At 35.2% G+C, this 57,671-nt stretch carries 54 protein-coding genes (2 of these 54 cut by a window edge); 12 read left to right on the forward strand and 42 right to left on the reverse strand.

Going from position 1 to position 57,671, the window contains the following annotated elements; all coding sequences use genetic code 11:
• On the reverse strand, positions 1-346 hold the start of the coding sequence (gene dapA, locus J2772_RS19935) for a 4-hydroxy-tetrahydrodipicolinate synthase (RefSeq protein WP_209919814.1). 527 nt of this gene lie to the left of the window's left edge; only the first 346 of its 873 coding nucleotides appear in the window; the start codon lies at positions 344-346; its stop codon lies beyond the left edge, outside the window.
• A 195-nt stretch (positions 347-541) separates the two neighbouring features.
• Between dapA and J2772_RS19940 the strand changes: the two genes are divergently transcribed.
• Genes J2772_RS19940 through recO form a run of 4 tightly spaced genes read left to right on the forward strand, consistent with a single transcriptional unit; the run spans position 542 to position 5,193 of the window.
• Complete coding sequence (locus J2772_RS19940; protein ID WP_209919815.1) at positions 542-1,300, forward strand: 5'-nucleotidase C-terminal domain-containing protein; 759 nt, start codon at positions 542-544, stop codon at positions 1,298-1,300.
• Positions 1,300-2,250, forward strand: a complete 951-nt coding sequence (locus J2772_RS19945; protein ID WP_209919816.1) for a bifunctional metallophosphatase/5'-nucleotidase — start codon at positions 1,300-1,302, stop codon at positions 2,248-2,250. The genes J2772_RS19940 and J2772_RS19945 overlap by 1 nt, the downstream gene beginning before the upstream one ends.
• A gap of 1 nt (position 2,251) precedes the next feature.
• Entirely contained in the window at positions 2,252-4,507 is a 2,256-nt protein-coding gene (locus J2772_RS19950) for a hypothetical protein (RefSeq protein ID WP_209919817.1), read from the forward strand.
• Positions 4,507-5,193 carry a DNA repair protein RecO gene (gene recO / locus J2772_RS19955; protein WP_209919818.1) on the forward strand — a complete coding sequence of 229 codons (687 nt, stop codon included), beginning with the start codon at positions 4,507-4,509 and terminating at the stop codon, positions 5,191-5,193. Before J2772_RS19950 ends, recO begins: the two co-directional genes overlap by 1 nt.
• Before the next feature lie 68 nt (positions 5,194-5,261).
• On the opposite strand, the gene J2772_RS19960 is transcribed toward recO, so the two are convergent.
• Both J2772_RS19960 and J2772_RS19965 read right to left on the reverse strand, forming a co-directional pair.
• Positions 5,262-5,738, reverse strand: coding sequence for a GNAT family N-acetyltransferase (locus J2772_RS19960; protein ID WP_209919819.1), 477 nt, complete (start codon positions 5,736-5,738; stop codon positions 5,262-5,264).
• 2 nt (positions 5,739-5,740) lie between these two features.
• Positions 5,741-6,358 (reverse strand): DUF1684 domain-containing protein, encoded by a 618-nt coding sequence (locus J2772_RS19965; RefSeq protein ID WP_209919820.1) that lies wholly within the window; start codon positions 6,356-6,358, stop codon positions 5,741-5,743.
• Positions 6,359-6,490: 132 nt separating this feature from the next.
• Between J2772_RS19965 and J2772_RS19970 the strand changes: the two genes are divergently transcribed.
• Entirely contained in the window at positions 6,491-8,071 is a 1,581-nt protein-coding gene (locus tag J2772_RS19970; protein WP_209919821.1) for a GMC family oxidoreductase N-terminal domain-containing protein, read from the forward strand.
• Here the strand turns inward: J2772_RS19970 and J2772_RS19975 are convergent.
• The 4 genes from J2772_RS19975 to J2772_RS19990 all read right to left on the reverse strand — a co-directional run bounded on the left by J2772_RS19975 (position 8,068) and on the right by J2772_RS19990 (position 12,346).
• The gene (locus J2772_RS19975; RefSeq protein WP_209919822.1) at positions 8,068-8,934 is read right to left on the reverse strand and encodes an AadS family aminoglycoside 6-adenylyltransferase; all 867 of its coding nucleotides are present in this window, start codon (positions 8,932-8,934) and stop codon (positions 8,068-8,070) included. The two genes, J2772_RS19970 and J2772_RS19975, sit on opposite strands and share 4 nt — an antisense overlap.
• Position 8,935: 1 nt before the next feature.
• Positions 8,936-9,337 (reverse strand): hypothetical protein, encoded by a 402-nt coding sequence (locus J2772_RS19980; RefSeq protein ID WP_045493119.1) that lies wholly within the window; start codon positions 9,335-9,337, stop codon positions 8,936-8,938.
• A 75-nt stretch (positions 9,338-9,412) separates the two neighbouring features.
• Complete coding sequence (mqo, locus tag J2772_RS19985) at positions 9,413-10,918, reverse strand: malate dehydrogenase (quinone) (RefSeq protein WP_209919823.1); 1,506 nt, start codon at positions 10,916-10,918, stop codon at positions 9,413-9,415.
• Between the two features lie 387 nt (positions 10,919-11,305).
• Positions 11,306-12,346: an NAD(P)H-dependent glycerol-3-phosphate dehydrogenase gene (locus J2772_RS19990; RefSeq protein WP_045493115.1), complete on the reverse strand. Its 1,041-nt coding sequence runs from the start codon at positions 12,344-12,346 to the stop codon at positions 11,306-11,308.
• A 225-nt stretch (positions 12,347-12,571) separates the two neighbouring features.
• Between J2772_RS19990 and J2772_RS19995 the strand changes: the two genes are divergently transcribed.
• The gene (locus J2772_RS19995) at positions 12,572-13,597 is read left to right on the forward strand and encodes a M23 family metallopeptidase (RefSeq protein ID WP_209919825.1); all 1,026 of its coding nucleotides are present in this window, start codon (positions 12,572-12,574) and stop codon (positions 13,595-13,597) included.
• A gap of 691 nt (positions 13,598-14,288) precedes the next feature.
• Here J2772_RS19995 and J2772_RS20000 read toward each other — a convergent pair.
• The 5 genes from J2772_RS20000 to J2772_RS20020 all read right to left on the reverse strand — a co-directional run bounded on the left by J2772_RS20000 (position 14,289) and on the right by J2772_RS20020 (position 18,192).
• The gene (locus tag J2772_RS20000; protein WP_209919827.1) at positions 14,289-15,461 is read right to left on the reverse strand and encodes an MBL fold metallo-hydrolase; all 1,173 of its coding nucleotides are present in this window, start codon (positions 15,459-15,461) and stop codon (positions 14,289-14,291) included.
• A gap of 16 nt (positions 15,462-15,477) precedes the next feature.
• Positions 15,478-16,131 (reverse strand): NAD(P)-dependent oxidoreductase, encoded by a 654-nt coding sequence (locus J2772_RS20005; RefSeq protein WP_209919829.1) that lies wholly within the window; start codon positions 16,129-16,131, stop codon positions 15,478-15,480.
• 60 nt (positions 16,132-16,191) lie between these two features.
• Entirely contained in the window at positions 16,192-16,602 is a 411-nt protein-coding gene (locus J2772_RS20010) for an Rrf2 family transcriptional regulator (RefSeq protein ID WP_209919831.1), read from the reverse strand.
• Between the two features lie 64 nt (positions 16,603-16,666).
• Complete coding sequence (locus J2772_RS20015) at positions 16,667-17,617, reverse strand: hypothetical protein (RefSeq protein WP_209919833.1); 951 nt, start codon at positions 17,615-17,617, stop codon at positions 16,667-16,669.
• Positions 17,618-17,757: 140 nt separating this feature from the next.
• Positions 17,758-18,192: an FKBP-type peptidyl-prolyl cis-trans isomerase gene (locus J2772_RS20020; RefSeq protein ID WP_209919835.1), complete on the reverse strand. Its 435-nt coding sequence runs from the start codon at positions 18,190-18,192 to the stop codon at positions 17,758-17,760.
• A gap of 306 nt (positions 18,193-18,498) precedes the next feature.
• Between J2772_RS20020 and J2772_RS20025 the strand changes: the two genes are divergently transcribed.
• On the forward strand, positions 18,499-19,506 hold the full coding sequence (locus J2772_RS20025; protein WP_209919837.1) for a catalase: 1,008 nt from the start codon (positions 18,499-18,501) through the stop codon (positions 19,504-19,506).
• 212 nt (positions 19,507-19,718) lie between these two features.
• Here the strand turns inward: J2772_RS20025 and J2772_RS20030 are convergent, their stop codons facing one another.
• The 13 genes from J2772_RS20030 to J2772_RS20090 all read right to left on the reverse strand — a co-directional run bounded on the left by J2772_RS20030 (position 19,719) and on the right by J2772_RS20090 (position 31,734).
• Entirely contained in the window at positions 19,719-20,282 is a 564-nt protein-coding gene (locus J2772_RS20030) for a hypothetical protein (RefSeq protein WP_209919839.1), read from the reverse strand.
• Between the two features lie 4 nt (positions 20,283-20,286).
• A complete protein-coding gene (locus tag J2772_RS20035; RefSeq protein WP_209919841.1) occupies positions 20,287-20,898 on the reverse strand; it encodes a hypothetical protein in 612 nt (203 codons plus the stop codon).
• On the reverse strand, positions 20,844-21,437 hold the full coding sequence (locus J2772_RS20040; protein WP_209919843.1) for a hypothetical protein: 594 nt from the start codon (positions 21,435-21,437) through the stop codon (positions 20,844-20,846). Before J2772_RS20040 ends, J2772_RS20035 begins: the two co-directional genes overlap by 55 nt.
• 10 nt (positions 21,438-21,447) lie before the next feature.
• Positions 21,448-24,081 carry a hypothetical protein gene (locus J2772_RS20045; RefSeq protein ID WP_209919845.1) on the reverse strand — a complete coding sequence of 878 codons (2,634 nt, stop codon included), beginning with the start codon at positions 24,079-24,081 and terminating at the stop codon, positions 21,448-21,450.
• A 306-nt stretch (positions 24,082-24,387) separates the two neighbouring features.
• Complete coding sequence (locus J2772_RS20050) at positions 24,388-24,801, reverse strand: DUF1348 family protein (protein WP_209919847.1); 414 nt, start codon at positions 24,799-24,801, stop codon at positions 24,388-24,390.
• Positions 24,802-24,808: 7 nt separating this feature from the next.
• A complete protein-coding gene (locus J2772_RS20055; RefSeq protein WP_209919849.1) occupies positions 24,809-25,336 on the reverse strand; it encodes a TetR/AcrR family transcriptional regulator in 528 nt (175 codons plus the stop codon).
• 398 nt (positions 25,337-25,734) lie between these two features.
• Positions 25,735-26,775, reverse strand: coding sequence for a TerC/Alx family metal homeostasis membrane protein (locus J2772_RS20060; RefSeq protein WP_209919851.1), 1,041 nt, complete (start codon positions 26,773-26,775; stop codon positions 25,735-25,737).
• Between the two features lie 85 nt (positions 26,776-26,860).
• Positions 26,861-27,469 carry a TerD family protein gene (locus tag J2772_RS20065; protein WP_115971942.1) on the reverse strand — a complete coding sequence of 203 codons (609 nt, stop codon included), beginning with the start codon at positions 27,467-27,469 and terminating at the stop codon, positions 26,861-26,863.
• A gap of 74 nt (positions 27,470-27,543) precedes the next feature.
• On the reverse strand, positions 27,544-28,491 hold the full coding sequence (locus J2772_RS20070; RefSeq protein ID WP_209919854.1) for a hypothetical protein: 948 nt from the start codon (positions 28,489-28,491) through the stop codon (positions 27,544-27,546).
• A gap of 16 nt (positions 28,492-28,507) precedes the next feature.
• Complete coding sequence (locus J2772_RS20075; RefSeq protein ID WP_209919856.1) at positions 28,508-29,683, reverse strand: toxic anion resistance protein; 1,176 nt, start codon at positions 29,681-29,683, stop codon at positions 28,508-28,510.
• Positions 29,684-29,685: 2 nt separating this feature from the next.
• Positions 29,686-30,243: a TerD family protein gene (locus J2772_RS20080; RefSeq protein WP_209919857.1), complete on the reverse strand. Its 558-nt coding sequence runs from the start codon at positions 30,241-30,243 to the stop codon at positions 29,686-29,688.
• Complete coding sequence (locus J2772_RS20085; RefSeq protein ID WP_209919859.1) at positions 30,233-31,057, reverse strand: phosphoribosyltransferase family protein; 825 nt, start codon at positions 31,055-31,057, stop codon at positions 30,233-30,235. The genes J2772_RS20080 and J2772_RS20085 overlap by 11 nt, the downstream gene beginning before the upstream one ends.
• An 8-nt stretch (positions 31,058-31,065) precedes the next feature.
• Positions 31,066-31,734: an HAD family hydrolase gene (locus J2772_RS20090; protein ID WP_209919861.1), complete on the reverse strand. Its 669-nt coding sequence runs from the start codon at positions 31,732-31,734 to the stop codon at positions 31,066-31,068.
• Positions 31,735-32,369: 635 nt separating this feature from the next.
• On the opposite strand from J2772_RS20090, the gene fusA reads away from it, so the two are divergent.
• Positions 32,370-34,436 carry an elongation factor G gene (fusA, locus tag J2772_RS20095; protein WP_209919863.1) on the forward strand — a complete coding sequence of 689 codons (2,067 nt, stop codon included), beginning with the start codon at positions 32,370-32,372 and terminating at the stop codon, positions 34,434-34,436.
• Positions 34,437-34,532: 96 nt separating this feature from the next.
• Here fusA and J2772_RS20100 read toward each other — a convergent pair whose 3' ends face one another.
• Positions 34,533-36,071 (reverse strand): SulP family inorganic anion transporter, encoded by a 1,539-nt coding sequence (locus J2772_RS20100; RefSeq protein WP_209919865.1) that lies wholly within the window; start codon positions 36,069-36,071, stop codon positions 34,533-34,535.
• Positions 36,072-36,698: 627 nt separating this feature from the next.
• On the opposite strand from J2772_RS20100, the gene J2772_RS20105 reads away from it, so the two are divergent.
• Both J2772_RS20105 and J2772_RS20110 read left to right on the forward strand, forming a co-directional pair.
• A complete protein-coding gene (locus J2772_RS20105) occupies positions 36,699-37,124 on the forward strand; it encodes a transposase (RefSeq protein ID WP_209919867.1) in 426 nt (141 codons plus the stop codon).
• Positions 37,125-37,135: 11 nt separating this feature from the next.
• Positions 37,136-37,486: a helix-turn-helix domain-containing protein gene (locus J2772_RS20110; protein ID WP_209919869.1), complete on the forward strand. Its 351-nt coding sequence runs from the start codon at positions 37,136-37,138 to the stop codon at positions 37,484-37,486.
• A gap of 183 nt (positions 37,487-37,669) precedes the next feature.
• Here J2772_RS20110 and J2772_RS20115 read toward each other — a convergent pair whose 3' ends face one another.
• From J2772_RS20115 to J2772_RS20135, 5 genes are all read right to left on the reverse strand, one after another.
• Entirely contained in the window at positions 37,670-38,488 is an 819-nt protein-coding gene (locus J2772_RS20115; RefSeq protein ID WP_209919871.1) for a hypothetical protein, read from the reverse strand.
• A gap of 461 nt (positions 38,489-38,949) precedes the next feature.
• Complete coding sequence (locus J2772_RS20120; protein ID WP_209919873.1) at positions 38,950-39,171, reverse strand: phosphate ABC transporter substrate-binding protein; 222 nt, start codon at positions 39,169-39,171, stop codon at positions 38,950-38,952.
• Between the two features lie 336 nt (positions 39,172-39,507).
• A complete protein-coding gene (locus J2772_RS20125) occupies positions 39,508-40,041 on the reverse strand; it encodes a DUF6584 family protein (protein ID WP_209919875.1) in 534 nt (177 codons plus the stop codon).
• Positions 40,042-40,053: 12 nt separating this feature from the next.
• Entirely contained in the window at positions 40,054-40,716 is a 663-nt protein-coding gene (locus J2772_RS20130; protein WP_209919877.1) for a hypothetical protein, read from the reverse strand.
• A gap of 144 nt (positions 40,717-40,860) precedes the next feature.
• Positions 40,861-42,378, reverse strand: coding sequence for a TROVE domain-containing protein (locus J2772_RS20135; protein WP_209919879.1), 1,518 nt, complete (start codon positions 42,376-42,378; stop codon positions 40,861-40,863).
• A 404-nt stretch (positions 42,379-42,782) separates the two neighbouring features.
• Here J2772_RS20135 and J2772_RS20140 point away from each other — a divergent pair, with 404 nt between their 5' ends.
• Together J2772_RS20140 and J2772_RS20145 are read left to right on the forward strand one after the other, a co-directional pair.
• A complete protein-coding gene (locus J2772_RS20140) occupies positions 42,783-43,229 on the forward strand; it encodes a VOC family protein (RefSeq protein ID WP_209919881.1) in 447 nt (148 codons plus the stop codon).
• A gap of 179 nt (positions 43,230-43,408) precedes the next feature.
• A complete protein-coding gene (locus tag J2772_RS20145) occupies positions 43,409-43,654 on the forward strand; it encodes a hypothetical protein (protein ID WP_209919883.1) in 246 nt (81 codons plus the stop codon).
• A 77-nt stretch (positions 43,655-43,731) separates the two neighbouring features.
• Here the strand turns inward: J2772_RS20145 and J2772_RS20150 are convergent, their stop codons facing one another.
• The 11 genes from J2772_RS20150 to J2772_RS20200 form a co-directional block, all read right to left on the reverse strand.
• The gene (locus tag J2772_RS20150) at positions 43,732-45,081 is read right to left on the reverse strand and encodes an SWIM zinc finger family protein (RefSeq protein WP_209919885.1); all 1,350 of its coding nucleotides are present in this window, start codon (positions 45,079-45,081) and stop codon (positions 43,732-43,734) included.
• 4 nt (positions 45,082-45,085) lie between these two features.
• On the reverse strand, positions 45,086-47,782 hold the full coding sequence (locus tag J2772_RS20155) for a DUF6493 family protein (RefSeq protein WP_209919887.1): 2,697 nt from the start codon (positions 47,780-47,782) through the stop codon (positions 45,086-45,088).
• Complete coding sequence (locus tag J2772_RS20160; protein ID WP_209919889.1) at positions 47,763-50,297, reverse strand: DUF6493 family protein; 2,535 nt, start codon at positions 50,295-50,297, stop codon at positions 47,763-47,765. The genes J2772_RS20155 and J2772_RS20160 overlap by 20 nt, the downstream gene beginning before the upstream one ends.
• A gap of 241 nt (positions 50,298-50,538) precedes the next feature.
• A complete protein-coding gene (locus J2772_RS20165; protein WP_245365280.1) occupies positions 50,539-52,512 on the reverse strand; it encodes an AAA family ATPase in 1,974 nt (657 codons plus the stop codon).
• 104 nt (positions 52,513-52,616) lie between these two features.
• The gene (locus J2772_RS20170) at positions 52,617-53,168 is read right to left on the reverse strand and encodes an exonuclease domain-containing protein (RefSeq protein WP_209919893.1); all 552 of its coding nucleotides are present in this window, start codon (positions 53,166-53,168) and stop codon (positions 52,617-52,619) included.
• A 70-nt stretch (positions 53,169-53,238) separates the two neighbouring features.
• Complete coding sequence (locus tag J2772_RS20175; protein WP_209919896.1) at positions 53,239-53,784, reverse strand: 3'-5' exonuclease; 546 nt, start codon at positions 53,782-53,784, stop codon at positions 53,239-53,241.
• Between the two features lie 37 nt (positions 53,785-53,821).
• On the reverse strand, positions 53,822-54,385 hold the full coding sequence (locus tag J2772_RS20180) for a metallophosphoesterase family protein (protein WP_209919897.1): 564 nt from the start codon (positions 54,383-54,385) through the stop codon (positions 53,822-53,824).
• 121 nt (positions 54,386-54,506) lie between these two features.
• Complete coding sequence (locus J2772_RS20185; RefSeq protein WP_209919899.1) at positions 54,507-55,448, reverse strand: peptidase; 942 nt, start codon at positions 55,446-55,448, stop codon at positions 54,507-54,509.
• Between the two features lie 231 nt (positions 55,449-55,679).
• A complete protein-coding gene (locus J2772_RS20190; RefSeq protein ID WP_209919901.1) occupies positions 55,680-56,693 on the reverse strand; it encodes an RNA ligase, Rnl2 family in 1,014 nt (337 codons plus the stop codon).
• On the reverse strand, positions 56,690-57,067 hold the full coding sequence (locus tag J2772_RS20195) for a cyclic-phosphate processing receiver domain-containing protein (protein ID WP_209919903.1): 378 nt from the start codon (positions 57,065-57,067) through the stop codon (positions 56,690-56,692). The genes J2772_RS20190 and J2772_RS20195 overlap by 4 nt, the downstream gene beginning before the upstream one ends.
• Positions 57,068-57,082: 15 nt before the next feature.
• Positions 57,083-57,671 carry the 3' portion of a hypothetical protein gene (locus J2772_RS20200; RefSeq protein ID WP_209919905.1) on the reverse strand. Its footprint extends 197 nt past the window's final position, so 589 of the gene's 786 nt are visible here — the last part of the coding sequence; its start codon lies off the right edge, out of view; it ends in the stop codon at positions 57,083-57,085.

The following is a 57,671-nucleotide window of genomic DNA, read 5'->3' on the forward strand; positions in this document are numbered from 1 at the left end:
CTTCCTGATTAGGTTTATTATAATATGGAGATACAGAAAGTACTGCTTCAAATGCAGAAAGATCTGCTTCTTCAATCTGTTTCTTGACCTCAAGAGTATTGTTTCCGCCAATTCCTAAAACCAAAGGAAGACGTTTATTATTTACCTTAATGATATGCTCAATTACCTGTTTCTTCTCATCATCAGAAAGCGTTGCAGCCTCAGCTGTAGTTCCTAATACTACCAAATAATTGGTTCCGTTATCAATGTTATAATCAATCAGTTTTGTTAAACTGTCGAAGTCAACGGATAAATCTTCATTAAAGGGTGTTACCAATGCAACACCTACTCCTTTTAAAATGCTCATCTGTTCGAATTATTTTTGCCAAATTTAATCATTTACAATAAGAATTTGTAATAAATAATAATGTTTTATTATACATATAGTTATATTTGCATATACTAAAAGATATTATGAAATCGCTATAATCTAAATTGTTAAAAAAAACACCGAAATAACCAGCGATGGCATATGACCTTTATAAAAAATAATTTACAGCATATGAAAAATAAATTCTTGTTACTAGGAATTGCTCTGGCATCTCTTACAGCATGCAAAACGGCTTCTGTGCCGCAACTTGCGAATGTAAAGACCCAGAAAAATATTTCTATTAATAATGAGCTAAAGAATGATGAGGAGTTTGTAAAATTTATTGAACCTTATAAACAGAAATTGGATAAAGAGATGAATCAAAAAATCTCACACACCAATACAGACCTTACTAAACAAGGGGATAACAGCAATCTGGGAAATCTTTTAGCAGACTACACCCTTGAGGGCGGTAATGAATGGACAAAAACCCACCTTAAACAAAATGTAGATGCCGCATTAATCAATATCGGAGGAATCCGTACTACAATTGGACAAGGTGATATCATGCTGAAAAACCTTTTTGAGGTAATGCCTTTCGAAAATGAACTCATCATTGTAAAAATGAAAGGTGCAGATTTACCGGGACTTTTTGAATACTATGCCAAAACACAGGTCAATAATCCGGTCTCTCAATTATATATTGAAACAAAAAACGGACAGTTAACCAAATCGTTAATTAACGGAAAAGAAGTAGATCCTAACAAGGACTACTATATTGCTACTTCAGACTATCTGGCTTTAGGGGGTGATAATATGAAGTTCTTTTCAAAAGGGGAAGCAATTCCTACAGGAGTTAAACTTAGAGATTTATACATTGATTATTTCAAGAGAAATCCTGAAATTGTTTCTCCTACAGATGTTCGTTTAAATTTTATCGGTAAAAAGTAATGGATAGAAAAAGTTTTTTAAAGGCAATAGGTGGTGGGTCTTTGGCAATGGCCTTAGCTCCCAATATGATGATGGCGGAAGAATTAAAAATTCTTGATTTAAAATCTGCAAATAAGCTAACCATTCTTCATACTAATGACCAGCATAGCAGAATAGAACCTTTCGATGCAAGCTATACAAAGAATCCCAACCAGGGAGGGTTTGCAAGAAGATCCAGCTTAATTCAGCAAATCAGAAATCAGGAAAGCAATGTGCTTCTTCTTGATTCCGGAGATATCTTTCAGGGAACCCCTTATTTTAACTTTTTTGGTGGCGAACTGGAGTTCAAGTTAATGTCTATGATGAAGTATGATGCTTCTACCATGGGAAATCATGATTTTGATAATGGACTTGAAGGATTTTTAAAGGTTCTTCCCAATGCAAAGTTTCCTTTTATCTGTTCCAATTATGATTTTAAAAACACTATTCTGGATGGGAAAACATCTCCTTATAAGATCTTCAACAAAAACGGAATCAAAGTTGGAATTTTTGGAGTAGGAATCCAGTTAGATGGTCTTGTAGGTAAAAAGCAATATGCAGAAACCGTATATTCTAATCCGATTGATGTGGCCCAGCACTATTCAAACTTCTTGAAAAAAGACCAGAAATGTGATCTTGTCATTTGCCTTTCGCATATTGGATACGATTACAAGGATGAACCGAATAAGGTAAGCGATAAAATTTTAGCCGCCAGCACAGAAAATATAGATATTATCCTTGGTGGACACACCCATACATTTTTACCGGAACCTCAGACATTCACTAACAGACAGGGCAAAAACGTTCTTGTAAACCAAGTGGGATGGGCAGGACTTCTTTTAGGTAGAATAGATTTTTATTTTGATACAAACAAAAACGTACAGCATATTTCCTGGAACAACCAGGCAATAGACAGCAGCATAATAGCATAACATGAAAAAACTCTCTCTAATTTCTCTTGGTATTTTAGCCTCCCTGCAGTTTACAAAAGCTCAGGTCATTTCATCAAAAAAATGGGCAGATCTCTTTTCCTATAATAATGTCTTAGCCATGAAGGAAGACAATGGAAGAATAGTAGCTGCTACAGAAAACGGGATATTCTACTATACCATATCAACAGGAGAAATTACGAAGTTGTCTAAAGCAAATGGTCTTCATAATATAGGTATAACAGCTTTCGATTATGATCCCAAAAGCAAAACAGGAGTTATTGGTTATGAAAACGGAGCCATAGATGTGGTTACTCCTAATGAGGTTAAATACATTGTTGATATTCCTATCGCTACTGGGTATAACGGAAATAAAAAAATCAATCATATCTCTATCACAGGAGATAGAGCTACAATTTCCGTAGGTTATGGAGTCTCAATATTTAACATAAAAAAGAAAGAATTCATTGATTCTGTATTTTTCCTGAATGGAGGAACATTTGAGGCCAGTAATGAAGCTACCATATTCGGAAATAAGGTATACTCTGTTACTAATTCAGGTTTGAAGAGCCATGAAATAAATAATACTTTCCCGGCATATTCTACATGGGTTACTGAAATTCCGGGAGCCTTCAAACATATTGATTCCGAATCGGAATTAGCCTTTTCTTCTGCTACCGCTGCATTCATTTATAATAATGGAGCTCCTATTCAGTTACCTATTAACCTTGGAAATATTCAGGATGTTGTTGTAACAGAAAATAATATTGTAGTTACGGACAGCCGAGTATATACTTTTGGTCTTAACGGAACCAATTCGAATGCTACAGATTTTGGAGAGCAATGTAATACCGCTACGATGGCTGGCGGAAAATTATTTGGCGGAACCGTATTATCAGGAATAAAGGATGAAAGTAATCATACTTATAGACCATCCGGACCAGAATTTAATTTTGCCTATAAAATAAGCATACACGATAACAATCAGTTATTGGTTTCCACTGGAGCAAGGGTGGCAAGATACAATACTCCAATAAATAACCCTAAAAGACCTGTATTTTACTATTTTAATGGTACAGAATGGATCTATCCTTCTTACTTTAAAACTTTTACGGGATCTATCAATGTATTAGATGCTATCCTTAATCCTCTTGATAATAGTGAAGTTCTCTTTGCAAACTATACAATGAATGCTCAGGGAATCTATAAACTGAAATATAATGCTTCAAACAAAGACTTTGATTTTGTAAAATACTATCCAGTACAAGCCACTGGTGGAGATAGACGAGCGGTAGGTCTTACAACTGACGCTCAAAACAATATTTTCGCTGTATTTTCATATAATAGCGCGGGTCCCGCAGTGGCAGTTTATGACAAGGCTAAAGATGATTTCAATCTAAAAATATCTAATTTTAAAAGTGCATCTGTACAAAAACCTATCATTTATGAAAATATGTTATGGATACCTTTATCAAGGACAAATGCTTTTTGGGTGTATGATTATAAAGATCCGCTCAACTTTTCTGATGATACCGATTATATATTAGATGAAAAAAACGGGTTTCCATCTACTGCTTCCGGAACATTATCCGTAGCGGCAGACAAATCCGGTGATGTATGGATTAGTACAGACAAAGGAGTAAGAGTACTATCTAATGCTGCTACTGCAATAAAAGCTCCTGAGCCTAAAGTTAATCCTATAATTATAGAACAAAACGGAATTGGCGAAGAGCTCTTCAGAGATTCCAGTATTCTTCAGATAGAGACAGACGGAGGAAATTACAAATGGGTGTCTGTAGATGGAGGTGGTGTATATTACCTTTCTGCAGATGGTCAAAGGACCATCAAACATTTTACCATGGAAAACTCCCCTCTTCCTACCAATACTGTTACCGACATAAAAGTAGATAAAAAAACAGGAAAAGTATATTTTGTAACCTATAACGGTATTGTAACTTATCAGGGAGATATCACAGATGTAACCTCCAACTTTGGAGAAGTAATGGTGTATCCTAACCCTGTGGTTTATTCTAATTTCAAAGGGAAAGTTACCATTAAGGGATTAGCAGAAAAAACCAACATAAGAATCGTTGACGCTGCAGGAAATGTTGTACATTCTGCAGTAGCACGAGGAGGAACTTATGAATGGGATCTTAACAACCAGCGAGGTGCCAGAGTAGCATCGGGAATTTACTTTGTACTTATGACCAATGAAGACGGTTCTGATAAAGCGACAGCTAAAATAGGCGTGGTCAATTAATGAATACACAAAACGGTTTTTTACTTTCATTCATCAAATATGGGGAAAATGATGTTGTATTGCATTGTTTTACTCAGGAGGATGGCTTTCAGTCTTATTTTCTAAAAGGAATTTATTCCCGAAAAAATAAAAAGAAAGCCTTCCTGCAGCCCTTGAATAAGCTGAACTTCTCCATTAGCCCTGTAAGAGGCAATGGAATACCCACAATCTCAAAATTTGAGCTAATAAAAGGAAATGATGCTTATGCCGATATCAAGGCAGGTACTGTCATATTCTTTATTTCAGACTTTCTTAATCAGGTCCTCAGACTAGAAAATAAAAACCCTACTATATTTTTCAGTATTGAAAGGTTTATTGCTGAGCTGGAACAACAAAACTATCAGTGTCATTTGTTGTTTCTGTTCGTTATACTAAAAGTACAGGGAGTTGCTCCCTTAATAGGTGACGGGAACTTTTTAGATCCGGAAACTGGAACTTTTTCTACAGTTCCCTCCCATCAGCTATTCAGTGAAGAAATTTCTAAGATTTGGAAAAATATTCTCACTGCTGAAAATCTTTATAGTGTAAAAATACATTCTTCTCTAAGAAAAGATTTCCTGGACAGTCTTTTGGTATACTATCATTACCATATTACAGATTTTAAAACCCCTGCATCATTGGAAGTGATACAACAGATATTTGAATAATCTAGAGATAAAGAGAGCTGGAAATAAAACTATTTTTCAAATTCATTTACCTCTTTTGTCATAATAATTTAAATCTTTTTATACATCAGATATTGTAGGCCGCTCCTTCCAATCCTGGTTTTACCATCATAGATATATCCTGCCTTCAAGTAAATGTGATAAGCCGAATCATTTTTCTGATTCACTGCCAAAACAATTTCATCACAATGTTTAAAATTTTCATTTACAAAATCATCTACCAGTATCATTGCCACTTTTCCGATTCCCCTACCCTGCATTTCAGGGTTTACAGATAAAGATCTTACCAGAACAGAGTTTTGATTATCCGTAAGCTCGAATTTATCTTTTCCAAAATCGAGAACAAAAAATCCTGCCGGAACATCATTTTCCAAGATTGTAATGGGAAATGCATCATTATCATCCCTTTCCTCAATATTTTGTAAAGCCTGATTGGCAGAAGCGGTAAAACGCAACTGATTTTCGTCTAAACTATAACTAACTCCTGAAAGATGCTTCTCTGGGTTAAAAAATTCTAATCTAATCATAACTAATGATGGTAAATATCTTCATACATTACCCCTGCACGTATTTCCACAGGAAGTTTATTTTCTTCAGGAACAATAGGGCAATTATAATCGTAGGCATTATAAGCACAAAACGGATGATAAGACTGATTAAAATCCAGAACTATGGTATTCCCTTTCGGAATCTTCAAATCCATATACTTTCCGCCACCATAGGTTTCTTTTTCATTGGTAGCATCACGGAATGGAAGAAAAAGATAATCTTTATATTTATCCTGTTTAATCAAGTCAAGGCTTTGGTATAAAGTCAATGTATAAGGCTTTCCATCCAGTTCAAATGTTGCTTTACCATATTCTTTATAAGACTTTGTTTTACCTGAGGACGTTGGCAGTTCAAAAGGCTGTGCATCTTTGGTTTTAACAAATTTTGCAGTCACCCGATATTTTAGATTAAAAGGAAAAAACGGATGCCCTTTAAAATTTTTAAAATTATCTCCCCGTAATGGAGTTTGTTTAGGATCCAGATATTCTGCATCAAGATTTTTCTGAAATTTTTTGATTTCCATTACCTCTTTTGAAACCATTTTTTGAGAAAAGGTAAATAAAGGAAGAAGTAAAAATATCAATATATATTTTTTCATGAACTTTAAATTATAAGTAAAACTATGAATTTTTCAGCGCATGAAAAGTTAAAAATGTACTAAAAAAGTATAATCTGTTTTAAATAAAATAAGTTCCTTTTAATCTAGCATACTTTTTGAGCAGCAAAGCCCATGGACAGAAAGAAATTCATTAAAACAGGTATACTGGCTATCTCAGGTTTTTATTTTCTACAATCAGATCTTTTTCAGGCAGCTGAACGAAGAAACAACAAGATTAAAGAAACTATAGATGCACCAATTATTATCATTGGAAGTGGATACGGAGGTGCTGTTTCAGCTTTGCGCCTGTGTGAAGCGGGAAAAAAAGTTGTGCTTCTGGAAATGGGTCTTAACTGGGAAAAAGCAGGTATTCCATACTCCAACCTTCTAAAGCCCGGAAAAAGTTCTGCATGGCTGAAAAAGAAAAGTATTGCTCCTTTCATGAATTTATTCTCTCTCACTCCTTTTACCGGAACACTGGACCGTCTGGATTTTGAACATCTTAAAATCTGGGTGGGAAGAGGTGTTGGCGGAGGTTCGCTGGTTAATGGAGGAATGGCTGTAACTCCCAAAGAAAGCTATTTCAAAGAAGTTTTCCCCAATCTTGACGCTGAAAAGTTTTACACTCATTACTTTCCTCTGGTTCGGGAAGAGCTCAAAGTAAATGTTATTGATGAACAGTTTTTAAAAGACTGTCCTTATTATAAATTCACAAGAGTAGGTGAAGAAGAAGCCCATAAAGCCGGTTTTAAAACCATGCGGGTACCCAATGTATATGATTTTAAATATATGGAAAAGGAATATTTAAATGAAGTTCCACGTTCTGCCCTTAATACAGAAGTGATCTATGGAAATAACCATGGTAAAAACAGCTTAGATAAAACTTATCTGAAAAAAGCTATGGAAACCGGAAATCTTGAAATACTGGATCTTCATTGTGTAGATCATATCAAACTCAATGATGATAAAAGCTACACCCTCAATGTTCAGCAAATTGACACCTCTGGAAAAGTAGTTGCAGACAAAGCTTTTGATTGTAAAAAACTGATTTTATCAGCGGGAACCATGGGAACTTTACGGCTGTTATTGCATTCTAATGCCCTTAATCATCTTCCTGTTCATGAAAACATTGGTAAGAACTGGGGAAACAACGGTAATTTTATGACTGGAAGAAACTGGGTAAAACCATTGTCCGGTGGAACAGGTTCTAAACAATCAACCATTCCGGTGGGTGGAATTGATAACTGGGATGATAAAGAACATCCTTTTTTCACAGAAATTGCTCCTTTACCTATGGGAATGGATGTTGCTACAGCTTTATATCTCCTTATCAACAGAGTGGATAAAAAAGGAGAAGTAAGTTATGATACAATCAATAAGAAAATTACTTTGAAGTGGGACGAAAGCAACACGGCCAAAATGAGAGAGAACGCCAGGTATTTTATCCGAAAAATGAACAATGCAAATGGTGGGACCAGAAGCCACTTCCTGTTCAACAATGGTTTTGGAGCGGATATTTGTTATCATCCACTCGGCGGATGTGTATTGGGAGAAGCTACCAATGAGTTTGGAAAGCTAAAAGATCATGAAAATCTGTATGTATTAGATGGATCTTTAATTCCCGGCACCATTGGAGTGAATCCGTTTGTAACGATTACAGCCATTGCAGAATATTGTATTGAAAATCTAATCAGGAAGAATGAATTTGCTTAAGGCAGTGCCTTTACTTCTGTAAGGTAATTTCGGATGTCAGTTTCATGCTGAAGAGGATATTCAAAATTCAGTTTTTCTGACAAAGCAGTTCCAAAGTCATGAACAAGATCAGCAAAAGCGAACAAGGCAACCCAATTTTCCTCAATATCACTTCCTGAGAAGGTTGCTTCTACTCTATTCCATAATTCTACAGAAAGATATTTTTTGAAGAGTCTTCCATGTTTGTTGGTGGTTATATTATTCCAGTTATGGGAGCTTGCAATATACCATTCAATTAAAGGAACCAGATAATCTGATCTCAATATATTTTCAGACATGAATTTAGCATAGAAAATATCGCCACGTTTAAGGCATTTTGCCACATAGGTTGTATCCCACCAGAAATCATTCAGTAATTGTTTGAACTCTTTTTCTGTTGGCTGATGAATCATAATGGTTTGATAAGTTGGAGCCTTCAAATTCTTTGTAAGCCCATCTTTATCTACTAAAACCTTATATCCAAGATCCCAATCTTCCGGAAGTGTTTCTTCTTTCACTTCTTCAGAAAATTCTGATACCTGATAAAGTTTAAAATCAACTTTAATATGATCTCTGTACAAAACCATTTTCATGGCATGTTTTCCATCAAAAGCAGTATCATTTTCTTCCACCATAGAAATTGGTTCTCCGAAAAGCTTAATCCATTCATTATGGTCTTCGTAAAACTTTCTACTCTGAAAAACCAGTTCTACATCAAGATCACTAAAGTCATCTACAGGAGCATAGGGATTTACCAATGAACTGGTTAAAAGAACAGCGCGGATATCCGGATTATTTTCTGCCCAGTGAATAATTTGTTCCAGCTTTTCGTCCCTTACCTTCATACTAATAAGATTCTGATATTTTCACACGATAAACATCTGAGGAATTTCTTTTAATAGATTCTACAAAGAAACCTCCCTCTTCAGGAATAACTTCTTTAAGATCAAAACTTTTACAGTCTTTCGGTAGCCCTGAAAATATAAGTGTAAACCAAAAATCCTGCATAAATGGTACAGGCGTCCAATAAGGAGAAATTGAAATATTCTCCGCATGAATCATCTTACTTCTATGCTCAGACTGGTTATCAAAAAGATAGGTTGAATGCCAGATCCTGATTAAATTCCCTAAAAATGGGGATGCAGGAAAGCAACAGTGTACAATCACTTGTTTCTCTTCTTCTATCTTTGTTTGAAGAGACTCCAGGAGTTCTTTTGCTATAACCGGCTTTATAACTATTTCTTCCACCTTTTATAAGTAATAAGTGATGAGCAATGAATAATGCTTTTGGATTGCTTGTTATTCATTGCTCATTATTAATATTTAGTATTCTAATTCCAGTTTTTCCTTGGTATATTCTCTTACTTTTTCAGTAAGCTCAGGATTATCTGCTAGTTTTTGTCCGTATGACGGAACCATTTCCAGCAGCTTGGCCTTCCATTCTCCATTCAGTTTCTCAGGGAAACACTTTTCAAGAACATTAAGCATTGCCTGTACAGCTGTGGATGCACCTGGCGAAGCTCCCAATAAAGACGCAATGGTACCGTTTTTATTCACTACTACTTCAGTTCCGAACTCCAGTTTACCACCTAGCTTATCATCTTTCTTAATAATCTGAACTCTTTGACCTGCTACTTTCAATTCCCAATCTTCTTCTTTAGCATCCTTGATGAATTCTCTTAAATGCTGCATTCTTTGAGATTTCGTCATCGCTACCTGCTGAATAAGGTATTTAGTCAGAGGAAGGTTATGCCACCAAGCTCCAAATAAAGATTTTAAATTTTTGGTATTCACACTTTCCGGTAAATCCAGATAACTTCCTTCTTTCAGGAATTTTGTTGAAAACCCTGCGAAAGGTCCGAAAAGAAGAGCCTTCTGCCCATCAATAATTCTAAGATCAAGATGTGGAACAGACATTGGCGGGGCATCTACTGTTGCTTGCGTATATACTTTAGCATGGTGCTTCTCTACCAATTCCTGATTATGCGTTACCAGCCATTGTCCGGAAACCGGGAATCCTCCGTACCCTTCACTCTCTTTAATGTCAGAACTATCCAATAACGGAAGTGCATATCCTCCGGCACCTATGAATACAAAATCAGCATTCACCTCCTGTTTATGGTTATGGATTCTGTCCTTCACTTTCATTTCCCATTTACCATCTTCTTTAGGGCTGATATCTTTCACTTCGTGATATAGGAATACTTCAACTTTTGAATCTTCCAAAAGATGTCTTCCCATTTTTCTGGTCAAGGTTCCGAAGTTAACATCTGTTCCCATATCCATTTTGGTAGCCGCCATTATTTCAGACTTGTTTCTTTTGCTCATTACCAATGGAATCCATTCTCTCAACTTATCATGATCTTTAGAAAACTCCATTCCGGAGAAAAGAACAGATTCAGACATTTTATCATGACGCTTCTTAAGATATTCAGCATCTTTTTCTCCAAATACCAAACTCATGTGTGGACAGGAATTAATAAAATCCTTTGGATCCTGAATATATCCTTTCGTTAATAAATACGCCCAGAATTGCTTTGAGATTTCAAATTGTTCTGCAATACTTTCAGCTTTCTTGATATCAATACTGCCATCCGGATTTTCCGGTGTATAATTTAGCTCACAAAATGCGGAGTGTCCTGTTCCGGCGTTGTTCCAAGCTGCTGTACTTTCTTTGGCAAATCTTCCTAGTCTTTCGAAGATAGCAATTTCAAGTGTTGGATCAAATTCATGAAGCAGCGTTGCTAAAGTGGCGCTCATGATTCCGCCCCCTATCAGTACAACGTCGTATTTAGGTTTCGGTGTTCTGCTTGTAAGCGATTGTGACATAATTTTAAATTTTAGTTCAAATTTCGGGAAAAGTTTTAAAAAGAGAAACGCGTTTAACGATTTTAACACGTTAATTTTTGTCCTAAAAACACTTATGAATTACACAAGTTGATATGATGGAAAGTATCAATTTATTTTGTTCATTTGATTTATCAAACCCATCAGATTTGAATGCTAAACTGACATTAGAATATCTGCTTAATTTTTAAACTTTTTAAACGCTATGACCACTAAGAAACCCTTCATTATTGCTTATTTTCCGGTCGCAAAGGCACTTCGTACAGAAATTGGAATTCTTCAATTTTAATCTTTGCGAACACTGCGTTAAAAAACAAAAAACTCCGTCATACAGAAGTATAACGGAGCTTAAATATTTTAAAATTTCTTTTAGTTCAATTTCGCAGTTAATTTCTTAAACTGTTTTTCAGCATTTTTACCTTCATAAAGAATAGCATACACTGTATCTATAATCGGTAACTTAAGATTTTTCTGCTTTGAAGTTTTGTAGATAGACTGAGCCGCATAATATCCTTCTGCTACCATATTCATTGATTGGATTGCAGATTTTACAGTATATCCTTTCCCAATAAGATTTCCAAGGTTTCTGTTTCTTGAGAACAGTGAATAAGCCGTTACCAGAAGGTCTCCCAGATAAGCACTTTCATTTACATCTCTTGGTGCTTCGTAGATTGCTTCAAGGAAAATTTCCATCTCACGGATGGCATTAGATACAAACACAGCAGTGAAGTTATCTCCATACCCTAATCCACTTGCAATTCCCGCCCCAATAGCAAAAATATTTTTAAGGATAGCACTGTATTCATTTCCAAGGATATCTTTACTGGTCTGTACCTTAATGAAATCTGAACTGAAAACTCCTTCAAGTTTTTTTGCAGTTTCATCTTCTACTGTAGCTATGGTAAGGTAAGAAAGTCTTTCCATCGCCACTTCTTCAGCATGACAAGGTCCTGCAATTACAGCCTGATTTCTGAAACCGATTTTAAACTCATCACGCAGATAGTGCGCTACCACATCATTTACTTTAGGAATAATTCCTTTAATTGCAGAAACAAAGATTTTATCCGAATAATCACAAGTCATCTTATCCAAAGTATCGGACAGGTAAATGGAAGGTGTTGCCAAAACAATAACATCGCAGGCAGAAACCAGTTCATTAATATCTGTGGTCAACTTTAAACTCTTCAGATTGAAATGAGCAGCAGTAAGATAAGTCGGGTTATGCCCACGAAGCTCAATAGCTCCTTTTACAAACTCACTTCTTACACACCAGTGCACAACTTTACAATTTTCAACAAGCATTTTTACGATAGCAGTTGCAAAACTTCCGCTTCCTACTACTCCTACAGAAACATCCTTTTTAGTCTTTTTTGGATTCGAAGATTCTGAAATAATTTTCTTTTTAGCCATAATTGGAATGTGAACTGCAAATATATTAAACAAAGATTTAACAGAATACTTTAAAGCATGATAAAAAACCACTTTCTGAAAAAAATAACGCTTCAGCACAATTAAATATGCAATTAAGCGTTAGATACAGAAAAAACTGAATTTTAATTAAGAATAACCAACAAAACTTATTTTTAATTAAATTTGCAGTCTTAAAACCGTTTTAAATATTCTAAGAGAGGAAATATGAAAAAATTTCTAAACAGCAAGAAGAACGTAAACATTCTCCTGGGAGGACTTTTATTAGTAGTTTTTGTACAAGGTATCTTCATTGCCAAACTTTTCTCGGAGAGGGATGACAAAACCTACGCAGTAAACCTTGTAAAAATAAACACTGAGAAAGACAGTGTAGATTATCTGAAAATGAAAACTGATCTTACTCTGGTAGATCAAACAGTTACCCAACTGAATTCTTTCCTGAAGTCTAAGGATATCTCCAATGAAAAGCTAATGATGCTTGATCAGGACAGTATTGCCAATTCTATTTATCTTTCCAAACAAGCCAACCGATATAGCCAATATCTGATGGACCTACAGAAAAAACTGATGCAGGTTCCATTAGGAATGCCTACAGATGGATATATTTCATCTAATTTCGGTATCAGAAAAAATCCTATTCCATTTAAAACTGTTTTTGCTTCGGTAAAATCAAGCGCTGCTACAGAAGCTAAACCTGTTGCTGCCTCAGCTCCAAAACCGGAAGTAAAGGCTGAACCCGTTGAAAAAATTGTGGAATTAACAGACAGCTATGGAAATAAGAGAGAAGTAAAAGTGATGGTGACTCCAAAAGCAGCTCCTGCTCCCGCTTCTTCAGCTCCTGCCACAAAAGCTATTGCCGGAACTACCACTTCTAAAGCTGCTCCTATGGAAAAAAATAATCCTCCAGCTGAAGCAGATCAGATGCAATTCCATAAAGGATTAGATATTGCCGTTGCATTTGGTTCTGAGGTAAGAGCCGCTGCCGCAGGAACCGTTATTTTCTCCGGACAAAAAGGAGGTTACGGAAATTGTGTAATCGTTTCCCACGGAAACGGACTGGCTACGCTTTACGGACATTTATCACAACTTGTTTCCAAAGTGAATGATAAAGTAAAGGTAGGTCAGGTAATTGCTAAATCTGGAAACTCCGGACGATCTACCGGACCTCATCTTCATTATGAAGTACATAAGAACAATACTCCGGTAAATCCGAGGTTGTTTATGAATCTATAAAAGAAAGCTGTCTCTTATGAGGCAGCTTTTTTGAGCTTTAAAAGATAGACTTTGTAAAATTTTCATGCTCTTGCAGATTATGCAGATTTTTCTAATATAGATCTATGAGAGCTTATTTCAATTCAAAGCTTTTGAACGCTCTTTCTTTAAATACGAAGAACACTAATAGTTTTACCAATATCACAAATGTAATTCTCACAATGATAGATCTGCGTATTCTGCAGGAAATGATTTTAACGCAAAGTTTTAAGATACTTCCTATTTAATTCTAAGGAAGCAAAGAGGGAATCAGCAAGCTGATTTGATGAAGCTCTGAGGATATTATTTTGTGGTTAGCTTTTGTGGTCCTTTTTTCAAAAATGAAGAACATTAATAATTTCACCAATATCACAAATGTAATTCTCACACTAATAGATCTGTGTATTCTGCGGAAAATGATTTTAATGAAAAGTTTTAAGATACTTTCTGCTTAATTCTAAGGAAGCAAAGAGGGAATCAGTAAACTGATTTGATGAAGCTCTGAGGATATTATTTAGTGGTTAGCTTTTTTGATCCTTTTTTCAAACACGAAGAGCACAAATATCATAAATGCAATTCTCACAAGGATAGATCTGCGTATCTGTGTATTCTGCGGGAAATTCAAATAAATAAAAAGTACATACAATAACTGCATGTACTTTTGGAAATATTTTTATTTTAAAATCTTAAGTGTTCCTTTCGGATGGGTAAATGTACCGTCTGGTCCTGCAATATTGGAATACACTATGTTTTTATTGTAATCCTGAATATGCGTGACATTGGATCCTAAATGAGGCTCATGCCAGTACACCATAAAAATATTCTTGGCTACTTCCACAGCTGTATATTCTACAGTATCAGTACTATCTTTTGAGTTTCCTGCTGTCCCTGTGAATGTCATTGTTTTGTTGTCTTTAAAATCTAAAAGGAATTTTACAGTTCCAAAATCAACTTCTACCTTTTGACCAATTGCCGGATAGGGTGATTTTAAATCCCAATCCATTTCTCCAAGGAAAACTTTTACGCCCATTTCCAACTCATCTTTTCCGGGAAGATTCGGGTATTTCTTGACCATAAAATCTACGATTGCGGATGAAGTTTTATTTTCAGTAACGGCTTTTCTGTAGTTTTCAAGATACGTTTTAACGAAATCCAAAGATACAGGAGACAAAGACTGTTTTGCAAAATGTGATGGAACTACCTGTTCAGGCTTTAAAGATTTCATCGCATCAATTTGTCCGATCCATTGATCAATGGCTTTTACATTCTGAGTATCTGCCATCCAAAGATGTGAATCTACGGATACTGAAATTCCTCCTGCAACAGTTTTAATAGACGGAATCCAAAGAAAGCTGTGAGCCGGATCCTCAGGATTCTGTTTGATCTCAATTTTATTTCCTTCAAGATCAGGAACAGCAGTTACTGCTTCCGGAACAATGATTTCTGATGGGGCATCTGCTTTCAATTGTGGTTTCCAAACTGCTAGTTTATCATCCTTTGAAGCGGAAATAAGGTAAGCCGTTTGTCCTGTAGAAATAATTCTTACGTTAGGAAATGCTTTTTTAATCACATCTAACCCAAAATAGAAATCCGGATCGCTGTGAGAGATAAAAACCGTTTTCAGATTTTTTCCGGTTGCTTTGATTTCTTTTACCAACTGTTCTGCATATTGCTTTTGAAACTGTGCATCAATAAGCATGGCATCCTTATCACCATAAATAATGGTAGAAGTAATGGGGAAAATAGCCTTGGTTCCAGGATTATAGACTTTAACCTTCAGATTCCCTGCAAATATGCTTATGAAACCTAAAATAGCCATTAATGATAATAATTTTCTTTTTAACATTTTTGTTCTTTTTAAATTAGTAAGCTGCTGTAAAACGTTCACGAACGTGGTTGTTCTGCTCTAGTTCATCCACTAGAACTACGGCTACATCTTCTACTGAAAGTTGGCTTCTTCCGTTTTCGTCAAATACAGGAGTTTCCAGTGATGTTCTGTACTTTCCGGTTCTTGTTCCTACGTTAGCCTGATTCATTTCTATTGCGGGGCTGAAGAAAGTCCAGTCTAAATTATTATTTTCTTTGATTTTGTTCAGATAATCCCTTGCAGCTGTTGCTCCCGGTTTGTAAGCATCCGGAAAATCCGGTGTGTCTACAATCTGAACATTATCCGGTGTATAAAGGCTTCCCGCTCCTCCTACTACGATCAGTCTTTTTACTCCTGATTCTTCTACAGCTTTTTCAATATTTTCAGAACCATTCAAAAAGTCATTGTAAAGATTTGGGTTTGTCCATCCTGCATTAAAGGCACTGATTACGGCATCACTTCCTTTTAAAGCCTCTGCTAATTCTTCTACATTGTTTACATCAATGCTTTTTGCTGTTACATTTTCCTGTGTTTTTACCTTTGATGCGTCTCTTACTAAAGCTTCTACTGCATATCCTCTGTCTGCCAATTCTGTTACGATGTGTGCTCCTACAAATCCGGTTGCACCAATTACTGCTACTTTTTTCATACTATTTTATTTTTTAATTAAATTGTAATAAATTTTGTTACATTTAAGGGTAAAAAATTTTTATTCGAACTGATCTGCGAATTCCTGCAAAGACTTATCTCCTAAAAACTGACTTACCAACTGATCTGTCTCTTCAAATAATGTATTTAAATGACGGTTAATTTCTTTCCCTACGCTACAGGCAGGATTAGGATTTTGATTTTTCTTTCCTAATACTTCTGTATTTTTCACCGATCTGTAAATCTCAGAAATTGTAATATTTCCTGCCTCTTTTGCAAGCTGACTTCCACCTTCTTTCCCTTGTCTGCTGATAATTAAACCTGCTTCTCTCAAGACACTGATCTCTTTACGTACAATGACAGGATTTACATTGATACTACCCGCAACCCAGTCAGAAGTGAGCCACTCCTGAGGACTTTTCGCCAATAAGGTCATGATATGTATTGCCGTAGCAAATCTTGTGTTATTCATTGTAATTACTTTGCAAAGATACACAAATTTTAATTGTAACAAAATTTATTACAATTAATTTTTCTTAAAGGATTAATTTATCCAAATCCAGCAGTAAATAATTAATGTTCTGATTGATTGTTCGTGTAGCTGACTGCATCTGATTAAGCATAGCCGCACGGTTATGAAGGTCGTCTGCCCTGTAATATCCACCATCACTGAAAATAACGGACTGATCTGCAGCTGTTGTATCATCATCAAACTGATAATGCAGCCATCTTTCTTTCATATTTCCGATAATAGAACGCTCTTCCCTATTGGAGAATTTCTTTTCGGTATACATATACCAAATAAAAGGTGGGAAGTTCGGAGATTCTAATTTTCCTTTCCAGATATCTCTCAGAAGGTTTCTTTGGTGAATAAATTCTACTTTTTTCCCTTTCGGATTAAGGGTTGCTAAACCGAAACCTGCTCCAAGGACCCCTCCACCGATATCAATAGCATTGCTCCAGCTCTGATCTCCAACTATTCCTCCGGCAATGGAAGCTGCAGCTCCTGTAATAATAGAATACAGAATGAGCTTATTGTTTCTGGAAGAGTTGAGGTTATCCACATAGTTTCCAATCTGGGCTACTCTTTCGCCCTCGCAATCAAATTCAGCTGCTACAGCATCTAACTCTGTAAGCGCAATGGTAATTTTACTATTGATTTTAGTTTTTAACCTCAAAACTTTAACCTGAGAAGCCAGGGATGAATCCTTTTTAAGGTCCATAATCTCATGAACCTCATCCAGATTATCCAATGCATTTAAAATCAGAATACTCTGATCAGAAAACATTTCCTTCAGCTCTTTATTGGCTGCTAAAATAGAATCCGAATTGTAAGAAGGGACTTTATCGCTATAGTTATATTTGAAAGGAGCCTTACAATAGCTATCCTTCAAAGTAAGTATGTTCTGTTGAATAAGCTGATTCTTCTTGGAAACACAAGAAGTCAACAAACCGAAAACAATAAAGAGGTAAAAGATCTTTTTCATTTAAACCAATTTTTGTGTCATAGCTGAATCATTGTCAGAAATCATCAATCTGTTTCAATATAATTCATCAATACGAATATAGTATAAATAAAAAAAATTACCTGAAATCAGGTAATTTTTTAATCTATTTTTAAGCCGGATTATTTAATACCCAGTAATTCTACTTCAAAAACAAGGGTACTGTTTGGTCCGATTTCTTTGCTGATCTCCTGATCTCCGTATGCTAAATGCGGTGGAATAATCAGTCTCCACTTACTTCCAACAGTCATTAACTGAAGGGCTTCTGTCCATCCTGAAATCACTCTGTTTAGAGGGAAGGATGCCGGAGTTCCTCTTTTTACAGAACTGTCGAAAACTTTCCCGGAAATGGTAGTTCCATGATAATGACATTTTACGGTAGATTTGGGTCCTGGTTTTGCCCCATCACCTTCCGTGATAATTTCATATTGTAAGCCGCTTGGTAATTGAACTACACTTTCTCTCTTACCATACTCTTCCATATATTCTTTACCGTCCTTAAGGTTCTTTTCAGCTAATTCTTTTTTACGTTTAAATAACAAATCTGCTACTCCCATATTATAATTTTTTACAAAGATAAGGCTTTTTGGTATTGAAAACCGGAAGCAGAAAAATAGAAATCCGAAGTTTATCATCTTAAATAGTTGTCAATTTGGATGCAAAATCTCTTTTCACAAACATTTGACAAAACACATTAAACACTAATTATCAACAACTTAAATAAACCAATCACAAATCCATATAATTTCGGAAAATTATATGTTTCTGCATCCCGTATCCTGCTTACTCAAAATTCAAATAATTGTAATATTTCCTTAACACAAATTCCGAAACTTGGCGTTATAATTGAATTTAAAAACTAAATGCCAAATCCGATATTATATAACAAGAAGTTTGATGAACTTAATGAAGAGGAAAAGAAACTTCTGGAGATCAATAAAAAAACGATTGCCGATTTTGTTGAGCAATCTTCGTCTATTAGCGATGTCAATTACGCTACCAGAAATGCCCATGCAAAGACTTATGCTGTCTCAAAAGGAATCTTCTTGGTAGACCCCAATATTCCTGAATTTCTGAAACCTTTTTTTGATAAAGAGAAATTTGATCTGTTCATCAGGCTTTCCAATGCACAGTTCAAAATTAAAAATTCAAAAAGGGATATTCCTGCTTATGGTTTTGCTGTGCAGATCAGGGATGAAAACAATAATCTGCTTTCCAATTATCCATTGGTTAATTTTCCATTGTTCCCGGTAAATTCTGTTTCTACGTTTTTAAAACTCTTTACAGCCATCAATCTTTTTTATATCAAGAAATGGAGCAGTTTATTTTCTCTGATTACACAAATAATAAAAGCCATTCCATCTGTTTTTACAGGTTCATTTATCAGGAATACTTTCAAGTTATTCAGTAAGAGAAATGATTTTATTCTTTCATTTGATTATCATTCTGTAGGTGCTTACCGGCTGGGAGATTATATGATGAAGATAAAGCTGAGCCCCAAATCCGTTAATAAGAATATGGATAAGAAGCAGAACATAAAAAAAGCGTTAAAGAATTATCTTCAGAGGAATGATTTTACAGCTGATGTTCTGATTCAGCTTTGCTATGATCTTAAAGATCAGCCCATCAATAAACTAAATGTAGAATGGAAAAATTCGCCGTACATTAAAATTGGTGAGGTTAAAATAGAGAAGAATTCTTTACTGGATCCTCGTGATTGCAGTAATGAATTGCTTTCATTTAATCCTTTTGAAAGTAAGGTCATTTTTCAGCCTGTTGGGAAAATTCAGAAACTTCGAGATGGGGCTTATAAAATATCTGTCCAGACAAGAAGAAAAATAAATAAGCTACTGCATGGGAAAAAAAATTAGCTATAATTACTCTGAGATGCATAAATATAAAGTTTTACTACAATTGTGAACATCCATAAAACAAAAAAGGATATTATTACAATATTCTTTTTTGTTTTTAGCTTTTTCATATAAGTATCTAATAATCAAATTATAAATCCTACCTTATTACAGTCGAAAAATAAATCATAAACAACAATAACAACGTAAAATCTGCATTGGCAATTACTTTTTTACTCTATAAAAATTGTTGATTGTTCAGGAATATCTGTCAATTGATTAAATATGAATGATTTATAATCGGCTTGACCTGTTTTCCCCTCGATATATACTGTAGATCTCCCTATCTCTTCATTATTAATATCTTTAACTCTAACAGTTACATTTCCTTTGTAATCTTTATTAAATATTATGTAAACCTGTAACATATTATTTTCTTCATTCAAAATTTTACCTACCTCAATTCCCTTTTGCTTAAGTGATGGCTGTATCTCTGTTTTATTTTTCAAAACTGTTCCCACTCCATCATAAGCTGATTTTCCAAAAGCTGTAACCGTTTTCCCTGTAATTTCTCCTGTTTTAGAAGCTCCTTTTACAAGCAAATCATCTATTTTGTTGTAGGTTTTGGTAGCGGTTTGGTATAAAGTAAAACATCCTATAGAAATAAATGCAACCAGACTGATAAGAATAGGATATTTAAAAGACTTCTTCTTTTTTATGATTAGCATGAAGAGAGCATACAGCATAAATAAGAATGAAAGTCCGGTAAGAACGAATAAAATGATAATTTCCAACATAATGTTATTTTTTTGCTTTTCCCAATTGTTTTTTAATATTTTCGGGGAACCAAGGTAAAATACGTTGATCCTTATATTCCTCAAAGACTGCGTCAGGATTTAAAAGGTGATCTGGAAGATTCAGTTTTTTTATTTCCATCTTGAAATCAAGCTCCTTGTCAAAAAAAGTAAGCTTTCTATCTTCTGCATTAAGAATAAACCACTTTTCGGGTGAATCAAATTTAGAATCCTCTTCATCCTTTTCGAACGGTTTATATCCATACATATAGGTCTGATAAACATTTATAGATATAATAGGAGCAATCACATTCCCTAACTCATTAGGTAAATCATAGGTTGCCAATTGCCATTCTTGAGGAGAGCCAGCTTTAATCATATCAAAAGGTTTTATCAAGGGAATTATATTACTGCTTCCATCAGTTTCAATAACATAATAAAACTCATCAATTTTTGCATCTTTGTATGAATAATCTGGTACATGCATTTTTTCTTTTACTTTATTACAGCTAAAAAGACAAATTATTAAAAGCAAAATAGAAATACAATTCTTCACTTTGCCTTTTATTTTCTTACTCTTGCTTCTTCCAATTGCTTTTTGACAACCTCTGGAAACCATGGTAAAATAGGATTATTTTTAAATTGTTCAAATAAATAATCAGGTGTTGAATAACTGTCAGGAAGATTTAATTTATTTAATTGATTCTTATATAATTCAACATCTTCATATACATCCAATTTATTACTTTCTGAATTTATGATAAAGTACAATCTTGGCTTAATAGCAAATGGCTTATTGGTATCAGGGTGAATTGAAGTAATCTCTTCATCAATTCCAAAAATATATGGGGGTTTAATGTTACATTCAATAACAGTAGAAAGACTAAATAAATCGACGAAAGATCCATTCTTAAAGTTAAACCTGTCCTTACTCTGTGTAGGTAGATACCAGTCTTCTGAACCTGTTACCTGCATAAGCTGATATGGTTTTATTAAGGGGACTAAATTAGTATCATCCGACAATGTCTCCCAATAAAATTTATCAATTTTAGCTGTCAAATAAGGATTTTCAGAAATTATATTTTGTTCCATTTTTTTTACTTTATTACAACCTAACAATAGTATTACAAATATTAGCAATAAGCTTATTTTTTTCATGTCAATTAATTTATCTTGTATCGCGAATCCATTTTAAACGCTCTTGTTCAATTTTATCTTCCATTTTATTCATTGCATCTTCAATTCTTTTAATTGAATTGACCTTCCAATCAATTTGTTCTTTAGAATAAGTATTCTGCCAATTTCCTTTTATCTTCATCCGATCATTTCCTCCCGCAATGTCGTGATAAAGAAATCCTAATATAATACATGCAACGTCATACTCAATAACTCTTTCTCCATTGGAAGATGGGCGCAAATCAAATTGATCCTCAAAGTTATGTTTAATTTTAACTGATCCATCTTTTTTGACGTAAACCATAGATTTCAATGAGATACTTCGTAATAACCAAGCTAATTCATTGATTGCTACTTTCCATGTTTTAAGATATTTAGTACTAAAAGGATTCTTAAATTGTTCCCACATACTTTTTTCAGTAGATCTTTTTCCTCCAAGCTGAATTCCATTACCTTTTTTAGGATTAGGATGAATAAATATAAAGCTAAACTCCTCTTTTAGATACTCAGGATGATTTATCACTTGTTCTGCAATTAATTTTTCCCTATCTATTACTGCTGAATCTTCATTTATATCTCTAATCAATCTATCACTATTGCTAACATCAACTTCTCCGGCTTGCAGCATTGAATAAAGCCCTGCCTCAACAATACTATCAATATTACCATCTGTAAGACCAATCGCTTCAGCAAACCCTTGTCTTGCTCCATGTCCCCAGCCGGAACCATCATATTTCTTATTCCCGTTCCACCAATCCAGAATATCAGAATACCAGTGTTTTTCAACTTTAAGCTCTTCTTTCGCTTTATCTACCCATTCTTTTATTCCGGGAGTATTGGCAATACTGGTCTTTATCAGTCTATTTTTTCCTTCGCCTTCTACATATTCTTTTTCCTGTTTCTTTTTATCTTCCTGCCCCTGATCAGAATAGTGGACTTTGTAAAAAATATCTTTTCCTGCATCCTGTATTCTATCCCAAATGGTTTGATCCTGATATTGTTCCCAATCTGATAAAACACCTTTATTAAACATGAGACCTACCGGAGCAAAATGAGCCTGCAATTCCATTTCATGTACTTTTGCAAAGGCAAGCAGAGCATGAAGCTTACGACGGTAAAGTTCACTCTCCATATAGACTTTCTTTTTTATACCTTCTTTTTTAGCAATGGACTGCATCATAATATCCTGAAACCATAAAGGTAACACTCTTCCAATTTTAGGAATTGGATACAAGGCAGCAGCATATTTCTTTTTGGGATTTGCCCTTATCTCATTGCGATAGTCTTTATAGTAGTGATAGGCCTTCCAATACTCTTTCGCACATTTCCTGAAAGTGTGACCTTTTTCATTGGGGTTTCCATCCGGATTGAATGCTTTATCAAGAAGCCTTTTGGGAAAGTGATAACCATCGCCATCAGAAAAGAAACCTTCACGGCTTTCCCCTTTATAGAATCCCCAGCTTTCTATATATAAATTATCCTTTTCACTACATGCATTTTTTACATATGGAATATCTCCCATCCGGGTTACAAATAAAGCTCTGTCATTCGGGAAAGTAAATTGTACTGCCCTTTCAATAAGCCCTCCCCAGTAAGAGCCTCCAAGGAGTTCATTCATTTTTTCATAAATCCCCTGGTTCTGATACATTTTTTCTTTGGAAAAGATATCTCCTACCCATTCCAACACCCATTCATTGATAAAATCTTCAAAATAGTATTTTTTGAAACCTTCATAATCCTGCCCATATAAACCCTGTGGCTGATGAGTTCCTAAAAATAAAATATTAATAGGCATTTCCTCCCAACCCAGTTCATTAGCATAATAAATTATCCCTAAAGCAACCCCTGCAGCAATGGCAGCTCCCTGGCTATGACCAACAATGGTTACAGGTTTATATTGAGGGGAGTAGCTTAGAGCGCCGGGATTTTTATCCTTAATTTTATCAATTTCAGACTTTTCCTTTATATTCCATTTTCTTTTTGCCCAGGCATACCCCTGAGCAATACCATGTTCTACACGGTGTGCACCGGATGACTGCAATCCATGGGATCCGTTAATGAAATGGGCATTCCCCTTTGCATGAAAATACTCTTTGAATATTTGAGAGTATAGTTTCCCGGAAACGTTGTCATAACCTTCCCAATACCCTTCAAACTGTTCCTTTGCAGCAAACAGCCAACGAAAATGCTCTGTATCTTTATAGTTTTTTTCACTGTACAGGGTTCCTCCTCCTTTCTCATTTATTTTTTCGAGTTCATCATTGGTCATGATATCCTCGTCATCGGTTACTTTCTTTTCATTCATATTGGCTCCCCTTAATGGCTTTACCTTTGGATCGTCCGGAACTTTATCAGTAATTACATTAAGATAGGATTCAAAATTTTTCTGGGGATTACTCAGATATCCATTGCAAAAAATAATATCACCATTAAAAAAAGGCTCAGGATAATCAATCATCGGAGGCTTAGGAGGGTCTTTTGGCTCCCCATAACTAACCCCATCTTTTACTCCTGTTTCTGTAATTGAATTCCCTGCGGTAGTGATTATATTTTTATTGGAATACATGTTATGTCCTTCCTGAGAAATCTTAGTATAAGTCCCTTTTACAATTCTCGTCCTGCTCATGGTATAGAAATTAAGTGTTATTGTTTCTTTCTATAGTATCATAAGCAATGAGGAGCCTGGACAGCTCTGAATTTAAAATGTGTGTTTTCATAAAGTGTGTTTTAAATTAATAATTCTCCAAATTTAGAAATATTATTTTATTGGAAAATATTTTTTTTCATAAATATCTAAAAGTGTAGCAGTTATACAACTATTTATTTTTAGTTGTATTACACCTATTAAATTAAAAAAGCCACGAATACACTTATAATTTGTGCATTCGTGGCAAGGAAAAACCTTTGAATCTTTACTCTCGGTTTTATTCTTTTATCTAAACTTTCGATCGTCTTCTTTTATAGCAAGATCATTAATACTTGCGTATCTTTTAGCCATTAATCCGTTCTCATCAAATTCCCAGTTTTCATTTCCATAGGCTCTGAACCAATTTCCTTCTTTTGTCTGGTATTCATATTCAAAACGAACGGCAATACGGTTTTCTGTATGTGCCCAGTATTCTTTCTTAAGCTTATAATTGAGTTCTTTTTCCCATTTCTTCTGCAGAAATAAGAAGATCTCTTCTCTTCCTTTGACAAATGTATCTCTGTTTCTCCACTCACTGTCAATAGTATAGGCTTTGGAGACTTTTTCAGGATCCTGACTGTTCCAGGCATCTTCTGCCATTTGAATTTTTTGCTTTGCTGTTTCAAGTGTGAAAGGCGGAAGCGGATGTTTCTGTTCCATTGTTTATTTAAGGGATTAAATTGGTGACTATTTTTTTTGATTTCAATATCAGTTCATTCGATTTAAAAAGCTGACTTTCTATAATGCTGCTTTCAAAAAGCATATAGATATGATCGGAAAGAGTATCATCTTTTAGTAATTCCAGAAAATAATTTCTGAGATCAGCTTTATGGGCTTGAATTACGTTTAAAATTTTAACATTATCCATCGGGATTTCTGATAAAATATTCAGGAAACTGCAGCCTCTGAAGTTCTCCCTCTCATTCATATATATCAGAAAATCAAAGGCCTTGAGTATCTTTGAATGGAGATCTTCTGATTGGGCAGTAAAAGTATGAAGCTGATTGAACCAGTATTCATGTCTTACATTAAGAAACTCCACACATAAATCTTCTTTGGATTTGAAATGAAGATAAAAGCTTGCTTTGGCCACTCCTGCATCAGAAATGATCTGATTGATTCCTGTAGAATTATATCCTTGCTTTGCAAACAGATCAAACGTTGTTTCTACAATTCTTTCTCTTGGAGATTTCATATTGATTTTATTTTATAAGGCAAAGATAGTAGAAAAAAATAAAATAGACAAACTTGTCTGTCTATTTTATTTGGAGGGAAGCTTGGAGAGGAAAGTGAGTTGAGGTAAAAAAAACCACTTACAGCCCTATCATTTATTATTCCTTTAAAGACTGCTTCATCAAATTTTATGGCAACTTCAGAAATTGTAGCTCCGATAGTAACTTCCAGCCTCTCTCTTTCAGCTTCCAGCCTATTATCCTTAATTTTATTATCCCGAACTCGGGTATTCTTATTATGATGATCTCATTACAATGCAGATGATTCTTTATTTCTCTAAAAGGGCTTCCTTTCCCTCTCTTCACAAAAAAGCCCCCAAGATAAACTCTCGGGGGCAATTTATATATCGTAATGATACTATTATTCTTCCAATTTATCTTTTTCCTCTTCTTCTTTTTCAGGGAAGATAACGGATAAAAGAACCGAGATCACTAATACTCCACCAACAATTCCTAATGAAATTGGGGAAGAAATGTGAATCCATGGTGCAATAAGCATTTTAACTCCGATGAATGATAGGATAATCGCTAATCCATAAGGAAGTTTGCTAAACATATGGATAAAGTTTGCCAATAGGAAATATAATGATCTAAGACCTAAAATCGCAAAGATATTCGATGTGTACAGGATAAACGGGTCGTTTGAAATCGCAAAGATCGCCGGAATGGAATCTACTGCGAAAAGAACGTCTGTAAACTCAATAACACCTACTACTACTAATAATGGTGTAGCCATTTTGATCCCGTTCTGAATGGTGAAGAACTTATCTCCATCATAATTGTCAGAAACTTTCCAGAAACTTTTGATCAGTCTTGCTCCTGCTGTATTGCTGTAATCTTCATCGTCATCATCGCCACCATCACCCCATGATTTGATTCCTGCGTACACAAGAAACAATCCGAACAGGGCCATCACTATGTTGATCTGTACTGCTTTTCCGAAAATATTCATTTCAGGAAGATAAGTAAGGTTAATAAGTCCTACTCCTGCAAAGATAAATATCGCTCTGAATATCAATGCTCCGATAATCCCCCAAAACAATACTTTATGATGAAGGTATTTCGGAACTTTAAAGAACCCGAAAACAAGGATAAATACGAATAAGTTATCCACAGAAAGGGCTTTTTCAATCCAGTAGGCAGCTTGATACTGTGTAAATTTCTCTACCGCTATAGCATGACTTTCCGGAGTTCCGTCTGTATTGAAAACCCAATACACGACTCCTGAAAAGATCATGGAAAGTGAGATCCACACAATTGACCAGATGGTCGCTTCTTTGGATGAGACTTCATGACTTTTTTTGTTGAATACTCCTAAATCCAGGAGCAGCATGATAACAACTGTTATCGCAAATCCCCAGACCAATCCCGGGTGCAGTTCTAAAATACTTTGATGTTCCACTTGAGTTATGTTATTATATGATAAAAGCAATAGATGTACAAAGTACAAATATTGCTATTTTATTTACATTTTGATGTATAAACGATTATAAATAATTCATCTGTACAGTTTGGATCGTCTGCTCCAGCTTTCTGTCCGCTGTAGGATCTCCAATTGCGTTGAATTTCCATTCACCGTTTCGTCTGTAGAAAACGCCCAATACCATAGCAACATGTCCTCTGAAAGAAGCATCGTTAGCTACATCATATTTAGCAAAAACCTCTTTTACATTGGTTGGTGTTCCTTCATAGATACGGATAGAAGCAAAAGGGATGGTTCCGAAATCCTGGCCTTTATAACTGTTTAGTACCATTGCCACGTGATCTACGTTAGGTTCAAGGTTACTGAAATCTACAGTGATCACTTCGTTATCCAATCCGTCATCTCCGTTTACGTCACCGGTAAGGTCATCTCCACTGTGCCTTACAGAACCGTTTTTAGATTTCAGGTTCCCGAAATAAATTACTTCAGTAACATTTTTGTTTGAATCATATAAAATACAGCTTCCGTCTAAGTCTACTGCTTCTTTTTTAGTTCCAAAAAGTCCTTTTTTTTCAATTGCTCCCCAGTTGATTCCTACACAAGCTTGGGAAAGCTCAGCTCCGTTTTCTTTTTTAAGGTTAATTCTCTGACCTTTTTGTAAGTTAATAGCCATCTTTTTATGTTTAGTTGTTATTTACATTTTTCGCGAAAAGCAAATGTGCGTATCCGCTTGTTTCAAATTTCGTTTTATTGATTATTCAGGTTCAAATTAAGCATTGCCCGCAGAATATTTGTTTCTTCATCAAAGGCAAATATTTTGCTCATAATGTCTATGTTTTCGAGGTTTCTGATATAATCTTTCAAGACGCCTTCTACCTCTGGAGGTAAGTTGCGTTTTCTTTCATTCATAGTATTCTCCAGCTCTTCGTTTTTATTCTTAAGCTGGTCAATAATTATACTCTGATTGGATTGATTTTCAGAAACATCAAGCTTATCCAGTTCCTTGTCGAAAAGATAAAGCTTTTTATCATCTACACTGAAAATAAAATAATCATCAGACTGAAAGATCTTGAAAAGTTCATATTCATGGGTCCCGATAGCATATCCACAGACAAAACGGACTTTAAATCCCTGTATGTTCAGCCTTCCCAAAAGTTTCCTTTCAATAGAATAATCTTTGTACTGATATGCCGGAAAAGACTCAGCTTTCAGCAGAGATTCATCTGCTTCCAACCTGTAAAATTCCTTCGCATACTTTTTATGAAAATACAGTATATTATCCCAGTTGGCTGTGAAAATATCTTCTGTAAGGTCTTTATACAGAGCTTTCAGATGTTGTGAAAATATACCGCTGTACATTTTCCGATCGGTCTGAAAACTGTCTGCCTGCCTTTCTTCAAAGCCTGAAATATATTTTTTGTTGATGTCAATTTCATTAAGGACCGCCAGCATATCATTTTCCTTCTGTCTTTTTATCTTCGTCAAAAGTTCTATGAGGCTGTCGGTATACTGCAGGTGGAAAAGTTCCAGTTTATTATAATCAAGAGCCGTATTTTCCTGGAACAGATTGTGTATAATATCTGTTTTGATGTAAATGGATATTATATCAATATGTTCAAAAAAATTAGCCAGAAGTTTAAGCCTTGTTAACCTTCTTTTGCTCTGTGACAATATGGTTGCTGCATCTTCCCCCACCGTAGTACCTTATAAATTAACCTCTGACATTCGCTTTCAGTTCGTGCTCCAATGTCTGAAGATCCTGATCCAGTTTTCTTCTGTTATCAGCTCCCTGTTTCTGGATCTGTTTCACTTCATTTAATGTATTAATCAACATTGTAGTTGTTTCTCTCAATGTTTCTACAGATACAATCGTCTGCTCATTGGCTCTCGCTACATTAACAGAGTTCTGACCAAGACGTTCTGCATTCTTTCTCAGGATCTCTTCTGTAGTAGCAGATACTTTCTGCTGGATCTCAATACTCTGCTGCTGTCTGTACATGGCAACGGCAAGCGAAAGCTGGTTTTTCCATAAAGGAAGCGTAGTGGTAAGAATTGTCTGTGCTTTTTCAGCAATAGAAACGTTATTATTCTGAACCAATCTGATCTGTGGAAGAGACTGCATCATAATCACACGTACCACCTTAAGATCAGCCATTCTTCGGTCTAACCTTGCAATGAAGTCTCTCTTATCTGCAATCTGATAGTCCTGGAAATTCTGAGGGGCTGTCTCCATCTGAGCCAACTCTACTGCCGCTCTTTCCATTCTGATATTTCCTGCAATCACAAGCTCTTCAATTTGTTTGATAGAGTTTACATTGCTTTCAAAAATGGTCTGAAGAACTGCATTATCCTTTGTAGAAGTAATGATTCCAGCATTTACTTTATATGAGATCTGCTCAATATTGTTAATGATCTTATCATATTTTGTAAACAGGTTTTCTACCTGAGTGATTACCTTCTTCATGAATGGTAACTTGCTCAGGAAGCTTTTTACTTTGTTTGTGTTAAGCTCTTCTACGTCTACATAGTTCAGCTCTACTAAAAGGTCATTGATTAATCCGCCAACTTCTCCTGAGTTTGATCTTCTTACATTTCCTAAGAAACTATCACTCTGGTTGGTTAACGTTTTCTGAAGTTCTGCTCCAAAATTTACGATAGATCCCGGATTAGCTTCGTCAATAGAGTTCGCAAGAACTTCATATTTATGACGTTCTTCTGACTGTAACTGAGTTAGATTTACATTCCCCTCTCTATCTACAAGCACTGCTGGTGCTGCATTCTGAATAGGTTGAGCTGGCGTTGGTGGAACCATTGGTGTCGGCTCAAATGTTCTAAGAGGTTCAATTGATCCAAGTGGATCTATAGGTTGATTTTCTTGATTGTCCATGATTATTTCTGATAAATTGATACAAATTTCTCAAGGCCATCTCTCTGTCCTGCTCCTACTGCCTCAAATTTCCATTCCCCGTTTCTGTTGTAGATTCTTCCGAATTCTACTGCCGTTTCGATTGAGAAATCTTCATCCAATTCGTATTTTAAGATTTCTTCATTCGTATCTGTATTGAAAATTCTGATGAAAGAATTTCTTACCTGTCCAAAGTTCTGTCTTCTTGCATCTGCATCGTGGATGGTTACTACAACTGTAATTTCCTTTACCGCATCATCAATTTTTGTAAGATCGATCTTGATCTGCTCATCATCACCTGAGCCTTCTCCAGTAAGGTTATCTCCTGTGTGAATGACTGCTTTATCCGGAGATTCAGTATTGTTATAAAAAATAAAGTGATTATCTGAAACTAATTTCTTATCATCTCCTAGTAAAAATAAAGAAGCGTCAAGGTCAAATGCAGTTCCTGTAGAAGCATTATTAATATCCCATCCTAAACCTACAGTGAATTTAGGTGCGTTGATGTTTTCTCTTTGTCCTTTTTGTAAGTTAATAGCCATAATATAATTCCGTTTGCGTTAAAGTATTGATGTTATTTTTATATTCTTTTATTAAATGATAATTGTTACTGATGGCAAGCTCCAGCAGGAGATCCATCTGTTCCTTTTTTACTTTAGACGTAAGATAGTCAAAATTACTTGAATCTAAGCCTAAAATATATTTTACAATCCTTGTGTTGAACTGAAAACTGGCCTTATTCATTACTTCTGCAATGTGTTTTACGTTTTTCACTGCGTAATAATTGAAGAAGTTTTCAATTGTAGGATCAAGATCAAAGTTCATCAGTTCTGCATAATACAGGAACATAAAGTCTGCTTTCACGTCATATTCATTTAGGATCTTGTTCACAGTATACTCATGACTTCCTGTGATTTTTATATCGTCTATAAAAATACAAAGTTTTCCTCTTAAAAAATCTTTATCTATGTAATAAGTATCATTGGCAATCAGATTTTTACGATCCTCAAAACTAAGGTTCCCGTAATCTGTTATATAGGTATGATTTCTATTGATTTTAGATAAAATACTTGATTTTTTTTCTTTCTGAAACAGATAATAATCCAGATGTTTTTTAAAGTAAAAGCATAAAAAATTGGAAGCTGTAGGAATCGCCATGTAAGGGCTTGGAAGCACTACGATTTCTTTATCTGTATTTAAAAGTTCTTCATTTTCAGAAATAAATCCGTCGAATAATTCTTTTGCAAACTTTTCAGCATACGACTTATCGCCATACTTGAAATAGCTGTATTCTGCAGGTAAGAAAGTGAACTCATCCGTTGAATGAATGTGGTGTAAGCTGTATCTTTTGTTCATGTTTATGGTTAGTGTTTAAGTAGATATGCGCTGAACCCGAAGTCTGTAGCTCCTTTATAATCTGCCACAGGATTATCGCCGATATGTAAAATCTGGTGCAGTGGAAGATCCTGATCTTTAAGATTATTCTTCACTTCCTGAAAAATAAGCGGGTTCGGTTTTGAACAGTTAATTTCATCGGAATAAATGTGAAAATCGATGTATTGATCCAGGTTTTCATGGATCAGAAACTTTCTCATTGTTTTTCCTTTGATAAAGCCTGTATTACTCAGAATATTGATAGTTTTACCCTGATTTTTAATTTCATCAAAAAAATCATGAATATTTTCAAAAATAACAACAGGCTTATACTCTAAAAACAATTCTTCGCTTTTTACATAAAATTCATTCAGCTTTTCCTTGTTTAAAAGCTTTACATCTATATTCAATGCCCCCAAAATCATGAGATAAATCTCGAAAGTATCTATATTTCCCCCTGTAACTTCATTAATGGTATTGCAAAGATCATCATAATATTTTACGGTTCTTGCAACCACTTCTATTGGTGCATCTACATTAAAAAACGAGGAGAACAGCTCAACTCTTTTTGTTTTAAATTCAGGGTGAGATTTGATTAAGGTGAGCCACAGGTCAAAAGAAAAATGACAGTGGTTATGAATGTCGATATCTGTTTTCAATATGTTTTAAGTTAAAAGTTTTATTTAGCTTCTTGAAAAAGATTTAAAATTTATTCATCATCAAAAAGTGTTTAATTCTCTATTCTTCCCAAAGATAAAATTTTTATCATTACTGCATTACTTTACACCTCTGTTTTAAGATATTTTATGATTTGAGGAGGAATTCATACCAGCTGGTTTCTTCTTACAAAAGAGTGTTTAACTTTTACTTTGAAAAAAATATTTAAAAAATTCTTTGGAAATGAAAAAAAAATTATAATTTCGCAACCGATTAAAAATCAACAATGTCAACAAAAATGATAAATATTATAACTTTAAGTAACCCTGTCAGAGCTGTGTTCTTTGGCAGCACTCAATATTTATCTGAATAGTTCTATAGATCTTTATTACCAAAAATATATAAAAGACCTGTCTATTCGGATAGGTCTTTTTTGCTGCCCTATTTTCAGCCTTTAACAATTCAGAAAGTTTCTGTTGTTTGTTAAAGCGGGCTTCGAAAAATATTACCACACATAAGATTATTCTTTTCAATTACTGGCTTGACACATTCATCAATCCGGAGTATTTGTTGTGGCCATTTTTTCCGTCAGCTTTTCCATCAGGGAACTAAAAATCAACAAATTAAATCAAACAAAATGAAAAACAACACAAGAAATATAGGGATTATAGCACACGTAGATGCAGGAAAAACAACTTTATCAGAAAGGCTTCTTTATTATACAGGGCTTATTCATAAAATTGGAAATGTAGATGACGGAAATACTACCATGGATAAAGATATTCAGGAAAAAAACAGAGGGATTACCATTTCATCTGCTGCGGTTTCAACGCAATGGGAAAAGGATAATACGATATATCATATCAACATTATTGATACTCCCGGGCATATTGATTTTGCTGTGGAAGTAGAACGTTCATTGAGGGTTCTGGACAGTGTAGTTGCTGTTTTCTGTGCTTCATCCGGAGTGCAGCCACAAACTGAAAACGTTTGGTTCCAGGCTGAAAAACATGGAACATCGAAGATATGTTTCATCAATAAAATGGATAGAATAGGAGCTGATTTCTTTGCTGTTCTTGAAGAGATCAGAACTAAACTGAATGCTGTTCCCCTTGCTCTTCAGATTCCTATTGGAGCTGAAGACAATTTTGAAGGTGTAATTGATCTGGTACAACAGAAAGCTTTATACTGGATAGATGAAAATGGAGAAACCATCATTGAAAAGGAAATTCCAATGAATTACAAGGCCGAAGCTGATGAATACAGAATAAAGTTACAGGAAACTCTTGCTGAATATAATGAAGATTTCTTTGAAACTTTCATGAATTCAGAACATAAAATCAATAATGAGATGATGGTTAAAGCTATACAGGAGATCTGTAAATCAGGTGCTGCCGTTCCTGTTCTCTGTGGTTCTGCATTTAAGAATAAAGGTATTCAGCCGCTTCTGGATGCTGTAGTCGCTTATCTTCCTGCTCCGGATCAACTTGCTGATATACAAGGAAAAGATCCGCAAACAGAGAAAACCATTGAATTGGGAAGAAATGAAACGGAAACTTTTTCAGGACTGGTTTTCAAAGTCATTATTGATAAACATATCGGAAGACTTGCAATGCTTCGTATTTATTCCGGAAAGATAAAATCTGGAGATATGGTACTGAACGTAAGAACCGGAGAAAGTTTCAGAATTTCCAGAATTTTACAGATGCAGTCAGATAAAACTTTATCCGTTGAAGAAGGTAAAGCAGGTGATATTGTTGCATTAACAGGAATAAAGGATGCCAAAACCGGAGACTCTTTATCTTCTGTAGAAAAACCTGTATTACTGGAAGCGATTACGATTCCTGCGCCAGTTATCAGAGTTTCAATTGAGCCCAAAAACAATGGTGATGAGAAAAACTTTGGATTGGTGCTGGCCAAAATTCAGGAAGAAGATCCTTCCCTAGTGATTGAAAGAGACCAACAAACCGGAGAAACTTTATTGAGTGGACTTGGTGAGCTTCATCTGGAAGTTACTTTGGAAAAAATCCGACTGAATCATGGTATTGAGATTAACCAAGGCAAACCTAAGGTTTCATACAGGGAGATTTTAACGGAAACGAAGCTCCATAGAGAGAAACTTTCCAAACAAAACGGCGGAAGCGGACAGTTTGCGGATATAAGTTTTGAAATCGGACCGAGAAGTGATAACGAACATGGATTGGAATTCGTTAATATGATTAAAGGTGGTGTTATTCCTGGTGAATTTATTCCTTCTGTTGAAAAAGGCTTTAGAGAAGCTATGGAACAAGGTCCATTAAAAGGGTATCCTTTAGAAAGTATGAAAATTACTCTTTTGGACGGATCATTCCATGCTCAGGATTCTGCTGCAATGGATTTTGAAATTGCTGCAAGAGATGGATTCAAAGTTGCTGCAAGACAAAGCAGTCCTAAGCTTCTGGAACCCATTATGCAGATTGAAATTCAGAGTATTGAGGAATACACGGGTGCAATTACTGCTGATATCAACAGAAGAAGAGGAATTATCACCTCTATTGACGAGAAATCAGGAAGAAAGATTTTTGCAGCGGAAGTTCCATTGGCATCTACTTTCGGATATATTTCTGATCTTAGAACATTGGCCAGCGGAAGAGCTTCCATCAGCATGAAATTATCACATTATGCTCTAGTACCTGATTTTATCGCTAATACATTAATAACCTAAACAAGCAAGGACTGTAGATTTTTCTTACAGTCCTTGTCTGGTTATACCTAAATTCAAGGTTTAAAGTTTAAGGTTCAATGTTGTTGATTTTCTTTTTTACTTTTCCGGCATCACCTTATACGTTGGATCATCCTGAATATTGACTTCTACTACAGCTTCAGCATTTTTCAACATTTTACGACAGTCTTCACTGAGATGACGAAGGAATAATGTTTTTCCCAGCTGCTTATATCGTTTTGACAATTTATCTACAGCATCTATTGCACTCATATCTACAATTCGGCTTTCTTTAAAATCTACTACTACTTCATCAGGATCATTCATCGGATCAAATTTATCTGCAAAAGCTGTTGCAGAACCGAAGAACAACGGACCCAATATTTCATAGTGCTTGACACCATTATCATCAATATGCTTTCTTGCACGAATTCTTTTCGCGTTATCCCATGCAAAAACCAAAGCGGAAATAATCACTCCTACTAAAACAGCAAGGGCAAGATTATGTAGTAGTACAGTAATTAAAGCCACAGTAATCCCCACAAATATATCTGACTTTGGCATTTTATTTACAATTCTGATGGAAACCCACTGAAAAGTACTGATAGCAACCATCATCATTACGCCTACCAAAGCTGCCATCGGGATTTTCTCAATAATAGGTGCTCCAAACAGGATAATTAATAGGATCATGATGGAAGCAATAATTCCTGATAATCGGGCTCTGGATCCCGCATTAAGGTTCACTAAAGTCTGGGCAACCATTGCGCAACCGCCCATTCCGCCGAAAAATCCATTGGTAATATTGGCTAATCCCTGAGCTACAGATTCTTTATTGGTATTTCCTTTGGAATTGGTAATTTCATCCACCATAGATAAGGTCAGCAATGATTCAATAAGACCTACACCAGCCATAATTAATGCATAAGGGAAAATAATCTGTAAAGTTTCCAGGGAAAATGGAATCTGCGGAAGATGAAAACTCGGAAGATTTCCGCTAATATGGGCAATATCTGCTACTGTTTTTGTCTGAATATTGAATCCAAGCACTACCGCAAATACTACGATAATAGCTACCAGCGATGCAGGAACAGCTTTCGTAAGCTTTGGGAAGAAGTAGACTACAGCAATGGTAAGGGCCGTTAAACCACCCATAATATATAAAGGTATTCCCTGAAGCCAGCTTACAACTCCATTAGTATCTGTGATTTTAAACTGCTCAATCTGAGCCATAAAAATAATGATCGCGAGACCATTTAGAAAACCATACATCACCGGCTGCGGAATAAGCCTGACAAATTTCCCCAGTTTAAAGATTCCGACAAACAGCTGTAGAATTCCGGCAAGAGCTACTGTAGCGAAAAGATATTCTATTCCGTGAGATTTGATGAGAGCAATCAGGACAACAATTGTGGCACCGGCTCCTCCTGAAACCATTCCTGGGCGCCCCCCCAAAACAGCTGTTACAAATCCCATAAGACATGCAGCATACAATCCCGTGAGTGGAGAAAGTCCAGCCAGAATTGCAAATGAAAGAGATTCAGGAATCATGGTCATGGCTACGGTAAAGCCTGCCAGCAATTCATTTTTGTAATTTATTTTCTTCGAAAAACCGAATAAACTGATAGTATTTTTCATTGAACTGCAAAGGTATATACTTGCAGAGTGGTATACAATTTTTTCTTTTTCAACTTTTTATTATGTATTAGTATATTTAGTTTATTTCACACATCTGTTTACATAATATGTTAATTTTAATTAAAATTTGCCCATAAAGAAACTTTTTTATATTTCTCTCTGTCTTCGTTTTTAATTTTTGTTTAAATTTGAAAGCAATTAAGCAGATTATTTGGTACTAAACAAGATATTCTAAACATAAAAAACTGGTTGTCAATACACATACAACCTTTCAACACAAAAGCTTAACGTAAATAGAATTGCATGAAACAACTTTAATAGGTGATATATTATTTACACAAATGGAAGAAAAAGAAGATTGAAAGAGAAGATGAGCCATAAAACCATTGGAAATAATGCATATACCTAAAGGTAGATTAAACAATCCTTTTAAAATTAAGCTGTCCTACACAATTTCCTAAGACTTTTATAGTCTCATTACGGATATTCAAGGTTTTTTGAATAGTATCCCAATCCTTCGATTTCAAAATGAAGTGAATTACATTTTATAATACATAATAATATATATTGCCTATTTTACGTTTTCTTATGCATAAGTTTTAATAATATAGATAATATTAAATAAAAATGTTATACAAAGAGATCCATATTGGAAGTTTTATTAAGGAGAGGGTTGATGAAAATGAAATAACCATGGAGAGGATATGTAAATTCCTGGACATCGATGAAGGAGCCGTAGAAGGAATGTACACCAGCAGATCAATAGATGCGGATCTTCTCCTGAGATGGAGCAAATTATTGGAATATGATTTTTTCAGACTTTACAGTTCTCACTTGATTTTATATGCTCCTCCGGCAGCACCCAATAAAAATCAGCAGAAATCGGATAAAATCCCCTACTTCAGAAAAAACATTTATACTCAGGAAATTAAAGAATTCATTATGAAAAGAATTCTTTCAGGAGAGATGACCCAAAGTGATGTGATTAAGGAATACTCTATTCCTAAAAGCACGCTTCACAGATGGCTTCAGAAAAGTGATATTAACGGATAAATTGATAAAAAATGCGTCCCAATTATAAAAAGATATACCAGGACATGCTTAAGATGGAGTATCCGGATAAGTTAAAAGATCCCAAAATAAAGGAACTTTTAGGAAAGCTTGATACCAGTGAAGATGTGCTGAAATTTAATGACAGGCTTTTCAAGCCTTCCAAGGAAGGCCAAAGAAACAACCAAAAACTGAAGACCTATGACAAAAAAACGATGCTTAAACTTCTTGAATATCAAAGGAAACACGGGTATTCTACCAGTTATATGTCTAAAAAATATAAGATCAGCAGAACTACTCTCTCAAAATGGAAACTGATATTTGAAAAAGAGCTGGATCATGCTATGAAAAAAGCCGATAAATAACTTATCGGCTTTTTTATAATAAACAAGGCAACAGGCAAATAGTGATGTCGTGCTCTACCAGCTGAGCTACTCTTCCTATTCTTGTAGTGGAAGAGACGGGATTCGAACCCGTGCCCCCGTCGTGATGAATGAAGTAGCACTATTTTACGGCACTTGTTTGTTTTATTTTACTTCTTCAGCTATTTAGGTTTTAACGATAGGATGAACTCTGGCATTTTCAGGGTAGTACCTTAAACCAAAACTACTCCAGCCGCAAGACCAATAGAGAATTCTTTCTTTCAGAAAAGGAATATCTTTGGTTTCATCATGTTTAAAATTTTCATCAAATATTTGCTGAACCTCATCAATAAGTTCCGGATAAAACATTTGATCTTCTTCATCAAAGACTTCGATATGAATATCAAGATCATTCCTTAACTCATTTAATAAATAAGTTCTGAAATCCCAACCCATAACAATAATATCAGAAGACCCCATAGAAATAATTGGCTTCCATTTAAGATTTTCATCGCTTACAATATATCGGAAACCTCTCAAAGGTAAAAGAGCCGGAACATGAGAAAACCATTCTTCAAAAATTTCTATTCTCTTATCCAAAGATGCTGGTTTTATCCCCCATGACTTCAGCCAAACCTGACTTTTTTCATCAACATCGTGCTTCATCCAATTATAAGAGCCTTTTATTATTTCCGCAACTTCCTTTTCATCAGCAAGCCAATTATAGAAGAATGTACTTTCTTCTATAATCAGTTCTCCTTCATATTCATATTCAACAATTTCTTTTTTGTCGATAGCATGAAGAATTTTTAGAAATTCTTTGTGCTCAGCTGTAAAACTGACATCATATTTTCTCTCAATCTGATCAATCTGTTCTTCAGAAAGTCCTTGCCATCTGGCACCATAAAATCCTTTAGGACAATTTTCATCATTTACAGACCAAATTTTCTCGGTTCGTTCTTTCACCCAGTATAAAAATTCTGTTAAGTCTTCAGGTATATTCATTGTATTAATTTTTTTAAAAAAAGAGGCAAAGTTTGAAAAGACATGTACAGACCACTTTTATGATCTTTCTGGAATCGAACCAAATTAAACCGAAGTAAGCCTTTTCTACGGCACTCTTTTATACAAATCAGGGTAATATTTTTAGAATCGTTCATGCATTTGCTCTACCTGCTGAGCTACCTCTCCTTTTCTAGGGAAAAGGCAGGATTCGAACCTGCGACCCAATGTTTATTCAATCTCGAAGTATGATTCCTAAACGACACCTAATTTTTAGTTTTTTATTTTTTCATTTGTCTTAGTTTCAAGTATAATTCCTAAACGACACTTGAAAAAAGCAAGACAATCAGCTAAACAGACTCCTATTAACAACGTACTACTTTACACTATCTGCTTTCGCAGAACAGGACTTGCACCTGCACCTCTGTTACCCCACGAAGTAATTCTGTTTTACGGCACTTGCTTTATTTTTTCCATTGGGTTTTTCTGTATTTCTTCCAGTTTCGCTGAAACTTCGTTTCCTTTGCATTCACCACTTCTAAGCCATGTGGAAAACAATATGAACACCCTAAGTCATTTCCGTATTGAAGCCTGGAAATCTGTACTCCGGAAATTTTCATCGGAAAATCAATCAATTCATATTCATTGGTTCCGAAGATTTGTCTTAATGTTTTAATTTTTTTCATGAGTATTGAGTATTAACCTCAATACATTGCTTCTTTTAGATCTGATTTATAGTTGTTCATGGTTATTAGTTGATGTTACAAATTTATAAAGTTACTACGCATTCTTTTTACGCAGTTCATTTTTCTATAAAAACCAAGCAAGGTATTGTAAGAGTAATTAGTTTCAATTGGAATTTGACGATGAAACTCTTACGGACGGCATTGGTTGTTTTACCGGGTAATTTGACGAAAGGCTCTGTCAGTTTGGAATCGAAGTAGGCCTTTCTTACGACACCGGTATTATTAACACTGCAAACTTATTTACTAAGTACGCATTCTTTTTACGTAGTTGGATTTTTAATAGGAAAATAATAAAGATATCAATTCTAAAAGCTTCACAATTCCTAAAATAGGAAGCGCTATAAAAAATCCTACTAATAGACATAAACCTACTGTTGTTAAAAAGCTTTGTTTGTTTTTAGGTATAGAATAATTTCCTTTCGCTCTGTTTTTAAGTTTAAAATCAGGAATATGCTTTGTCTTCTCTAAGCTATCCTGTTCCAATTCTGTCAAAATTTTCCTAACATACTCATTAAGCTGGGTTTTATCTCCTCTGAAGACAATATCTTTTAAAATAGCGTTTCCGGAATTGCTTAATGTTTTTCTGTAAAGCGCAACGGCTTTTTCCATTTCTTTATTTTCGGGTTCAGATAATATCCAGAATTTTCCGGCTTCATCCAGAAAATCTGCATCATAATAAATCTGCCCTAATTTCTTTCTCAAGGAAAGGTCATCCGGAAACTGATTGATTAAGTTTCTTAATCTGTCACAAGCTTTCTTCTTTTTTCCTTCCTTCAGATCCTGTTCTACTTTATCAAACAGATTTTTCATGGTTTTATATTTTTATTTAATGCCAGACATAAATTCTGAAATTCTTTCGGCATTGTCAATATTCATTTTTTTCAAAATATCTGAAATTCTATTTTTAAAATGAATTTGGTGGTACATTACTTTTTCCAATTCCTCATTAAATACTGATTCTTCCACTTCAAATTTTGTTTTCACATTTTCTACATCAGTAATATTCGCTTCTGTATAGTCTGAAAAACTAATGATTCCGTTTTCTCTTTTAAAGAAAACCCACGGATGTCCGATCCATATTTCTGCCCATTCGGAAGATCTGTTCTCTACAACTTTCTCCCAATTTTCTATATTCTCAATATCACCACAACAGCTTGGCTCAATAAGAACCTCATCATCTTTTTTTAATACAATGCCACCATCAAAAGAGAGTACAAATCCAATGTCATCAGGATCATCAAATTCTACTTCTGTAAGTTTTGCGGCTACAATGGTGTGTAAACTTTCATCATCAATGGTTTCAATATTGACCAGGTTGGAACCTTTTTGAATTTCATTACAATTGAGGGTAAGTCTGGAAGCAGCTTCTGTCCATTTCAAAAACCATTCTTCAGGGTTGGTATAATCAGCGATTCGGGGTAATTCAAAGTCTTCTTTGGAATATTTTAAAGGATTAATTTCAATGGTGTTAATAAGCTCTATCATATTATATCTCTTCATTTACTAGCCCCGATTGCAGCGACATCCTTTTTCTGAATTAGCCTAAGACAGGCGAAAAAGATATAGCGGAAAGCGGGAATAAGCTCCTAAAGATACTAATACATATTATATTTTTAAAAGCAGTGCCTTTTACAGCACTACTTTTTCAATCATCTCAATGGCTGATCTCTGATCTTCCAGAGCATTCAATACATCGAAAATCTTGTCTGACCAGCCTGCAATAAGATATACATCATTTCTTTTGACATCAATTGGCTGTCTGCCATAACCCGCCAAATCAAAAATATAAAGTTTAGCATTTGGTGCTATCATCTTATATTTATTCCAAGTATCTTCAAAAGAGTTTCCTCTTCCGCTGCTGTCCCACATTTGAGTATCCGTGAACAACATTACTTTATCTACAATTTCTTTTCTTTTGATAAGATCTTCAATTACCAGATATCCATTGGTAGAATAGCCTACTTCACCTTCACGCTTATAGAAAGCATCCACATTGTTCAGAATACCTTGCTTTGGCATTGGAACACGTAACCATCGGTCACCGAAAATTCCTGTTGTCACATTTTGACACTTTGACTGCAGAATCATAGACATCAGCAAACCGATATCATACAACAGGATTTTACTCTTAGGAGAAACCGATTTCTGCATGGAGCCTGAAACATCCGCCGCAATCACTACCGAAGTATTGAATCCGAAACCTTTGATGTTTTGGCCACTTACCAGAACCGCTTCTTCCAAGGCATTCCAAACAGAGGACAGATAAGGCGAATTGATCTTTTTCAATTCTCTGTACGCTGCCAGGAAACGGAAAGGTAATTGTTTTGAATTGCTCACTGCTCTCTCATCTGACAGATAACTGCACACTTTACTCATGGCCTCAGGAGAAACTCCTGCTTCAAGAATATTTCTCAGGTTTCGCAAAGTGGCCATATAGCCCAATTTATTGCTAAAGATCAGTTCTTCCCACTTCGTTTTGAACGCCTGTTTCTTTTCTGCTTCATCAGTAAACTTTTGTTGTCCCAATACTGAAAGTTCTACTTCCCATGTATAAGGAGTTTCCAGAATATCATATACAATTTTGTTGAAAATCGTCTGCTGGTTTTCATCCTTTGCTTTTGGATGAACCAGAAACAGAGCATCTTTCAAAGTTACGTCTCCTTTTCTGTTGTATTTTGCGAATTGGTATTCATCAAATTTATTGAAGGATTTCACCAGACCTTTCTGGATCTGCTTTGATAACCTGTTCAGTTTTTTGGTTTCTGTTCTTTCATTCGCAAGCTGATAATATGCCAATAGTTCAGTGATTTCATCAGCTCTTTGAATAACACCATCTACTGTTCTGCTCACCAGATCGGTACCGGAAGTTTCCTTGGCTAATTCTGTAGCCAAAACCAAGGGGATGGAACGCAAATGCATATCTTTTCTTGCATATACGGCCAGCTTCGCCACAAATTCGGGATCGTTTTTTTGAATCAGAGATTGTATTCTCTCTAATCTGTCATTTCCTTTTTCATAAGTAAGATCTGACAGTCCTGTTGTAACCACAGCACTGTACAATTCTTCTGCAGGTGTCATCATATATGCTTTTGCACCTTCGTGGTTGATTACCCTTGTTTTCTCTTTTTTTAGAAAGTTAAATTTCATGAGTTACTGTTTTTATTGTTAAACATATGAAGAGTTAGCGCTTCTCTCTGATTTCTGATGCAAAGTAATAACAGTATTGCGCAATGTTTCTGCGTAGATTAAAAAAATTAATTTAAAATTGATTGAGAAAGAGGTTAAAGCTCTCTCTGATTTGGCTGATAACGCAGATTTTTTAAAGTTTTGGCTAAAACCAAATGAATTTGTTTTATTTATTTAAGCAGGCTAAAGCCCTCTCCTATTGATGTTGATATCCGCATGGATATATGCACGGATAGTAGTTGTTTAACGACAAGACCTTTTATCTTTTATCCAATCCTTCTATCATTCATTTTCATGAAAGAAATAGGTATTATCAGGCTTTTATACTGTTGTTTCATAGCTTTGTGTACATTAAAATTAAAACTATGATTAAAGGATTATATGAAACTCATGTTCAGGTAAGTGATTTAGAAAGTGCTATTCAGTTTTACACTGAAGTACTGGGTTTGAGATTGGCCCACAGAGATGAAACAAGGTCTATAGCCTTTATGTGGATTGGGGAAGAAAAGGAGTTTATGCTTGGATTATGGGAGCAGAAAGAAAACCTTCAGACCAGACATTTTGCATTTACGAGTACAAAAGAAGATATTCTGAATTATTCTGTGAAGTTTTTAGAGAACAAGAATTTAAGGCCCTATAATTTTCTGAAGAACGGAAGTGTAGAGCCTATGGTATTTGCATGGATGCCCGCATTGGCTATTTATTTTAATGATCCGGATGGTAATCAGTTAGAGTTCATTTCTATTCTTGAAGGGGATGGAAAACCTGAACTAGGTGTTCTTTCTTATGAAGAATGGATGAATCGTCAATAAAATTCAAAAGGAATTCTGAAATCCTTTAAACACTAGATGCCAGCTCTTTTCTGGCTGAAATTCCGCAAAAAACAATTGCTATATCATTTTACTGTGTCTGAATATGCCTGATTACTCTGGAAATATTATATGAATATAACAGAGCCTGTGAATTTTATCTGTTAGGTTTTAAAAAGAACATGAACCGCAATTATCAGCTTACTTATGAATTCAAAAAACTGGCAGATCAACATTTAACCGATTGGAAGACAGTCGCGGATTATTCTTCTTTCTTGGGAATCAGCACCAAATATCTGGCTGAAGTAATCAGAGTCGAAACAGGAAATATGACCTTACAGATCATCCATAAATACATCCTTAGCCTTATATGCTACATTTTAACTGGCACCTTTGCTTGCCATTATTGTCTTGTTACCAGGAGATAAAAAATAAAAGTTTATTTGATTCTATTGTTATTCCAATGGATTCCGGCAAGCCCAAAGGGCTTGCCGGAATCCATATTTTAATGAACTAAATTCGCCATTCTCTTCACTGCCAGAACATGCTTACAAAGACCTCTTTCGCCTTGGTATTTACTGAACCATTCACAGGTACAGCGTTCTTTATCTTCTTCAAGGATTACCGTATGATGTACTCCAGTACCCTCTACTCTAGCTTCTGTTCTTTCTTTGGTATTGTTTAAAATTTCCACTTTTCCATCTTCAATAAGCTTTTCTGCATTTTTCATGCGAGGATTTAACCCTAAAATACGGCTTAGTTTAAAAGGTAATCTACGGTAGAAAAATTCATTTTCATCAAGATCATACCCTAATAATCCCATCGCTGCAAGTCTTCCTGTCAGATTCTCTGTCTTACTCAAACTAAGGTTTTCTTCCAGTGCCAGAACGGTTGCATTGAATGACTGATTGGCATAAGCATACTTATCCAAGGCATCAATCCACTCATCAGGAACCTCAGTGGTTAAACTATTCAATACAGCTCCTTCTCCGGAGAAACCACGCCAGCTTTCTCTTGATAAGGAAAAACTGAATCTTATATTTCCCATATATAATTGCCAGGTTGTAGATTTCATATTTGGGTGTGGAAAAACCTGCATGGAATCAATATACGGAAGCAGAGGCTCCAGTAAGCGAAGCCTATGAAGCCCACCAATGCAAACTGCATCAGCAGATTTTACAGGAGAAAACATCGGTTTATTTCCTCTCACAATCAGGTAATAATCGGACTTCACCACCCCTTTTGGCATTCCTCTAAACAGCTGCTGGGTCTGAATCTTATTAAAAGTATGTTGTTTTTCTGATTCGGACAGATAGATCTGAACGGTTCCCAGCCCTTTGATCCATTTTGCCGGCAATGGAACTTTTCTTTCCACCACTTTTTTTTCTTCCTTGTATAGCTCAACTTCTTTTTCCCCTACAGAAAGCATAATATTTTCGTTAGGACGAATACTTCCTAAAGCGGTTATCATAGGCTGATTAAAGTCTACATTAGTTGTTCCGTTCTCCAAAAACTCACCATTTAATCCATCCGGAAGAACATCTACACGGGCATATACACCGGCACAGTGAGAAAATCCTTCGAAACGAAGTCTCTCATTTCCTGCAGTTACAATTGGATCTTTCAAAAGTGCCATCTGAAATGGTGACAAACTGAAACTTGATTTCACAATATTGGAAAGTGTAATCAGACAACGGGCTAATATAAAAGGCTGACCTACATTCCCCCAAAAAAAACAGGGAACATCAGTATTTTTCTGTATCTCGCTGTATTGCGCAAGAAACAGTTCTTCAAGTGTATCCTTCTTTACGAAGGAGGATGACCTTGAATAGTTATAAGTAAGCATATCTTCCATAAATTTAATTTTTTAGAAGATGATTGCAGATTTTCTTCAGGCTCGAGTTTTCTTTCCAGTCTTTGAGTTTTTCAATTACTTTTTTATTGGCTTGGGACTGGTTTAAAGCCAATATTTCATGATATACTTCCAGCAGTTTCTTCAGATTGGTAACAGGATTATCCATCTGAAGCAGAATATTGGAAATTAATTCTTCGAGAGCAATATTATGATTTTTACTAACATTCAGCATCTGATGTTGGATAAGATCTGTAAATCTTTTTACAGGGGCCCACTCCAATTTTTCATGGGTGCCAATTACTTTTCCTAATCGGGTATTGTCTATCATCTTATGAGAAACATGTTCCAGCCAGATTTCAGCAGCCGTTCCACGAATGGTTTTGTCACCATCCAGGAAAATAGTTCCCAGGAACAGATATCCCATTTCATCCAAAGGTTTTTTAACCTTGTAAAGGGCCTGAGCTGTATTCAACACCAGATTTCTTTCATAAACTTCTGCAATACCGGAGTAGAAAAGACAGCTCTTAATCACTTTTGCCAAAGCACTGCCCAAGGTATTCGGGAAGCACCACATCATGCCAATGGTTTCTGAAAGCTCTCTTGGTTCAGCAATAAAATATTCCAGAAGCAACGGATCTTTTCTTTTTTCAAAATGATATTTTGGAATCACAATATTCAGCTCAGCCGGATAATATGAATTTTTCTTACTATCAATAGTTTTCCACTGATAAATTCCTGAAAAGAATTCTGCCGGAACCGCATCATATCCAAAACCACTGAACTCTTTGAACGCCTTTTCCGGAGAGCGTGTAATTCCGGCTGTCATCCACCATGCAGGATGCTCAAAATTTCCTTTTGGCTCTGTATTTTTACCAAAGAAGAAAAGCAGAAGATCTTTGTACTCTCCTTTTAATTTTTTTTCAGCCAGCTGTAATGCTTCGGATGTGTTATCCAGAGCACATCGCTGAAGGGCCAGCTGCATATCAAGATGATGAGGTTCTATATTTTTATTCTGATAAACTTCCAGTCTTTCCACTAATGTAACAGGAGATATCCAACAAGGAGCATGGGTAATGGCAAACAGTAAAGGAACACTGTCTCCTGCTTTTATTTTTTCATCAGTAAATATGGCAAGTTCTTTAAAAGCTTTCATAACAGGGCTGCCTGCTCCCACTTTCGCTATTGGCCCCAGCTTTTTATGATAGTTTGAATAGGCTTCCCTTGTGGTCTCTTCATTAGAGGTTTTCTCATATATTTTGTTCAGGTTTTTAAGCTGAACCGGATATTTTTCCAATAAATTCAATCCGTAATTAATGATGAGATTACACAACAGGACATTCAGATACGGAACTTCCCATTTTGCAATGGTTTTACAGGCTTTCAGGAATACCGGTTCTATCAGCTTTACAGATTCCTCATCTACGTCATTGGCAAAACGGGCAAATCCGGACAAAGCAGTATCACAGTGATGGCTGTACGGATCTTCTATAGCCAAAGGAAGGAAGAACATTAAATCTTCAAAACTTTCAATTACTTTAACTTTATTTTCTTCAGTAGTCAGGATTATTTTTTCTGAAACTACAGCTTCCAATTCCTGTGGTTCTTCTTCTATATAAGTTTCTAAAAGGGAGCGTACATTCGTTAATATATTATCTGAATAGTGGGAAATAGACTCCTTTATTGTTTCAGATGGCGGAATATATTTCAGGATAATTTTGGCTGCCTTTGACTGTATCCCATCATCTTTGCTTACAAATGCAGATGTTAAAGCCAACCCCAAGATCTCAGGATTAACTTTTCTATGCTGGAATATTTTTTCCGTTAAAGTAAGACTACTCATCACCACGGTTTTCACTTCCATACTTAGCAGATTGGGAAGGTAGTGGGCAAATTCTTCATGTTTAAAGGCAGAACTTCCTACCATTTTTTTCAAATGTATAAGAATGGTATTGACTGCTTTTGACTGTACAGATGTTAACCCAGCCATTAATTCATCCTGAAGTTCGATCAACTCATCTTCTGTTGGTTTTAAAGCGGTAAAAGCATCCATAAACCATCCTGTCACGTTCTTATTGAAATTTCTGTTGGAAGCCAGAAGGCATTCTTTTAAAAATCTTATTCTTTCAATTTTCTGCTCAGTGACAAGCTTTTGTACTAATGGAAACCATTCTTTCTGGAAGGGTAATGATTTCGATGGATATTCGCACAGGTACCAAAAATGGGTGCTGAGTGTTTCAGGGTGCTGGTCCAGATCAGCAGGATAATTACTTAAGTGATGACCAAGTAATTCAGGTTTTGGCTGGATGTAGCCTTTTTCTGTCCATCCTAAAATATGCTGATAGTTAAACGCTGTAAACTCTGCATCAATAGAATCATTGATAAAATCGGAGAACCAATCCGGGCACCCCCATTCCAATATCTGCTCTGTCTGTTCTATATTGCGGAAAAGACTCCAGTAGTTTTTACCAAAGTTCTTTTGATCCATACAAACAAATGATGCAATATCAATAATGGCATGCTGATTTACAGAACCAGCTGTATGGTAAGAATTTTTGGTCATGATGATCTTGTTGATCTCACGATCCATTTTTTTTATTGTAGGTACTAATGTCTGCTTTTCTTCTGCACTAAGCTGCTTCAAAAAAGGGACAATCTCATGGAGTCTCTCCTCATTAAGAATCTCATAAAGTCTTTCTTTCATGTGTTTTAATTTGATGTATAATTTTTTTCAGGTTATTTTCGTTTTCCCATTCTTTAAGAACTTCAGCAATTTTCTCATTTACTTTGGTTCTGTTTTGATTCAGCAGTTCATAATAAAGCTCTAATAGCTTTTTAAGATTAAAAACCGGTTTTTCTACTGTTGAAAGAATGGATATCAACAGTTTTTCAAAGGCCTGGTTATGACTGGTAGTCAGATTAATAAATCCGGATAGCCCATCTGTAAACCTTTTCACAGGAGCCCATTCGAAATTGATCTTTTTACCAATTATAATTCCCAGTTCATGAATATTAAAATCTTCTGAAACAACCTTATTAATAAAGGCTTCAAAAGCTATACCAGAGAATGTTTTATCTTTATGAAACAATCCTGCAGACATTACTAAATAATGCACAGACTGAAACGGCAGATTCAATTTCATCCAGGCATCAAGGAATTCTATATTTCCTTTTATATCATATTGGTAGGCAGAACAGGACAAATCACCATTGTATTTTCTCGCGGCTAAAGATCCTGAAAAGTAAGGAGCTGTATATAAAGTCCGAATCAGATCATCCTGGTAGATCGTATGATGAGAATTAAAAAGATGGTCCAAAAATGAAGCATTTTCTGGCAATTCTTTGTTATTTTCAATAGATATTAATGACTGGGGAACTTCTTCTGTGCTATTCCATTTATAGATTTTCTTATACCCTAATTTCCAGTCGAAACTGCCGTCAAGGAATTCTTTTTCGTAATAATTTTTAAAATAGTTCTGTTCAAAAACTGGCTTTAGAAAATCGTAATATTCTTCATTAAGCTGTTCTTTTGCATATTGCTCTCCTTTTTTCAGGTTTTCTTTTTCTACCCGGAGCACGGCAATCTCAAGATCAAAAGGAATAGGTTTCCTGCCTTGCTGCTGATAGATTTTTAATTTATCTACAAGAGTATTAATGGTAATCCAGCAAGGTGTATATTCCGGAACAGAAAGTAGTGGAAGCTGTTTATTTTCTTTTAAAAATTCAAATATTCCTAACAAAAGCTGATGATAAGCTTTGAAAATAAGAGGGGTTCTTTTTTCACTCCAGTTTTCGAGTGTTGGAAACCCTAAATAAGCCTCCGATAATACTTTTGATTTATTTTTTTGCTTCAGCAAGCCATAATTAATAACAAAGGTCGCCATCAAATGTTGAAACCCTACGGTATCTTTCCTTTTAAATGCTGTATTAAAAGCAGGTTCAAGCTGATTAAAATGTTCTTCCTCAAATTCATCATTGAATCTAATGAGAGCATCCAGAAACAAATCAATGTGATAGGTTTCATTGTTATTGAAGATCTGAGAAGCCAGGAAAATAAAATCATCTATGGACTCTACAGGAGTAATATGCTGTGATACATGCCATGAAGCAGCTTCATAATTCTGTTCTTGTTTATTTTTAATGTCTTCGTTTTCTGTAATGAATTTTTCCAGCAAAGTCTGAGCATCAGAAAGAAATGAGGCTGTATAAAATATAAGTTCCCTTCTTATCTTTTCTGATTGTGGATCTCCATATTTAACAATAATTTTTGCTCCTTTAGTTTGAAGCGTTTTATCTTTATTCAAAAAGACAGGCATCAGAAACAAACATACCGCTTCATGGTATTTCTTATTGTCTTTTGCTATTTTTTCCAGTGCCTGAAGCAATGCATTAACAATATTCTTTGTTGGAAGAGTCATTAAAGATGCAGTAGCCTGTAAAAAGTCTTCTGTTTTAATTTTTTTTTCTGCAATGACCGGATTGATAATCTTTAATACACCAGGAAACAGCGAATGTTGTGTGGAATAAAAGATCATAAACAGTTCATCCTGTAATTCCAGAATTTCTTTATGGGTAGGCTCCATATAAGCAAAAAACTCAAGGAACCATGTATTATGCTCTTTTGAAAAATTAAAGTTAATCGCCGCAAGACTTGCTTTAAGTACTCTCGAACGATCTATTTTCTTTTCCTGAACAAGGTTTTTCAATACATCTTTCCAGCTTCTGTCACTATAAACAGATGTTATGCTGCATTCATGGTCAAACAAAAACCAGATATGAGATTGTAACGTTGCCGGATAGGCAAACAGTATTTCTTCTGTTCTTGATGATGAAGAAAGCAATGATGCCCAAATTTCATCGTGAAGGGTAAGATAACCTTTTTGCTCCCATTCCAATACTTTCAGATAATCGAATCCATTAAGAAATAAGTAGCTTTCTCCAATCCAATCAGGAACGTGGCTCTCAAAAAGCTCATCAACAAGTTCTACCGGAATAGAATAAAATCCCGGTCTCATCTTTTCATATTCATCCTTCGTTTTACTACATGCCAAAGCAGCCAACACCGATATTGTATTGTGCCCCCATTCTTTATTGATATGTTTCTTTAAAATGGCAGCAACTTCTTTTTTATCTTTGGGTGTAAGCTTCTTCAGGAAAGGAATGATTTCCTTGATTTTATAGTTTAAATATATAGTTTTAAACTCTTCGTCAATAAACATAAATTCACTCTTGGCGGCTAAAATATAAAAAAATGACTGACAGGCAGTAAATTATCCCCAAAAAGTGAATTTTTTAACAAAACTTTAAGTTAATAAAACCATTATACAGCTATTTATAAACAGGATTTAATTCTATCTGTTAAAAAATATATGAATCAAAACATCAAAATGCATCCGGACTAACCCACTATTATTTACCATCTTGATTATGGAAAAGACATTCCTTATTACCCTATACCAATTACTGTTTAAAAGTTCTTTCTACTTCAGTTAAACCCATTTTTGTAAGATGCCTGTATACCGTTGCAAGGGTGAAATTTCTTTTTTCAGCAATTTCAAAAGGCGGCATTCCTGCATCAAATAACTCAAAAGTGATTATATGGGTTGGTTTTTTAACAACTGTTATGGAAGTATCCATTTCAATTTCTTTGTTAAATAAAGGAATATCTAATAGACAACAGGCTTTTAGTCTTTCAATATATTCCTCCAGATCATGTAAAAATTTCTTTGTTTCTTCATTGAGGGCTTTTAAGCCTTTGATTCCTATCGTTTCTGTGTAAAGGTTTTTCAAAGGCAATAAAACTTTTTCAGCAACATTTTTATAGAAAAAGTTGACAGCACCACGACATTTTTCTTCCAACTCACTCCATAGAATTTCTCCGGCTATATAATCAGCTAATTTCAAATGGATGACTTTTTTAAATTTTTCGGACACTTTAAAGAGATGTTCACTTTCCCTTTCAACATCATCAGATAAAATATTTGCTTTCTCCCGATCTGGTATCCCCGCAGTAAAAGCTATCTCTTTCCAGTTCATTACAGCTTCTTTTAACCAGCCTGCATCTACTGTCATCTGAACTTTATGCAATGTATAATCATATTTTTCATGTTCAATGATTTGGAGTAAACCGTCATTCACATTGGTAGAATTTTGAAATTCTTCAATCCTATGGTCTTTGAATATGGCATTCTGTGAAATTTCAGATTTCAAAACGATCCCATTCAGGGTTCGGCAACGACTTAATGCGACATATACCTGCCCGCTGGCAAAAGACCTTCCGGCATCAATGATAACACGGTCAAATGTTAGTCCTTGACTTTTGTGAATGGTAGCTGCCCAGGCCAACCGAACAGGATATTGTTCAAAACTTCCCAGCACTTCTGTTTTAATGTTTTTATCAGCATCCAGCGTATATCTTTTTTGTTCCCAGACTTCAGTAGTCAGAGTTATTTCTTTTTTACTTTCATCCAACACAGCTTTTATGGTGTCTTCATCGAGGTAGGAAATTTCGGCTAACTTCCCGTTATAAAAGTTTTTCTCAGGAGAGGAATCATTTCTGATGAACATAATCTGAGCGCCTACTTTCAGTTCCAAAGTTTCATCAATCGGATATTGGGTTTCTTTAAATTCACCAATCACTGAGGCTTTGTAAAACAATGATTCTGTCTCCTGTTCTGCCAGTTTTTTCTGGTTAATATGATCTGCAATACGATTATGAGAACACAAATGAATATAGGTTTCATGCTCAGGCTCAAAATCAGGATTGTATCTGGAATTCAGTTTTTCAAAATCCAATTCGTGGAAATCTGCATGCCGGACAGCATCCAATATTTCCAGAAATTCTTCATCCTGCTGGCGGTAGACTGTCGTGAGTTCTACTGTAATTAAACGTATATTCTGCAAAGCTTTGGCTGAAAAGAAAAACGGAGTTTCGTAGTATTTTGATAAAATCCGTTCAGAATCATCTCTTACTACGGGTGGCAATTGATATAAGTCTCCAATTAACAACAGCTGTGCTCCTCCGAATGGCAACTGATTTCGCCTTACCCTTCTTAACGAATGATCCATGATATCTAATAAATCAGCTCTCAGCATAGATACTTCATCAATGATAATGAGCTCAATCTCCCGAAAAAGATCCAGTTTTTCTTTTCTGTATTTAAAGTGTGGAAACAATTCATTGATATTCATCGCTAAATTAGGATCAACAGACTCTGTAGTAGGTACAAATGTTCGGGATGGAATGGCAAACAAAGAATGTATGGTTACCCCACCGGCATTAATGGCTGCAATCCCAGTGGGAGCAACGATGATATGTTTTTTGCGTGTTTTCTTTACAAAATCATTCAGGAAAGTTGTTTTTCCTGTTCCTGCCTTTCCAGTTAAGAATACGCTTCTGTTGGTATGTTCCAGTAATTCGACAAGCTCCTCCAAGGGATACAATTTTTATCAAAGGTAAATTATAAAATAAAAATACAATAAAAAAGAGACTGAACCTCAAGGAACAGTCTCTTGCTATCAATTATAATATTCGCATTTTAATTATTCTGCAGACACCAATACAAGATTTTGGCAATATTCCTTGCATCATCTACTCCTCTGTGATGGGTACCGTCAAGTTTAAACCCAAGTTCATTCAATGCTCTCTGCATCCCTACACTTTTTCTTACGGTAGGATGAATCTGTCCAAATAATGTTTTGACATTGATGTGGTCGTCACTTAACGGATAATCCACATAAAATCTTCTGGCCTGGTCCTGAAGCATATTCAGGTCATAATTTCCATAACTTGCCCAGGTTAATTCTTCTGAATCGTATTCTGCTCTCAGAATATCAAAGGCATCATCCAGCATAATTCCCTCATTATCAAGCATATTTTGGGTAATGGTAGTAAGTTCCGTACAAAACGGGCTTACTTTTGAGTATTGAGGTTTTATTAAAATCCCTTCATTTTTTGAGATCTTACCGGTTTTTGCATTCATAATACAAACTCCGATTTCTATGATTTCACTTTCCTGACCTCTTGGCGGGCGGTTTTCCCAACATGTGGCTTCAAGGTCTATAATGAGTATATTTTCTGTTGTTTTCACTGTTTTTTTATTTAAGGTTAAAAGATGGAAGTTATTTATTGTCATTTATTTTCCACTTCCATCCAGATTATTATGCCAAAATCTTATTCAGAATTTTGGCTGTATTATAAGCATCGTCTGCTCCGCTATGATGATTACCTTCGAAATCCATTTTCAGATAATCCAGTGCTCTTTTTAAGCCTATGGATTCATGCAATCTGAAATGTCTTTTGAATTCATACATTACATTTAGATACTGTCCCGAAAAAGGATTTCCTATTCCGAGCCAATCGCTTTGTTCGATGACTTGCTCTCCATCAAAGTTTCCGTAGCCGGCCCAGGTGAGCAATTTAGGATTGTATTCATCTCTGATCTTTTCACAGGCCTCTTCAAAATAAATTCCTTTTTCTTCTATCAGTTGCGGTGTAATTCCCGTTAGCTTTGTACAAAAGCTATTGATTTCTGATCTTTCGGGAATAACATAAATACTTTGTTTTTGGGAAATAGTCTTGGATATAAGATCCAGCTTACAAATCCCTATTTCGATGATATCGACTTTTTGTCCGATTGGAATCCTGTCGTTTTCCCAACAGGTAGCTTCCAAATCGACAATTATGATTTGATTAGTTGTTTTCATGGTTGTAATAAAACGTATTCATGAGAGTAAGTAAAAATTACTCCCGAGGCCCAAATAGTGGTGTCCATTTTTTCTTTTTCATTATGTCCTTCACTTCTTCGTAGGAAATCGGGTAAAAATTGTGGCAATCTACTCCTACATCAAAGCTTAATGCCATTTCATCATCCGGCAACGTTCCATGTGAGTGTCCGTATAACTGCCAGACTCCGCGGTGTGAGCCATTCCATGTACGCATGGCGTAATGGAAGAGAATGATTTTCTGCTTTCCGCTATTATTATCAGGCTCATCAATTTTCAGTTCGTGATAATCCCTGATAGAAGCAAACCGTTTAGGATATGTTAGAGCTGCGCCTTCGTGATTGCCTTTAATCAAATGGATATTTCCATTCAGCTGATCTAAGATTTCTTTTGTAAAATCCGGTTTTCCAAGGCTTAAATCTCCTAAATGGTAGACTGTATCTCCGGGATTGATTTTCTCATTCCACCTTTTAATCAATTCTTCATTCATATGCTCCAGTGACTCAAAAGGTCTTTCGGAAAATTTTATAATATTTTCGTGACCAAAATGATGGTCTGCTGTAAAAAATATATCGGGTTTCATTTTTATTAATTTTTGTTGTTTCTAGAACCACCCCGTCAAATCACAGATTTGACACCCCTCCAGAAGAGGGGAATATCACGTCTTCAACTTAAATTTTTGTGAAGGGTGGAATCTTGATTTTTTAATTTCTAAATGCTTTATAAAAAGCAGTTTCAATTTCCTGTTGATCGTTTTCAGTATATCTTCTTGAAAAGTGGATCGGAATGGCTTCTTTCACCTTGCAATCCTTCATGATTTTTCCTGACGCAGAAGCAAAACTGTGATAATTGATCTTTGCAAATTCCTGATCTGTATCTTTATAAAAGGTTTCAATATAAACCATATCAGCTTGGTTGAAAACAGCTTTTATTTTCTTATAATTGTCTTCATCCACTGCATGATCCATGATAACACCTAATTTATAACCTTCATTTCTGGTTAATAAATGAAATAGATCTGAGGATTTATATAAAGTTCCTTCTATTTCAATTTCCTGGTCAGAAATATTATTTTCAAAGGCTTTTTTCAATTCGCTGATCCATTTTCCTTTTTTAAAGTCAGAAGTATTTTCATGAAAAGTCACTGAATCTTTTTCTTTGAACAGATAAGCAATAGAATCTGTTTTATGATCCAGAATAGCAAAATCAACATGTACATATTCATCTTCAAAAAGGAAATTCTGAGTCTTCACAAATTCCTGCGTCCAGTAAGGAGGACGAAGGGTATAGACATTAATTTCTTCTTTGGAAACAATCTCATGAACTTCATATTCAATAGCATTTTCAGCTATTAAATTCCAGGTGTAGGATTTTAATCTGGCTTCAATTTGTTGATGAATATTTTTCGGTCCACAGATGACTACTTTTTCTCCGCTTCCAATCTGATGTCTGAAAATGCCATCAAAGTTCGTAAAGTGATCGATATGGGTATGACTGATGAATATTACTGATAGGGTCTGTACCTCCTTTACCGTCAACAAACTGGCTTCCCCACAATCACATAAATAATGCTTTCCTGAATTGGGAACTTTTATTAATATACTGATGTCTTCTTTTAAAAGACTTTTTATTTCTGCTTGTAACATTGTTTTTCTTTTTAAACCACCCCGTCAAAAATTCTTTGAATTTTCGCCACCCCTCCAGAGGAGGGGAATTTTCACATCTCCAATTGAGATTTTTGTAAAAATTGAATATTTGAGATTCTTCATTCTATTCCCAGACTCTCAGTCTATATTTAGAATGATAAATTTGAAATATCCTTTTGAAGGTTGTGGTTGGGTTATACATAAAAAAGTTCCGGTAAAAATTTACCGAAACTATACTTTAAGAGTCATCAACTCTTCTTTTACACAATCAATGACTAAAGAATTCAACTTTTTATTGATCCTTTTCTGTTCATCTTTTTCTATTGTTATGAAAACCGATGGAAAATCTTTTTCAAAATCTTCTAAAATGTCCTGTGCAAAAAGGCCTATGACTTTACCCATCATTTTGGGCTCAAATTCGCCAATTTTGCTCATTACATTATTCAGTCTGTTGGCCGTTACATATTTTTGAATTTCCTCCCAGATCTTTTGAGCAGTTTCGCTAAAATGAACTGTTTTTTGAATCGTTTTTTCCTGTTTTCTAACCATTTTAGACTTCTCGATCCATTTTTCATTCTTATTTTTTAGAATGACTCTGGCTCCGTTTCCAAAATATCTGGTTTTTAGAGTCTTGATAATAGTTCCTTCACACATATTGTTCATTTCCGGTAGTCCTAACCAGATTGGGATTTTAGAATTGAAAACATTAGGGAATCTCAAAGCTTCTTCTAAAGTTCCTTGAAATAACGTTTTTGCATAGAAAAATCCTGTCTCCTCAAAAATTGAGTTGATAATATCTGTATCCAAATAAGTAACCCCATTCAACTTAATGTCGAATGCATAAAAATCGTTGAAAGGTGCATATTCAATTCCTGCCTGCACTTTTATTGCATTTTTCATGGGTTCTACTTCTTTATGTTTGTAACCGCCACCGAACAATTCACCGTAGATCACTACTGTTTCAACATTCGGGTATATTGTTTTCACTTTTTGAAACAAATTAATTACATTTTTTCTGTATTGTTCCAAAATTTGATGTGCATTGTAAAATTTCTCCTCTTTCTCAATGAAAGCTGTTCTTTTGGCGATCTTAATTTCCTTTCCGTCGGTAAAGAAAGAGAAATTAGCTCCGTGAACTTTTTCCTGCACGATGAAAACCTCATCCCCAAAGCCCTGCATCCTGATCTGATCGATCATGCGGGTTTGGTAAGCATTTTCTATAGAGTTATATGTTTTGAAAATCATTTTTTTAAGTTTTTAAAGTTTTTTAAAAGTCTTTCTATATTCTCCTTTCCTACAGGATTCATGGAGTGGCTATAGAATTTCGGTAAGTCTAAATAATGATCCATACAGTATTCTATCAGCCATTTTGCACAATCATAACCTGTTTTTTCCACAAATTCACCGGTATCTGTTTTCAAATAATGTTCATCTGCAAGGTCATGATCAAAAGAAATCATTTCCGGAAGTCCTTTTTCCAGTATCCTGTTGACAAACTGATCGTAATTCCGAACAATATGCCAATCTCTTCTGAGAAAAATATCCTGTTTGGTATAATGATATGCCTCAATAGGATATCTTATATCATCCAGAAATAATAGTCTTTTGGTCATTTCCATGGTTTTATTTTTCACCTAATCCTCATGAATCCAATCTACAACGGTTTTCAAAAAATGTAATCTCACTTCTTCGAACCTTGTAATATTAGGAATATGATTAATTTCCAATAAATGTTTATGACCGTTTTTCTGAACGATATAGTCATTCGCAATCACATCCATTCCTATTTTATCTTTTAACATCAAGGTATCCTGTAGAAGGTCTGTATCAATTTCCATGAATTGGGCATCGTCAGGATGTATGGATTTTAGCCATGTTTCTCCTTCAAGCTTAATCTGCCAGGATTTTTCACCAATGTTTAAAATTCTTACAGCATCTCCTTCAAAATAAGGCTCCAGTACACTGTTTTCTGTACTTTCCCAGCTTCCTGTGAATTTATGTTTGTTTTCTCCACAGTGCCAATTTCCCCATTTTGCTACCAATTCGGTATCTGTATTTATATAAGCTCCTGCAGAGATAAAACCTCTTTGCGAATTAAATCTTGAATACTTCATTGCTTTAGCAAGACAAGGAATTTTCAATCTGCATTCTAACATTCCGTATGCATTTGGAAAGCATGGACCGTTCCAGATTGTCAACCCAGCGATAAGATCAAGATCATCT

The sequence above is a fragment of the Chryseobacterium jejuense genome, from assembly GCF_017877355.1.
GTDB classification, from domain to species: domain Bacteria; phylum Bacteroidota; class Bacteroidia; order Flavobacteriales; family Weeksellaceae; genus Chryseobacterium; species Chryseobacterium jejuense_A.

What these genes read in the sequence shown, in the direction of transcription:
- J2772_RS19940 (WP_209919815.1), top strand. Translation starts at nt 542, where the DNA reads ATGAAAAATAAATTCTTGTTACTAGGAATTGCTCTGGCATCTCTTACA.
- J2772_RS19945 (WP_209919816.1), top strand. Translation starts at nt 1,300, where the DNA reads ATGGATAGAAAAAGTTTTTTAAAGGCAATAGGTGGTGGGTCTTTGGCA.
- J2772_RS19950 (WP_209919817.1), top strand. Translation starts at nt 2,252, where the DNA reads ATGAAAAAACTCTCTCTAATTTCTCTTGGTATTTTAGCCTCCCTGCAG.
- recO (WP_209919818.1), top strand. Translation starts at nt 4,507, where the DNA reads ATGAATACACAAAACGGTTTTTTACTTTCATTCATCAAATATGGGGAA.
- J2772_RS19960 (WP_209919819.1), bottom strand. Translation starts at nt 5,738, where the DNA reads ATGATTAGATTAGAATTTTTTAACCCAGAGAAGCATCTTTCAGGAGTT.
- J2772_RS19965 (WP_209919820.1), bottom strand. Translation starts at nt 6,358, where the DNA reads ATGAAAAAATATATATTGATATTTTTACTTCTTCCTTTATTTACCTTT.
- J2772_RS19970 (WP_209919821.1), top strand. Translation starts at nt 6,491, where the DNA reads ATGGACAGAAAGAAATTCATTAAAACAGGTATACTGGCTATCTCAGGT.
- J2772_RS19975 (WP_209919822.1), bottom strand. Translation starts at nt 8,934, where the DNA reads ATGAAGGTAAGGGACGAAAAGCTGGAACAAATTATTCACTGGGCAGAA.
- mqo (WP_209919823.1), bottom strand. Translation starts at nt 10,918, where the DNA reads ATGTCACAATCGCTTACAAGCAGAACACCGAAACCTAAATACGACGTT.
- J2772_RS19990 (WP_045493115.1), bottom strand. Translation starts at nt 12,346, where the DNA reads ATGGCTAAAAAGAAAATTATTTCAGAATCTTCGAATCCAAAAAAGACT.
- J2772_RS19995 (WP_209919825.1), top strand. Translation starts at nt 12,572, where the DNA reads ATGAAAAAATTTCTAAACAGCAAGAAGAACGTAAACATTCTCCTGGGA.
- J2772_RS20000 (WP_209919827.1), bottom strand. Translation starts at nt 15,461, where the DNA reads ATGTTAAAAAGAAAATTATTATCATTAATGGCTATTTTAGGTTTCATA.
- J2772_RS20005 (WP_209919829.1), bottom strand. Translation starts at nt 16,131, where the DNA reads ATGAAAAAAGTAGCAGTAATTGGTGCAACCGGATTTGTAGGAGCACAC.
- J2772_RS20010 (WP_209919831.1), bottom strand. Translation starts at nt 16,602, where the DNA reads ATGAATAACACAAGATTTGCTACGGCAATACATATCATGACCTTATTG.
- J2772_RS20015 (WP_209919833.1), bottom strand. Translation starts at nt 17,617, where the DNA reads ATGAAAAAGATCTTTTACCTCTTTATTGTTTTCGGTTTGTTGACTTCT.
- J2772_RS20020 (WP_209919835.1), bottom strand. Translation starts at nt 18,192, where the DNA reads ATGGGAGTAGCAGATTTGTTATTTAAACGTAAAAAAGAATTAGCTGAA.
- J2772_RS20025 (WP_209919837.1), top strand. Translation starts at nt 18,499, where the DNA reads ATGCCAAATCCGATATTATATAACAAGAAGTTTGATGAACTTAATGAA.
- J2772_RS20030 (WP_209919839.1), bottom strand. Translation starts at nt 20,282, where the DNA reads ATGTTGGAAATTATCATTTTATTCGTTCTTACCGGACTTTCATTCTTA.
- J2772_RS20035 (WP_209919841.1), bottom strand. Translation starts at nt 20,898, where the DNA reads ATGGTTTCCAGAGGTTGTCAAAAAGCAATTGGAAGAAGCAAGAGTAAG.
- J2772_RS20040 (WP_209919843.1), bottom strand. Translation starts at nt 21,437, where the DNA reads ATGAAAAAAATAAGCTTATTGCTAATATTTGTAATACTATTGTTAGGT.
- J2772_RS20045 (WP_209919845.1), bottom strand. Translation starts at nt 24,081, where the DNA reads ATGAGCAGGACGAGAATTGTAAAAGGGACTTATACTAAGATTTCTCAG.
- J2772_RS20050 (WP_209919847.1), bottom strand. Translation starts at nt 24,801, where the DNA reads ATGGAACAGAAACATCCGCTTCCGCCTTTCACACTTGAAACAGCAAAG.
- J2772_RS20055 (WP_209919849.1), bottom strand. Translation starts at nt 25,336, where the DNA reads ATGAAATCTCCAAGAGAAAGAATTGTAGAAACAACGTTTGATCTGTTT.
- J2772_RS20065 (WP_115971942.1), bottom strand. Translation starts at nt 27,469, where the DNA reads ATGGCTATTAACTTACAAAAAGGTCAGAGAATTAACCTTAAAAAAGAA.
- J2772_RS20075 (WP_209919856.1), bottom strand. Translation starts at nt 29,683, where the DNA reads ATGGACAATCAAGAAAATCAACCTATAGATCCACTTGGATCAATTGAA.
- J2772_RS20080 (WP_209919857.1), bottom strand. Translation starts at nt 30,243, where the DNA reads ATGGCTATTAACTTACAAAAAGGACAAAGAGAAAACATCAACGCACCT.
- J2772_RS20085 (WP_209919859.1), bottom strand. Translation starts at nt 31,057, where the DNA reads ATGAACAAAAGATACAGCTTACACCACATTCATTCAACGGATGAGTTC.
- fusA (WP_209919863.1), top strand. Translation starts at nt 32,370, where the DNA reads ATGAAAAACAACACAAGAAATATAGGGATTATAGCACACGTAGATGCA.
- J2772_RS20100 (WP_209919865.1), bottom strand. Translation starts at nt 36,071, where the DNA reads ATGAAAAATACTATCAGTTTATTCGGTTTTTCGAAGAAAATAAATTAC.
- J2772_RS20105 (WP_209919867.1), top strand. Translation starts at nt 36,699, where the DNA reads ATGTTATACAAAGAGATCCATATTGGAAGTTTTATTAAGGAGAGGGTT.
- J2772_RS20110 (WP_209919869.1), top strand. Translation starts at nt 37,136, where the DNA reads ATGCGTCCCAATTATAAAAAGATATACCAGGACATGCTTAAGATGGAG.
- J2772_RS20115 (WP_209919871.1), bottom strand. Translation starts at nt 38,488, where the DNA reads ATGAATATACCTGAAGACTTAACAGAATTTTTATACTGGGTGAAAGAA.
- J2772_RS20120 (WP_209919873.1), bottom strand. Translation starts at nt 39,171, where the DNA reads ATGAAAAAAATTAAAACATTAAGACAAATCTTCGGAACCAATGAATAT.
- J2772_RS20125 (WP_209919875.1), bottom strand. Translation starts at nt 40,041, where the DNA reads ATGAAAAATCTGTTTGATAAAGTAGAACAGGATCTGAAGGAAGGAAAA.
- J2772_RS20130 (WP_209919877.1), bottom strand. Translation starts at nt 40,716, where the DNA reads ATGATAGAGCTTATTAACACCATTGAAATTAATCCTTTAAAATATTCC.
- J2772_RS20135 (WP_209919879.1), bottom strand. Translation starts at nt 42,378, where the DNA reads ATGAAATTTAACTTTCTAAAAAAAGAGAAAACAAGGGTAATCAACCAC.
- J2772_RS20140 (WP_209919881.1), top strand. Translation starts at nt 42,783, where the DNA reads ATGATTAAAGGATTATATGAAACTCATGTTCAGGTAAGTGATTTAGAA.
- J2772_RS20145 (WP_209919883.1), top strand. Translation starts at nt 43,409, where the DNA reads ATGAACCGCAATTATCAGCTTACTTATGAATTCAAAAAACTGGCAGAT.
- J2772_RS20150 (WP_209919885.1), bottom strand. Translation starts at nt 45,081, where the DNA reads ATGGAAGATATGCTTACTTATAACTATTCAAGGTCATCCTCCTTCGTA.
- J2772_RS20155 (WP_209919887.1), bottom strand. Translation starts at nt 47,782, where the DNA reads ATGAAAGAAAGACTTTATGAGATTCTTAATGAGGAGAGACTCCATGAG.
- J2772_RS20160 (WP_209919889.1), bottom strand. Translation starts at nt 50,297, where the DNA reads ATGTTTATTGACGAAGAGTTTAAAACTATATATTTAAACTATAAAATC.
- J2772_RS20175 (WP_209919896.1), bottom strand. Translation starts at nt 53,784, where the DNA reads ATGAAAACAACTAATCAAATCATAATTGTCGATTTGGAAGCTACCTGT.
- J2772_RS20180 (WP_209919897.1), bottom strand. Translation starts at nt 54,385, where the DNA reads ATGAAACCCGATATATTTTTTACAGCAGACCATCATTTTGGTCACGAA.
- J2772_RS20185 (WP_209919899.1), bottom strand. Translation starts at nt 55,448, where the DNA reads ATGTTACAAGCAGAAATAAAAAGTCTTTTAAAAGAAGACATCAGTATA.
- J2772_RS20190 (WP_209919901.1), bottom strand. Translation starts at nt 56,693, where the DNA reads ATGATTTTCAAAACATATAACTCTATAGAAAATGCTTACCAAACCCGC.
- J2772_RS20195 (WP_209919903.1), bottom strand. Translation starts at nt 57,067, where the DNA reads ATGGAAATGACCAAAAGACTATTATTTCTGGATGATATAAGATATCCT.